Annotated in this window: 45 protein-coding genes and 1 tRNA gene (1 of these 46 running past the window's edge); 31 read left to right on the top strand and 15 right to left on the bottom strand. The window is 60.7% G+C overall.

All coding sequences use genetic code 11. The features are described from left to right. Positions 1–616: the 3' portion of an exodeoxyribonuclease III gene (gene xth, locus ABXS05_RS08115; protein WP_311934050.1), read on the top strand. Its footprint begins 206 nt before the window's first position; the window shows 616 of its 822 coding nt (coding positions 207–822); its start codon lies beyond the left edge, outside the window; it ends in the stop codon at positions 614–616. A gap of 551 nt (positions 617–1,167) precedes the next feature. Here xth and ABXS05_RS08110 read toward each other — a convergent pair. The 4 genes from ABXS05_RS08110 to ABXS05_RS08095 all read right to left on the bottom strand — a co-directional run bounded on the left by ABXS05_RS08110 (position 1,168) and on the right by ABXS05_RS08095 (position 5,101). Then, a complete protein-coding gene (locus ABXS05_RS08110) occupies positions 1,168–1,983 on the bottom strand; it encodes a DUF3108 domain-containing protein (RefSeq protein ID WP_367623533.1) in 816 nt (271 codons plus the stop codon). Between the two features lie 390 nt (positions 1,984–2,373). After that, positions 2,374–3,612 (bottom strand): tRNA (N(6)-L-threonylcarbamoyladenosine(37)-C(2))-methylthiotransferase MtaB, encoded by a 1,239-nt coding sequence (mtaB, locus tag ABXS05_RS08105; protein WP_367623532.1) that lies wholly within the window; start codon positions 3,610–3,612, stop codon positions 2,374–2,376. After that, positions 3,609–4,472, bottom strand: a complete 864-nt coding sequence (gene dapF / locus ABXS05_RS08100) for a diaminopimelate epimerase (RefSeq protein WP_311934047.1) — start codon at positions 4,470–4,472, stop codon at positions 3,609–3,611. The genes mtaB and dapF overlap by 4 nt, the downstream gene beginning before the upstream one ends. A 65-nt stretch (positions 4,473–4,537) precedes the next feature. After that, positions 4,538–5,101, bottom strand: coding sequence for a GNAT family N-acetyltransferase (locus ABXS05_RS08095; protein WP_367623531.1), 564 nt, complete (start codon positions 5,099–5,101; stop codon positions 4,538–4,540). A gap of 126 nt (positions 5,102–5,227) precedes the next feature. On the opposite strand from ABXS05_RS08095, the gene ABXS05_RS08090 reads away from it, so the two are divergent. Then, the gene (locus tag ABXS05_RS08090) at positions 5,228–6,046 is read left to right on the top strand and encodes an APH(3'') family aminoglycoside O-phosphotransferase (protein ID WP_367623530.1); all 819 of its coding nucleotides are present in this window, start codon (positions 5,228–5,230) and stop codon (positions 6,044–6,046) included. On the opposite strand, the gene ABXS05_RS08085 is transcribed toward ABXS05_RS08090, so the two are convergent. Continuing rightward, positions 6,017–7,210 carry a glycosyltransferase family 4 protein gene (locus ABXS05_RS08085; RefSeq protein WP_367623529.1) on the bottom strand — a complete coding sequence of 398 codons (1,194 nt, stop codon included), beginning with the start codon at positions 7,208–7,210 and terminating at the stop codon, positions 6,017–6,019. The genes ABXS05_RS08090 and ABXS05_RS08085 overlap by 30 nt on opposite strands. Positions 7,211–7,657: 447 nt before the next feature. Here ABXS05_RS08085 and ABXS05_RS08080 point away from each other — a divergent pair, with 447 nt between their 5' ends. Further along, positions 7,658–9,085 (top strand): hypothetical protein, encoded by a 1,428-nt coding sequence (locus tag ABXS05_RS08080; protein WP_367623528.1) that lies wholly within the window; start codon positions 7,658–7,660, stop codon positions 9,083–9,085. A 31-nt stretch (positions 9,086–9,116) separates the two neighbouring features. On the opposite strand, the gene ABXS05_RS08075 is transcribed toward ABXS05_RS08080, so the two are convergent. Beyond that, entirely contained in the window at positions 9,117–9,983 is an 867-nt protein-coding gene (locus ABXS05_RS08075; RefSeq protein ID WP_311934042.1) for a glycoside hydrolase family 16 protein, read from the bottom strand. Positions 9,984–10,477: 494 nt separating this feature from the next. Here ABXS05_RS08075 and ABXS05_RS08070 point away from each other — a divergent pair, with 494 nt between their 5' ends. The 4 genes from ABXS05_RS08070 (at position 10,478) to ABXS05_RS08055 (ending at position 16,273) form a co-directional block, all read left to right on the top strand. Further along, a complete protein-coding gene (locus ABXS05_RS08070; RefSeq protein ID WP_311934041.1) occupies positions 10,478–11,968 on the top strand; it encodes a lipopolysaccharide biosynthesis protein in 1,491 nt (496 codons plus the stop codon). Between the two features lie 4 nt (positions 11,969–11,972). Next, entirely contained in the window at positions 11,973–12,914 is a 942-nt protein-coding gene (locus tag ABXS05_RS08065; protein ID WP_367623527.1) for a glycosyltransferase family 2 protein, read from the top strand. Positions 12,915–12,929: 15 nt separating this feature from the next. After that, complete coding sequence (locus ABXS05_RS08060) at positions 12,930–13,793, top strand: glycosyltransferase family 2 protein (protein WP_311934039.1); 864 nt, start codon at positions 12,930–12,932, stop codon at positions 13,791–13,793. A 167-nt stretch (positions 13,794–13,960) separates the two neighbouring features. Then, complete coding sequence (locus ABXS05_RS08055; RefSeq protein WP_311934038.1) at positions 13,961–16,273, top strand: NADP-dependent malic enzyme; 2,313 nt, start codon at positions 13,961–13,963, stop codon at positions 16,271–16,273. Between the two features lie 199 nt (positions 16,274–16,472). On the opposite strand, the gene ABXS05_RS08050 is transcribed toward ABXS05_RS08055, so the two are convergent. Together ABXS05_RS08050 and ABXS05_RS08045 are read right to left on the bottom strand one after the other, a co-directional pair. Beyond that, positions 16,473–17,792: an MFS family transporter gene (locus ABXS05_RS08050; RefSeq protein ID WP_367623526.1), complete on the bottom strand. Its 1,320-nt coding sequence runs from the start codon at positions 17,790–17,792 to the stop codon at positions 16,473–16,475. Positions 17,793–17,847: 55 nt separating this feature from the next. Then, positions 17,848–18,156: a hypothetical protein gene (locus ABXS05_RS08045; RefSeq protein ID WP_367623525.1), complete on the bottom strand. Its 309-nt coding sequence runs from the start codon at positions 18,154–18,156 to the stop codon at positions 17,848–17,850. A gap of 27 nt (positions 18,157–18,183) precedes the next feature. On the opposite strand from ABXS05_RS08045, the gene ABXS05_RS08040 reads away from it, so the two are divergent. The 7 genes from ABXS05_RS08040 (at position 18,184) to ABXS05_RS08010 (ending at position 24,464) form a co-directional block, all read left to right on the top strand. After that, a complete protein-coding gene (locus ABXS05_RS08040; protein ID WP_311934035.1) occupies positions 18,184–18,726 on the top strand; it encodes a hypothetical protein in 543 nt (180 codons plus the stop codon). A 270-nt stretch (positions 18,727–18,996) separates the two neighbouring features. Beyond that, entirely contained in the window at positions 18,997–20,388 is a 1,392-nt protein-coding gene (locus ABXS05_RS08035; protein ID WP_367623524.1) for a site-specific integrase, read from the top strand. Between the two features lie 171 nt (positions 20,389–20,559). Further along, positions 20,560–21,348: a hypothetical protein gene (locus ABXS05_RS08030; RefSeq protein ID WP_367623523.1), complete on the top strand. Its 789-nt coding sequence runs from the start codon at positions 20,560–20,562 to the stop codon at positions 21,346–21,348. Between the two features lie 137 nt (positions 21,349–21,485). Next, entirely contained in the window at positions 21,486–21,713 is a 228-nt protein-coding gene (locus ABXS05_RS08025) for a helix-turn-helix transcriptional regulator (RefSeq protein WP_367623522.1), read from the top strand. Between the two features lie 140 nt (positions 21,714–21,853). Continuing rightward, a complete protein-coding gene (locus tag ABXS05_RS08020) occupies positions 21,854–22,354 on the top strand; it encodes a hypothetical protein (protein WP_367623521.1) in 501 nt (166 codons plus the stop codon). Positions 22,355–22,402: 48 nt separating this feature from the next. Further along, positions 22,403–23,341: a DUF7146 domain-containing protein gene (locus tag ABXS05_RS08015; protein WP_367623520.1), complete on the top strand. Its 939-nt coding sequence runs from the start codon at positions 22,403–22,405 to the stop codon at positions 23,339–23,341. Further along, entirely contained in the window at positions 23,331–24,464 is a 1,134-nt protein-coding gene (locus tag ABXS05_RS08010) for an AAA family ATPase (RefSeq protein ID WP_367623519.1), read from the top strand. Before ABXS05_RS08015 ends, ABXS05_RS08010 begins: the two co-directional genes overlap by 11 nt. A gap of 464 nt (positions 24,465–24,928) precedes the next feature. Here ABXS05_RS08010 and ABXS05_RS08005 read toward each other — a convergent pair whose 3' ends face one another. Beyond that, positions 24,929–25,564, bottom strand: coding sequence for a recombinase family protein (locus ABXS05_RS08005; RefSeq protein ID WP_367623518.1), 636 nt, complete (start codon positions 25,562–25,564; stop codon positions 24,929–24,931). Between the two features lie 227 nt (positions 25,565–25,791). On the opposite strand from ABXS05_RS08005, the gene ABXS05_RS08000 reads away from it, so the two are divergent. Further along, positions 25,792–26,184, top strand: coding sequence for a hypothetical protein (locus ABXS05_RS08000; protein WP_367623517.1), 393 nt, complete (start codon positions 25,792–25,794; stop codon positions 26,182–26,184). Between the two features lie 186 nt (positions 26,185–26,370). On the opposite strand, the gene ABXS05_RS07995 is transcribed toward ABXS05_RS08000, so the two are convergent. From ABXS05_RS07995 to ABXS05_RS07985, 3 genes are all read right to left on the bottom strand, one after another. Next, on the bottom strand, positions 26,371–26,670 hold the full coding sequence (locus tag ABXS05_RS07995) for a hypothetical protein (RefSeq protein ID WP_367623516.1): 300 nt from the start codon (positions 26,668–26,670) through the stop codon (positions 26,371–26,373). A 166-nt stretch (positions 26,671–26,836) separates the two neighbouring features. After that, a complete protein-coding gene (locus tag ABXS05_RS07990) occupies positions 26,837–30,229 on the bottom strand; it encodes a UvrD-helicase domain-containing protein (RefSeq protein WP_367623515.1) in 3,393 nt (1,130 codons plus the stop codon). Beyond that, positions 30,229–32,883, bottom strand: a complete 2,655-nt coding sequence (locus tag ABXS05_RS07985; protein ID WP_367623514.1) for a PD-(D/E)XK nuclease family protein — start codon at positions 32,881–32,883, stop codon at positions 30,229–30,231. The genes ABXS05_RS07990 and ABXS05_RS07985 overlap by 1 nt, the downstream gene beginning before the upstream one ends. On the opposite strand from ABXS05_RS07985, the gene ABXS05_RS07980 reads away from it, so the two are divergent. From ABXS05_RS07980 to ABXS05_RS07940, 9 genes are all read left to right on the top strand, one after another. After that, entirely contained in the window at positions 32,876–33,109 is a 234-nt protein-coding gene (locus ABXS05_RS07980; protein ID WP_367623513.1) for a hypothetical protein, read from the top strand. The genes ABXS05_RS07985 and ABXS05_RS07980 overlap by 8 nt on opposite strands. Positions 33,110–33,177: 68 nt before the next feature. After that, the gene (locus ABXS05_RS07975; RefSeq protein ID WP_367623512.1) at positions 33,178–34,038 is read left to right on the top strand and encodes a BrxR family helix-turn-helix transcriptional regulator; all 861 of its coding nucleotides are present in this window, start codon (positions 33,178–33,180) and stop codon (positions 34,036–34,038) included. After that, complete coding sequence (locus ABXS05_RS07970; protein WP_367623511.1) at positions 34,022–37,294, top strand: helicase-related protein; 3,273 nt, start codon at positions 34,022–34,024, stop codon at positions 37,292–37,294. The genes ABXS05_RS07975 and ABXS05_RS07970 overlap by 17 nt, the downstream gene beginning before the upstream one ends. Then, positions 37,291–37,998 (top strand): DUF4391 domain-containing protein, encoded by a 708-nt coding sequence (locus ABXS05_RS07965; RefSeq protein ID WP_367623510.1) that lies wholly within the window; start codon positions 37,291–37,293, stop codon positions 37,996–37,998. Before ABXS05_RS07970 ends, ABXS05_RS07965 begins: the two co-directional genes overlap by 4 nt. A 4-nt stretch (positions 37,999–38,002) precedes the next feature. After that, positions 38,003–40,117: a site-specific DNA-methyltransferase gene (locus ABXS05_RS07960; RefSeq protein WP_367623509.1), complete on the top strand. Its 2,115-nt coding sequence runs from the start codon at positions 38,003–38,005 to the stop codon at positions 40,115–40,117. Positions 40,118–40,127: 10 nt separating this feature from the next. Further along, entirely contained in the window at positions 40,128–43,166 is a 3,039-nt protein-coding gene (locus ABXS05_RS07955; RefSeq protein WP_367623508.1) for a type III restriction-modification system endonuclease, read from the top strand. Between the two features lie 214 nt (positions 43,167–43,380). Then, positions 43,381–44,346 (top strand): hypothetical protein, encoded by a 966-nt coding sequence (locus tag ABXS05_RS07950; protein WP_367623507.1) that lies wholly within the window; start codon positions 43,381–43,383, stop codon positions 44,344–44,346. Beyond that, entirely contained in the window at positions 44,343–45,368 is a 1,026-nt protein-coding gene (locus tag ABXS05_RS07945; protein ID WP_367623506.1) for a hypothetical protein, read from the top strand. Before ABXS05_RS07950 ends, ABXS05_RS07945 begins: the two co-directional genes overlap by 4 nt. Next, positions 45,365–47,239, top strand: a complete 1,875-nt coding sequence (locus tag ABXS05_RS07940) for an Hsp70 family protein (RefSeq protein ID WP_367623505.1) — start codon at positions 45,365–45,367, stop codon at positions 47,237–47,239. The genes ABXS05_RS07945 and ABXS05_RS07940 overlap by 4 nt, the downstream gene beginning before the upstream one ends. Before the next feature lie 367 nt (positions 47,240–47,606). Here the strand turns inward: ABXS05_RS07940 and ABXS05_RS07935 are convergent, their stop codons facing one another. After that, positions 47,607–48,245, bottom strand: a complete 639-nt coding sequence (locus ABXS05_RS07935) for a PM0109 family protein (protein ID WP_367623909.1) — start codon at positions 48,243–48,245, stop codon at positions 47,607–47,609. Positions 48,246–48,350: 105 nt separating this feature from the next. Continuing rightward, positions 48,351–49,097 carry a hypothetical protein gene (locus tag ABXS05_RS07930; protein WP_367623504.1) on the bottom strand — a complete coding sequence of 249 codons (747 nt, stop codon included), beginning with the start codon at positions 49,095–49,097 and terminating at the stop codon, positions 48,351–48,353. A gap of 546 nt (positions 49,098–49,643) precedes the next feature. Here ABXS05_RS07930 and ABXS05_RS07925 point away from each other — a divergent pair. The 4 genes from ABXS05_RS07925 (at position 49,644) to ABXS05_RS07910 (ending at position 54,720) form a co-directional block, all read left to right on the top strand. Then, positions 49,644–52,130, top strand: coding sequence for a DUF8426 domain-containing protein (locus ABXS05_RS07925; RefSeq protein ID WP_367623503.1), 2,487 nt, complete (start codon positions 49,644–49,646; stop codon positions 52,128–52,130). Beyond that, positions 52,127–53,440 (top strand): McrC family protein, encoded by a 1,314-nt coding sequence (locus ABXS05_RS07920; protein WP_367623502.1) that lies wholly within the window; start codon positions 52,127–52,129, stop codon positions 53,438–53,440. The genes ABXS05_RS07925 and ABXS05_RS07920 overlap by 4 nt, the downstream gene beginning before the upstream one ends. Positions 53,441–53,675: 235 nt before the next feature. Then, positions 53,676–53,885 carry a hypothetical protein gene (locus tag ABXS05_RS07915; protein WP_367623501.1) on the top strand — a complete coding sequence of 70 codons (210 nt, stop codon included), beginning with the start codon at positions 53,676–53,678 and terminating at the stop codon, positions 53,883–53,885. A 58-nt stretch (positions 53,886–53,943) separates the two neighbouring features. Next, positions 53,944–54,720: an SDH family Clp fold serine proteinase gene (locus tag ABXS05_RS07910; RefSeq protein ID WP_367623500.1), complete on the top strand. Its 777-nt coding sequence runs from the start codon at positions 53,944–53,946 to the stop codon at positions 54,718–54,720. Positions 54,721–54,873: 153 nt separating this feature from the next. Here the strand turns inward: ABXS05_RS07910 and ABXS05_RS07905 are convergent. Beyond that, positions 54,874–54,949 (bottom strand) — tRNA-Thr (locus tag ABXS05_RS07905). Positions 54,950–55,274: 325 nt separating this feature from the next. Between ABXS05_RS07905 and rpmB the strand changes: the two genes are divergently transcribed. From rpmB to ABXS05_RS07890, 3 genes are all read left to right on the top strand, one after another. Beyond that, the gene (gene rpmB, locus ABXS05_RS07900) at positions 55,275–55,565 is read left to right on the top strand and encodes a 50S ribosomal protein L28 (RefSeq protein WP_311934034.1); all 291 of its coding nucleotides are present in this window, start codon (positions 55,275–55,277) and stop codon (positions 55,563–55,565) included. A 246-nt stretch (positions 55,566–55,811) separates the two neighbouring features. Beyond that, a complete protein-coding gene (locus tag ABXS05_RS07895) occupies positions 55,812–56,810 on the top strand; it encodes a TerC family protein (protein WP_311934033.1) in 999 nt (332 codons plus the stop codon). Positions 56,811–57,145: 335 nt separating this feature from the next. Then, a complete protein-coding gene (locus tag ABXS05_RS07890; protein WP_068283375.1) occupies positions 57,146–57,421 on the top strand; it encodes a hypothetical protein in 276 nt (91 codons plus the stop codon). The last annotated feature ends 250 nt before the right edge of the window (positions 57,422–57,671 follow it).

The following is a 57,671-nucleotide window of genomic DNA, read 5'->3' as shown; positions in this document are numbered from 1 at the left end:
GATCTTTTCGCGCTTGCCCTTCGAGATGGTCGACAAGCGTGAGTTCTGCCAGAAGGGCGACGCCCGCCATATTTCGATCCGCCTTGGGGCTGAAGCCGGACTGAAGCAGCCGCTCACCGTTCACAACTTCTACGTTCCGGCGGGCGGGGACATTCCCGACCGCGAGCTCAATCCGAAATTCGGCCACAAGCTCGATTTTCTCGCGGAGATGCATGAGTGGTTTGCCGGTGATTTTCCGCAAGCCAATGGTCGTGCCCTGCTGGTGGGAGACCTCAACATCGCGCCTTTCGAGCATGATGTCTGGAGCCACAAGCAGCTGCTCGACGTCGTCTCGCATACGCCAGTGGAAACCGAGGCGATGAAGGCGATGATCGCCGTTGGCGGCTGGATCGACCTGATGCGCGAGTTCACGCCCGAGCCGGCCAAACTCTATACGTGGTGGAGCTATCGCGCGGCCGACTGGATTGCCTCCAATCGCGGCCGGCGGCTCGATCATATCTGGGCGAGCCCGAGCCTGACCGGCACGGCCCGGTCGATCGAGATTCTCAGCGAAGCCCGTGGCTGGGAAAAGCCTTCGGACCACGTGCCGGTCACGGGCGTCTTCGAGATCGACTGACTACAATCGGGCGAACTCCGTTCGAGAGGCGAACGGCTGAGCCTGGATCACGGCTTGGGATCGAGGTGTCCCAACGAAGCTGATTTGGCAGTCGTTGGATGCACCCGCGCACGGACAGCGAGTTCGAGCATCGCGGCTTCAAGAGCGTTTTCTGTCTGCACTCGCCGCGGTCATGGCTAACAAGAAACTAAGCCGACAACTTAAAGCCGATCTCTTCTCGTTAATCAGGGCGAGGAATGCAGCCAAACCCTGAACGAATCACCGACGAATCGGGCGGCTCAGATCGATCGAACGACTGCCTGGCCGAGGGGCGTTAATGGGTTTGGAAGGAGAAGAACATCGCTATACGCGGCAGTTCTGCCTCGAATGGTTAGAGAAGATGCCGATCCCAGACAGGAAACGGCTCGTCATCGGGCCGATGCGGATCAGTCGATAGTCGGCTAAGGACGATGAAATCCCGATCCTTGGGGATGATTGAAACAGGCTAGTGCCGAAACGGGCCGACATCAGGTTTAACCTCGATGTTTCGTTTTGGCACAGCCCCATCCGGCTCAATCTGCATCGCCGCCAAAACGAGAGGCGGTGAGGGTCAGGCGTCCAATCTGGGTGCCGATGATGATCTTGAACGGCGCGAGCACATGCGTCTCGCCGATCGGTGCAAGCCATAGTTCGATGTCGCGGTTCTCGACCATGAATTTGGTCTGGGAGCGCGAAGGCCGGTGGCCGGCGATCGGCACATAGCGCGCCGAACAGACGATGGCGGGGCCAGCGTAGCCCTTGCCGCTGACCTGCTCGGTACGGGCATAGGACAGCTTGATGTCGAAACGCTGCGCTCCGTCGAACACCGGGAGTGAACGTCGGCATGCCGAGGCATCGAGGGCCTGGCCGCCGGTCACGGGTACCAGCACGGCCGAAAGCGGGTCGATCACGCCATGCTTGTTGGCGTCCGTGAGCGGCACGCGATCCTTGCGCGGCGGCAGGTCGGGCTGCAATTGCAGGGCGGTGACATTGCCGCCGGCGAGAGCCATCTGCACCGATTGCGGCTTCTTGCCCGCCACCGAGGTGAGGGTATAGGCCGTCGGGCGGACCTGGCTGGAGCCGAGCTTTCCCGATGAGGAAGCCGAGCCGCGCCCGTCGCTGATCAGCCGGATCAGGCCACCCACCTTGGCGGAGGCGTCGATCTTGTAGGGGCCGCCGTCGCTCAGATTGATGGCGAGATTCGCCGTGCCGATGGGGAAGCCGGCAAGGGTGACACCGTAATTGATCGCCGTCCTGGCGCTGGCCGCGGCTGCCAGGGAAGGCGTCAGGCCGGCTGTAAGGAAAAGGCTGGCGCCGAGCGCCGATCGAAAGAAATGCGAAATCGTCACGCCGGTCTCCGGGGCCGTTTGCAGCGCCGGACCCGAATTCGGGTTCGGGCCCGATGCCGTGGGTTGTTGTCGCGTTTCCGCCGAAGACCGGCGTCCACGTTTCGGCACGAGGCTCCAGTCGGCGAGTCCATCATGCGCACAGAATCTCTCAAGCGCATTCTAACAAGGTAAACGTTACGTAAATCTTGCCGACGCCAGTGCTGTTGAAGCTATCTTGGCCTGCCCAGGCTGAATGGTCGATGAATCAGACATGGCGCAATTGTGTCGTGCGGAGCGCCGACATCGTGGCTGCCCGCTCTTGACGCCCTGCCGGTTCCCAGGATGCGGATATGGCGACGTGCGGCCATTCGCCGGCAGGTTCGTGCTTCGAAGACAATGCCGAGACGCGGCCTACAACGCCGTCGCCAGCAATTCCCGGCCTTGCTGCCCCTCGACCCGCACGCGCATGAAGCTGCCCGGGGCCGCGGGCCTGTCGGGCCGCACGGCGGCGAATTGAGCAGTGCGGCCGATGCCGCCGCGCTCCATCAAGATCTCGCGGATCTCGCCGGTTTCGCTGGCAAGAAAGCGTGCCATCGCCCGGTCGCCGGCATCCCGCAGGCGGGCGGCGCGGCGCTTCACCTCGGCACCGTCGACGGGTGGCATACGCGCCGCCGGCGTGCCGGGCCGCGGCGAGAAGGGGAAGGCATGCAGATAGGTGATGCCGCACTCCTCGATGAGATCGAGCGAACGGGTGAACATCGCCTCGTCCTCGGTGGGGAAACCGGCGATCAAATCGGCGCCGAACACGATGTCGGGCCGGAGGCGCCGGGCCTCGGCGCAGAAGCGAATCGCATCCCGCCGCAAATGCCGGCGCTTCATGCGCTTGAGAATGAGATCGTCGCCGGCCTGGAGCGACAGATGCAGATGCGGCATCAGCCTGTCATCCTCGGCCAGGGCCCGCATCAGATCGGCGTCTGCCTCGATTGAATCGATGGACGACAGGCGCAGGCGCGGCAGGTCCGGCACCTCGCGCAGAATACGACGCACCAGCGAGCCCAGGGGCAGGGGATCGGGCAGGTCAGGGCCATAACTGGTGAGGTCGACCCCGGTCAGAACGATTTCCTTATAGCCGGCCTCGACCAGGCGGCGGATCTGCGCGATCACCATCTCCGGCGGCAGGGAGCGCGAATTGCCGCGGCCGAAGGGAATGATGCAGAAGGTGCAGCGGTGGTCGCAGCCATTCTGGATCTGCACAAAGCCGCGGGCCCGGCCCTCGAAACGCTCGATCTCAGGCAAGGCGATGTCGTAGGCCGCCATGATGTCCGAGGTGACCAGCTTGCCCGAAGTCTCGGTCAGGGAGGCCCAGGTCCGGGCTTTCAGCTTTTCGGCATTGCCGACCACGAAGTCGACTTCCGGCATGGCGGTGAAACGGTCGGCATCGGTCTGTGCGGCACAGCCGGTGACGGCGATCCGTCGTTGCGGATTCTCACGCTTGAGCCGGCGGATGGCCTGCCTGGCCTGGCGCGCCGCCTCGGCCGTCACCGCGCAGGAATTGATCACGGTCAGGTCGTCGCGCGAGCCGATGACCGTCTTCATCGCCTCCGATTCGTGAATATTGAGGCGGCAGCCGAAGGTGACGATCTCGGTCATGCCGCGTCGGCGAACCAGGAGGCCGCAAAGCGGCCCTCATGTTCGAGTTCCGCTGCCCCGGTCATCAGCACGTGGCCATCGGCCTCCCGCCATTCGATCCGGAGGTCGCCGCCCGGCAGGCTGATGCGAGTCCTGCGCCCGGTGTAACCGAGCCGAGCTGCAGCGACGCCAGTGGCGCAGGCAGCCGATCCGCAGGCGCGGGTGAGGCCGGCGCCGCGCTCCCACACGCGCAGCACGATATGGCCGCTGTCGCGGACCTGGGCGATCGAGACGTTCACCCGCTCGGGGAACAGGGGATCGTGCTCGATGGCCGGGCCGATGGTGGCGAGATCGATCTCGGCCGGGTCGCGGTCGATCCAGAACACGGCGTGGGGATTGCCCATGTTCACCACGCTCGGCGATTGCAGGACGGGAGCCCCAGCCGGGCCATAGGCGTAGTCGATCGCCCTGGTATCGCCGGCGTCCCGGGCGAGGGGGATCGCCTGCCAGTCCAGGGCCGGCGGGCCCATATCGACGGTGAAATCCGCTTCCGCACGCCGGGCCTCGACCAGGCTGGTCGGCGTCTGCAGCATGAGGCGGTCCTTGCCGAGCACCGGCATCAGATACCAGGAGACGCAGCGCGTGCCGTTGCCGCAGGCCCCGGACTGGGAACCGTCACCGTTGAAGATGCGCATGAAGGCGTCGCTCCCTGCCTGTTGCGGCGGATAGAGCACCATCAGCTGATCGAACGGCTCATGCGCCGCGATGGCACGGGCTTCCGCCGGCGTCACGGCATGCGACCCGTCGGTGAGATCGAGCACGACGATCTCGTTGCCGATGCCGTTCATCTTCAGATAGGGGCGGTTGGCGAGGCCAGACATGGTGGTTCCGATTGATTGAAGGCCCTTGATATAGGGCAAAAACCCTTGCGAACCAATGGGGGCATTCAGCTAGAGGCCTGCCCGAGGTCGAGGCGCATGATCGGCCGCTCCGGCGTCGGGGAGGGAGCATACCGGAAACCGAGCCGCTCGAAGGTGGTCACGAAACCGGTCGAGGAAGAGGAAGGCGAAAGGCGCCGGTCGATCGGATAGGCCTCGATGGTGGTGGCCCCGCCGGCGCGGCCGAAATCGATTGCGGCCTCGATCAGGCGCGATGCGACGCCCCGCCGACGGATCCCCTTGGCGATGTAGAGACAGGATACCGACCAGACCGGTTTGTGATCGGGCGATCGCAGCCGCCAGACGCGGTCGATATGGGGGATGGATGGACGTGGCCCGATCTGGCACCAGCCGACGGGGCTTGCGTCGGCGAAAGCCAGCAGGCCCGGCGGCGGCCCAGTCTCGACCACGGACCGGAAGGCGGCGCGATTTTGGGTGGGGGCTCGCCGTCGGTAGAGACTGCCGATCTGCCAATACATGCACCAGCAGCCGGATCTTGCGCCATTCTCGCCAAAGAGGGCCTCGAAATCGAGCCAGAGTTCGGCGGTGAGGGGACGAATGGTCAACTCCATGAGCAAGTCTCCTTCCCGTGGCATCCGACAGGAATCGCCCCAGGGGCATCAGGGTCGCGGCGCACCGGCCCAGCTGCCACCCTATTCTGCATTATGGTCACGGCCCCCAATTTGGAGCGATTCGCCATGCCTTCGACCGCCAATGCCCCCAGCCTGTTGCCTGCCCTTCCCTTGGGAAGAGAATGGCTGGCGGTCAGCCACGGCGAGTCGGGCGACAGCGTCTATCGTCGCAGCGATGGCGGGGCCTTCGCCAAACTATCACAGGGCCGTGGCGCCAGCGCGCTGGAGGCGGAGCGCCGGCGGGTCGAGTGGCTGAGCCGCTTCAAGCTCGGCTCTCCGGAAGTGCTCGACTGGCGCGCAGGGGAGGAGGGTGCCTGCCTGGTCACCAGCGCCATAGCCGGCGTACCGGCGAGCGATCTCGACGGTGATCAGCTATTGCAGGCTTGGCCGTCGATCGCGGCCCGCATCGGCGCGCTGCACGCGCTGGCGATCGAGGATTGCCCGTTCGAACGCGGCCTGTCGACCATGTTGGCGCGCGCAGCCGACGTGGTGGCGCGCGGTGCCGTCAATCCGGATTTCCTGCCGCCGGAGCAGCGGGAGGTGGTACCAGCCGATCTCCTGCTTGTGCTCGAGGCGCAGCGCGAACAGCGTCTCGCGGAAGAGATGAGGGATCGCGTCATCTGCCATGGCGATGCCTGCATGCCCAATTTCATGGTCGATCCCGCCACGCTGCGCTGCACCGGCATGATCGATCTCGGCCGCCTCGGCACGGCGGACCGCTATGCCGATCTTGCGCTGATGCTGGCCAATGCCGGCGAGAGCTGGTCTGGACCGGAGCAGGCTGAAGCGGCCTTCACCAGCCTGTTCGAGGTGCTCGGGCTGCAGCGACCGGACAGGCAGCGGCTCGACTTCTATCTAGGCCTCGATCCGCTGACCTGGGGCTGAGGCCGGCAGGCATTCGCGATAGACCGCAAAGGTCTCCTCGACCACGCGGTCCAGCGTCATGCGCGCGGCATTTGCGCGTGCACGGCTCTTGCCGTCCTGCAGGGCACCGGGGGTGACGAGCAGGGAGACCAGGGCCTCGGCCAGGCGAGCGGGATCATCGGGCGGCACCAGCAGCCCCGCCTTGCCGCCATCCAGCATTTCCGGCACGCCGCCGACATCGGAAGCGACGATGGCGCAGCCCGCCTCGCTGGCCTCGGAGAGCACCAGTCCGGCCGGCTCGGCCAGGGAGGGCAGCACGAAGACATCCGCTCCCCTGAAGAAAGGCCGCGGGTCGTCCCAGCCACCGTGAAAGGTGATCGCCGCTGCGCATGGCATGGCCGCGGCCATGGCCTCGTATTCGGCGCGGTGCGGGCCGTCGCCGACGAAATGGAGCGAAGCCCCGGGAACTTCCCTGGCGACCCGCTCGAAGGCCCGCAGCAGGACGGGCGCCCCCTTGCGCGGGTGCAGGCCGCCGACATAGAGAATCGAGGGCGTGCCAAGCGCCGCAGGCGGGCCGGCCGGCGCCGAGAGGCGCGGCGAGCCGATATTCCCGTTCAGCACGGTGCGGATGCGGGAAGCCGGGATGCCGCGCTTGGCCATCGAACGGGCGACGGCGTCGCTCACGGCAATCACCCGCCGGCCCACGCCCATGGCGACGGCGCTGCGCGCGAATTCGTTGTGGACAGTGGTGATCAGCGGCACACCCGCAGCCTTGCAGGCCGGCCAGCATAGCACCGCGCTCGTCATCATATGGGCATGCACGATGTCGAAACGGCGCGAACGCAACAGGCGGGTGAGAGCGGCGACCGCCCGCAGCGCAACCAGGGGCTTCTGGCGCTGGTCGATCCGGATGATCTCCACGCCATGGGCAGCCAGCAAGGCGTCGAAATCGCCGTCGCCGCTGGCAATGGCCACCTCATGGCCGAGCTGTGCCTGCATGCAGGCGAGATCGATGGTGAGGTGCACATGCCCGTTGAGGCGGCGTGTATGATTCAAGACATGCAGGATGCGCAAGGCCAGCTCTCGTCGGAAATGGAAAACGCCAAACAGTTTCTTGTCGATGCGGCTTGCGAAGGGCTCGTCGCCATGGAGTGGTTGCGTCGCCGGGGCTGACCGCTGTGGCAAGATCCCTCCGCCAAGCTTCGACATTCGAAACCGGCGGCATCATGGCCAAGACGATTTGAGAATAATCCATAAAAGCGCGCCGCGGGCCACTTGGCTAAAGGGAGGGGGCTCCTTCTGTGTGATATCCGTCGAATGGATATCTGTCGGCTGCCGGCGCCATTGTCTAGAAGAGCCCGCTGGATCAGCCCCATCGGGCCGGTATCGCCGCGGCGGTTGCCATATTTCGGCGGGCGCATGAACTGGAATCATCGGGCGCCATGATGTGATACTGTCCCGATGGCGCAACCCGTGCCGGCATTTTTGCACCAGCGGGGCCATTCCGGAACGTTTTTCCCGGGCCGGAACACAAGCATGCCGCGGTTCGAGTGGCGGCCGAAGCGAGGACTGAGGGCAAGGCGCGTTTCCGCTGGAACGAGCTCTGCCAGGGGCAGACGGAAAGGGCCTCGCGTGAGTTTGGAACCCATTGGTGTCTTCTTCATTCTGCTCGGAATCCTGGCTTTGAGACGAGGGCCGGTTTTCGGCGTTTCCATGCTCATTCCCTGCATGATCTTCGGTTCCTCCGCCGCGCTCATCCTGGCGGGCACCACCATCCAGCCGGCCCATCTGCTGCTGGGGTTCACGGCGGCATCCGTCCTGACACGCCCGGGTACCTGGTCGGTCGTCACGGCACGCCTCACCTTTCCGCGTGAGGGATTCTGGTTCGTCGCGACCGCGGCTGTCGGCATTGTCGGCGCCTTCATCCTGCCGCGCTTCTTCGCCGGTGCCTCCTATGTCGCCGCCATCGGTGCCACCTCTGACGGTGGCTCTGCGCCCATTCTGGTGCCGCTTTCTCCCACCACCGGCAATCTGACGCAGAGCGTCTACTTCATCGGCGACATCGTCTGCTTTCTGATCTGCTACATCGTTGCGCGGACCAGGGAAGGCCTGGAGGCCGTCACCAATGCCGTGGTGGCCTATTGCGCCCTCAATATTTTCTTCGCGATCGTCGATCTCGCGACCTTCTGGACGGGAACCGCCTTCCTGCTCGATTTCATGCGCAACACCACCTACACCATGCATGACGATACGGTGGTCAACGGGCTCAAGCGCATCAACGGCTCCTTCACCGAGGCCGCGGCCTTTGCCTCGTCGTCGATGTGGGCCGGCAGTTTTGCCCTCCGGCTCTGGCTCGGCAATATCCGCCCTCAACTCACATTCTGGCTGGCGCTGATCAACTTGCTCCTGGTGATCTTCTGCACTTCCACCAGCGGCTATGTCGCCTTGCCGGTGGTGCTGGCGATCCTCTATGCGGAGTCCCTGCTGCGCCTGGTGCGCGGCGGGCCCCTGCCGCGCAGCGTCTATGCCTATCTGGCTTTCGCGCCCCTGCTGCTTGCCGTCATCGTCGCAGCCGTACTGCTCACCCCCACCTTGGCAGAAACGATCTACGGCATGATGCAGGACTTCGTGCTCAACAAGGGAACGAGCCAGTCTGCGGCGGAGCGCGGCATGTGGAACCAGACGGCGCTCGAAACATTCTTCGCGACCTATGGACTGGGAGCCGGCATCGGCACGGTGCGCGCCTCGAGCTTCCCGCTGGCAGTGCTGGCCAATCTCGGCGCCATCGGCGCACTCACCTATGGGATCTTCATCCTGATGGTGCTGTTCAAGCCCGCTATCCGTCCCCTTGATTGGGCCACGATCCAGCTGCGCGCCGCCGTGCGGATCGGCTGCCTCGTAGGCCTGATCATGGCCACGATCTCGGGTACCCTGATCGATCTCGGCCTGCCCTTCTACATGCTGGCCGGCATTGCCTGCGCCACCTGCGACCTCGATTCAGGGGCCAGAAGGCAGACAGCAGAGGCCGTCAGGCCCGCCAGGGCCCAGGTCATGGGTTAGAGGTCATGGGTTAGAGGTCATGGGTTAGAGGTCATGGGTTGATGGCCACCGCGTCCGGATCCTTGGAATAGATGCGGATATAGTCGATCAGCATGTCGTAATGGCCGCTTTCGGGAACGCTGATCGGCCAGCCGCCGCCCATGGCCAGGTTGAACATCCAGAAGAAACGGTCGACACTGTCGGCCCGCAACAGCGAAACCGTGTGGACGAGCTTGCCGTCGAGAAAAGCCGAAACCTCGTTGTCGCCCACCAGATAGCCATAGGTATGGAAATCGGCGCTCAGGTCGGGGAGCTTTTGCGACATGGCGGGGGAAGATGTCTTGTTTCCCCAATTGTGGACGATGGTGTGGAAGATGGTCATGTCGACGCCATAGGCTTCCAGCCCGTCGATCTCGATGGAGCCGAGCGGATCGCCCTCAGGGGTCTGCGATTTCAGGTTGAGGGCCCAATTGGCAGGCCACACGCCCTTTCCGGCCGGGAACTTCTGGCGGACCTCGACATAGCCTCGCCGAAACGCTGCGCTTGGCGGCTTGCCGTTGGGAAAAGCCGTGCTGATCATGCCGGAATACCATTTGCGCTTCCAGCCGGTGGGATCGGCAAAGTCGGCCTTGTGATTGGCCCGGATCCGCAGCTTGCCGTCCGCGACCTGGTAGACCTGGCCGAACAACTCGGCGTCCGCCTGGCTGGCGGTGACGAAATAGCTGTCCGAGCCCCATTGCTCGCCCTTGGGGTTGGTGCCGATATGCCATTTGTCGCGGTCGAGCTCGGTTCCCTCGAATTCGTCCCTGAAGATGAGCTTGTAGCCGCTGAGGTCCGGTACGGCTTGTCCCCATGCCGGTGCGGCGGACAGGCCCAGGGCGGGAAGGGCCAGGAACAGGCGCCGGGTGATGGGACTCATGGGTACGAATTCCTTTCAGGCTCGCGGGTGCTCCGTCGACGGAGCGTTGCAACGGGCTGCTGATGTGTGATGATTGGGAGCCGCCAGGTCTTTGCCGAGCTGCCTGAGGATAGCCCAGAGGGTGCGGCGCGGACCACCTCCCAAAAGGGGGAGTGGTTCCCTTTTGGCGATCCTTCGAATGGATAGCTGTCAGGCTGCGAGGCCTTTGCATAAAATAGCTATCGCTGGTAGCAGCCGTCATCATCGGCGGTCATCCGCGGCCGGATAAGCCACGACTTGTTTTGATATTCGGTCTGGGGGACGAACCCCCAGCTCGAGATTTTTGTTCGCTGATGAAAGGCTCCGGTCGTCGCGCCGTGATATCCACGTTCCATACAATTCAACCTCGATGATGATCCTGATCGCACACCCTCAATGGCAGCGCGGAACTTCCGGCGCCGGCTTCGAAACTGCTTGGGCCTTACGAAGGCAGGCAGAGGGGAGCCTGTGCCGCCATGAGGGCTGAAATCGGCGCACTTTCGAAACAGACGGCCAAGGCCGGTGCCTGGACCGCCGGAGCGCGGCTTGCCGGCAAGTCGGTGGATTTCGTTGCCTTGATCGTGCTGGCCCGTTTCCTCGGACCCAGCGATTTCGGCCTGGTCGCGATGGCGATGACATTGATCTTCATCGTCGAGGCCGTGATGGAACTGCCGCTCGGCGCTGCCATGCTGCGCGTTCCCGAGCCGACCGCGGAGGTCTACAACACCGCCTTCACGCTGGGAGCCCTGCGCGGACTGATCATTGCCGGCTTCTTCATTCTCTGCGCCTGGCCGATATCCTTCTTTTATGGCGAGCCCCGGCTGGTGCCCCTGGTGATGAGCCTGGCCCTGGCGCCGGCCATGCGCGGCTGCGTCAGCCCCATGCTGGTGGAATTCAACCGGCGCATGGATTTCCGCCGCCAGGCCGGGCTCGACATCACCAGCAAGACCATTGCCGTCACCACCGCGATCATCGTGGCCATCCTGACGCGAAGCTACTGGTCGATCGCGCTCGGAACCATTCTGGTGGCCTTCGTGGCCCTGGTCGGTTCCTACTGGCTCGCACCGATGCGCCCACGCCTGACGCTGAAGGCCTGGCCGGTCTTTGCCGACATCCTGACCTGGAACCTGATGTCGCAGATCCTGTCGGCCATCAACTGGCAGGCGGATCGCTTCATTCTGCCCCGTTTCATTCCGCCCGCCGCCTTCGGGCGCTATGTCATGGCCAACGATCTTTCCTCGCTGCCGTTCCAGGTCCTGGCTGCCCCGCTCGGAACGCCGCTGAACGTGGCCTTCGTCAATGCGCATCAGAATGGCGGTCTTCGGAACAGCTATCTCAAGGCGAGCGTCGGCATCTTCCTGCTAATGGCGCCGATCCTTTGCTTCGGCGCCATCATGGCCGAGCACCTGATCCATGTCTTTCTCGGCCCGCAATGGGCCGAGGCCGCCCCCATCCTTACCGGCATCGCCCTGGCCTGCATCGGCTCCATTCCGGCGCTGCCGATGGCGCCCCTGGCCGTCAGCCTCAACAAGTCGCGCCAGATCACGTTCAGGAACCTGGTCGAATTTGCCGTGCGCGTGCCGCTCACCATCGCCGGTATCCTGTGCTTCGGGGTTATGGGAGCCATTGCCGCCAAGGCGCTTGCCACGCTTGCGGTGCTGGTCTCGACCATGATGGCGGTGAAATCGATGATCGGGTTGAGCTATCGTGCCCAGCTTGCCGCCTTTGTCGGGCCCTGTGCAGCGCTGGTGATCAGTGCGCTTTTCCTGGTCTATGTCTCGACCCTGTTTCAAGACAGCACGGATATCGTCATGAATCTGGTCCGGATCGGTGCTGCCGGCGCGGTCTATCTGGTGACCTATGTCGGCAGTGTCTATCTGATGGCACGCTGGTTCGGTGACGCAGTTGGGCTGACCGGCCTGGTCGACCAGCTCATGTCGCGGGCACGGCTTCGGTTCAGGACCTGATGACATGCGCGGCGATGGCAAGGAAGACCTGCATCATGGAGAGATCGGCGTGAAGGCGCATGAGAACATGCGGATTGCCGTCGCAATCGCGACGGCGGGCCGACGGGATGTGCTGACCGAGACCGTGCGTGTGATGATGGGCCAGGAGCGCCGGCCCGACGATTTCCTGATCTGCCCGGCCAAGCCTGCCGATGCCGACGAGGCCGCCCTCCGGCAGATCGTGCCGGGCCTCAAGATGATTGCGGGTCCCGTCGGCCTGCCGCATCAGCGCAACGCCCTGATGGCCGCCACCGATGCGGACATCGTGATGTTCTTCGACGACGACTTCCTGCCCGCGCCCGATTTCCTGGCCGAGACCGTCAGGTTGTTCGTGGAAAATCCCGACATGGTGATGGTCACCGGCACGGTGCTCGCCGATGGCGCCCCGGGGGCGGGGCTCGGCATGCGCGAGGGCCTCGACAGGCTGGCGGTGGCCGGCCCCAATCGCGCGGCGGACACGCTGGAGCCGGTCTATAATGGCTATGGCTGCAACATGGCGGTGCGGCTCGAGCCGGTGCGCCGGCACGGCCTGGCCTTCGACGAAAAGCTGCCGCTCTATGCCTGGCTCGAGGATGTCGATTTCTCACGGCAGCTCGCGCCCTTCGGCCGGATCGTCAAGAGCGGGCGCCTGCGCGGCGTGCATCTGGGCACCAAGTCGGGGGGGCGCAGCCCCGGCCGGCGGCTCGGCTATTCGCAGATCGCCAACCGCGTCTACATCATGCGCAAGGGCAATATGAGCCTGCGCGGTGCGCTGGAGGGCAGCATCGAAAACCTGGCTTCCAATCTGGTCAAGAGCGCCTTTCCGGAGCCTTGGACCGACCGGCGCGGACGGCTCGCCGGCAATCTTCTAGCTCTGTGGGATCTGGTACGGGGGCAACTCGATCCTGCGCGGATTCTCAAATTGTAGGTCAAGGCGCAGACGATGGCCGTACATTTTTCACTGGTAATGGCGACGCTCGGACGCTCCGAGGAGATCGCGCTGATGCTCGACAGCCTGGAGACCCAGACCTTCAAGGATTTCGAGGTGATCATCGTCGACCAGAATCGCGACGAGCGGGTTACCGAGGTGCTGGCGCGCAAGATGCGTCCCTTTCCGATCCGCCATCTGCGCACGCCCGGCGTGCCGGGTGCGAGCCGGGCACGCAACAATGGCGCCAAGGTCGCCGAGGGCGAGCTTCTCGGCTTTCCGGACGATGATTGCACCTACCCATCCTGGCTGCTGGAAAAGGTGCTGGAGACCTTCGCGGAAACGGGCGCCGATATCGTCAACGGCCGGGCCGCCGACGAGACCGGGCGCTCGATCAATGGCCGCTTTGCCGAGGGGGCACGCTGGACCGGCGCCCGCGATGTCTTCGACACGCTGATCGAATGGGTGTCCTTCTGCCGGCGCGAAGTCTTCGAGGCTGTCGGCGGTTATGACGAGGATGTCGGCGTCGGCGCCACCTCGCCCTGGCAGGCCTGTGAGGCGCCCGACATCGTGCTGCGCATGCTGGAGCGGGGCTATCGCTCCTATTATGACCACGCCATCTATGGCCATCATCCCGAGATCCGTATCGACATGATGGATGTCCGCATGCAGCAGAAGGCGCGCGGCTATGGCCGCGGCATGGGCTATGTCCTGGCCAAGCATCGCATGGGCACGCTTTATTCCTTCAACTACATGCTGCGCTCCTTCGGGGGCTATGTCGTCAGCCGGGCGCGCGGCCAGCGCGGGCGTGCGATCTATTACCTCAACACGCTGAAAGGCCGGCTCGAGGGCTATCGCGACGGCCGCCGGGCGGCCTGATGCCCTGATATCCTAGCGAACCGCGACAGGCCGGCAGCGCGGTTCCTGCCCTTTTTTCTTCCCTAAGCGGAAGCAGCAGGAACAGCAGCCTTTCGCGGGATCGTCCGTGGACGAAGCCCGTAATTGTGCTTAGGGTCGGTTCCCCTGATAATGGAAACGCCCCCGCAATGACGGATAAGAAACCGCCGCGTCCAGTCGGCTCGACCCCGGTCCGCTCCAATCAAGCCCGCCCCAGCTTCACCGACCAGGAGGCTCTGGCCTTTCACTCGCAAGGCAAGCCCGGCAAGCTGGAGGTGGTACCGACCAAGCCGATGGCGACGCAGCGCGACCTCTCGCTCGCCTATTCCCCGGGCGTGGCGGTGCCGGTGCGGGCGATCGCGGAGAATCCGGCTGTCGCCTATGACTACACGGCCAAGGGCAACATGGTGGCGGTGATCTCCAACGGCACCGCCATTCTCGGCCTCGGTGATCTCGGCGCACTGGCCTCCAAACCGGTGATGGAAGGCAAGTCCGTGCTGTTCAAGCGCTTTGCCGATGTCGATTCGATCGATCTGGAGGTCGATACCAAGGACCCCGACGCCTTCATCAACGCCGTGCGCTATCTCGGCCCGAGCTTCGGGGGCATCAATCTGGAAGACATCAAGGCGCCCGAATGCTTCATCATCGAGCAGCGCCTCAAGGAATTGATGGACATCCCGGTCTTCCACGACGACCAGCACGGCACGGCGATCATCGCCGCTGCCGGCCTGTTCAACTGCCTGAAGCTGACCGGGCGTGACATCACCTCCACCCGCCTGGTGGTCAACGGCGCCGGGGCGGCCGGCATCGCCTGCGTCGAGCTGGTCAAGGCCATGGGCTTTGCGCCCGACAACGTCCTGCTCTGCGACACCAAGGGCGTGGTCTACAAGGGCCGCACCGATGGCATGAACCAGTGGAAATCGGCCCACGCCGCCGAGACGGACCGACGCACCCTGGCCGAGGCGCTCGACGGTGCCGACGTCTTCTTCGGCCTGTCGGTCAAGGGCGCCCTTACCACCGAGATGCTGCGCTCCATGGCGCCCAATCCGGTGGTCTTCGCCATGGCCAACCCCGATCCGGAGATCACGCCCGACGAGGCCCACGCCGTGCGCGACGACGTCATCATTGCCACTGGCCGCTCCGATTATCCCAACCAGGTCAACAACGTCCTGGGCTTCCCCTACATCTTCCGGGGCGCGCTCGATGTGCATGCCACCGCCATCAACATGGAGATGAAGGTGGCGGCAGCCCAGGCCCTTGCCGAGCTTGCCCAGGAGGAAGTGCCGGATGAGGTGGCGAGCGCCTATCAGGGCGCGCGGCCGCGCTTCGGACGCGACTACATCATCCCGGCGCCCTTCGATCCCCGCCTGATGACGCGGGTGCCCGTCGCCGTGGCCAAGGCGGCGATGGAGACCGGCGTCGCCCGCAAGCCGATCGCCGACCTCGCCGCTTATCGTGCCGCGCTCTCGGCCCGCCGCGATCCCGTCGCCGGCACGCTGGCCGGCATCTTCGATCGGGTTCGCCGCTCCCCCAAGCGGGTGGTGTTCGCCGAAGGCGAGGAGGAGGCGGTGATCCGCGCCGCAGCCTCCTTCGTCAACCAGGGACTGGGCACCGCCATCCTGGTCGGCCGCGAGGATCGCGTCGAGGCCGCTGCCGCCTTTGCCGGCGTCGAGCTGCGCGAAGGCATGGTGATCCAGAACGCCCGTATCTCGCCGCGCACCAATGCCTATGCGCAATATCTCTATGACAGGCTGCAGCGGCAGGGCTATTTGATGCGCGACTGCGTGCGCCTTGCCTCGATCGACCGCAACCATTTCGCCGCCTGCATGGTGGCGATGGGCGATGCGGACGCCATGGTCACCGGCCTGACCCGCAATTATTCGATTGCCCTCGAGGATGTCCGACGCGTCGTCAGCGACAAGCCCGGCCATTGCGTCCTCGGCCTTTCCATCGCCATTGCGCGTGGGCGCACGGTGCTGGTGGCCGATACTGCCGTGCATGACATGCCGACCTCGGAGGAACTCGCCGCCATTGCCATCGAGGCGGCCTCGGTGGCCAAGCGCCTGGGCTATGAGCCGCGCGTGGCCATGCTCGCCTATTCCACCTTCGGCCATCCGGAGGGCGAGCGGGCCGAGCGCGTGCGCGACGCGGTGCGCATTCTCGATCGCCGCCGCGTCGATTTCGAATATGACGGCGAGATGGGGGCCGATGTCGCGCTCAACCGCGAGGCGATGGCGCTCTATCCGTTCTGCCGCCTGTCCGGACCGGCCAATGTGCTGATCATGCCGGCTTTCCACTCCGCCTCGATCGCCACCAAGATGCTGCAGGAGCTCGGCGGAGCCACGGTGATCGGCCCGATCCTGGTCGGCCTCGACAAGTCGGTGCAGATCGTGCCGCTGGCCGCCAAGGACACCGATCTCGTCAACATGGCGGTGCTGGCGGCGGCAAATATCGGCGGGTGAACGAGGCGCGCCGGATCCTCGGTCTGTTCGGCACCATCGACAATCCCAAGAGGCATCGAGGATGCCTCTTGGGGCTGCACCAGCAAGCGGGCGGGAAGTCCAGGCTGGATGCCCATGCGCCACCAGGCAGAATTGGCGCCATTGCTCCCCGTTTTCGCCGAAACCCTGCCCGCGCTTTCAGGCATGGGGCTCCAGGAGCCTATTCCGTGCCTTCGCCCGCCAGATAGGTCGGCCGGTTGGCGAGCATGGTGAGGGCGGTGAGGAAGGCAATCGCGCACATCGCCGTGACGTACCAGAAGAACCAGGTCTCATGGCCTGCATCCTTGAAAGCGAGCGCCACTGCCTCGGCCGAGCCGCCGAAGAGGGCATTGGCGATGGCGTAGGAGAGGCCGACCCCGAGCGCCCGGACCTCGGCCGGAAACATCTCGGCTTTCACGAGCCCGCTGATCGAGGTGTAGAAGGACACGATCGCGAGCGCCGCCACCACCAGGAAATAGGCCGAGAGCGGACTCTCAACGCTGCCGATCGCCGTCAGGAGCGGCACGGTGCACAGTGTCGCGAGGCCACCGAACAGCATCATCGACCATTTCCGCCCGATCCTGTCGGAAAGCGCGCCGAAGAGCGGCTGCATGCACATATAGGTAAACAGCACCGCCGTCATGGTGACGTTGGCCGTCTCCTTGGCCATGTGTGCCGTGTTGACCAGATATTTCTGCATGTAGGTGGTGAAGGTGTAGAAGATCAGCGAGCCACCGGCCGTGTACCCGATCACGGTCAGGAAAGGTCGCGGATGCCGGCGGAGCAGGCCGACAAGCGAGCCGGCTTCCTTGCGGGCGCATGTCTCCGCCGACGAGGTCTCGTGCAGGGAGCGCCGCAGGTAGAAGGCGACGACGGCGGCGCAAGCGCCCACAACGAAGGGAATGCGCCAGCCCCAGGCCCGCATTTCCTCGTCGCTGAACAAGAGTTCGAGGATGACGATGACGGCCGAGGCGAGGAGCTGGCCGCCGATCAGCGTCACATATTGGAAAGAACCGAAGAAGCCGCGCCGCCCGGCGAGCGCAACCTCGCTCATATAGGTCGCCGACGTCCCGTATTCGCCGCCCACGGAGAGGCCCTGGACCATCCGGCAGAGCAGGAGAAGGATCGGTGCCAGGATGCCCGCCGTGGCGTAAGTCGGCAGCAGCGAGATCGCCAGAGATCCCGCACACATCATCAGGACCGAGATCATCATCGAGTTCTTGCGGCCATAGCGGTCGGCAATCCAGCCGAAAAGCCAGCCCCCGATCGGCCGCATGAGGAAACCGATGGCGAAGACCGCCGAGGAATAGAGGAGCTGGGTGGTCGGTTCGGCATTCTTGATGAAGCCGAAGAAGGCACTCGAAAAGTAGAGCGCCGTAAACGCATAGGCGTAGAAATCAAACCATTCGACAAGATTTCCGGAAGATGAACCGACAATCGCCATCACCCGCCGGCGGGTATCATGTGGGTCTTCTGCCGCCATGGCTGCGGTGTTACTCATATGTCTCCCCCCTGGTTGACCTTGTCTTTAGGTCTGTCTTTCAAAGCGATTGCGATCATGCTGCGGGTTTGCTGATCCGGGCAAGCCATTTTTCCCGAACGGCAAGGACAGGATGCCCGGACGGGCGCCGATCCTTGAAACCGTTGGTCAGATCGATGATCTCGTCCTCGGCGTTTCTGGGTGGCAAGACCAGATCGCGCTCCATAGCGACGCCACGGCGCCCATCCGTTCTGCCGCCTGTCGGGGCTGGACCATAGACCATGTGCCGGCGGGCAATATGGCGGGCGAACGGAAGCTGCAGGATCTTGAATGCTTGCAGGGCTTCTCGATATTGGCCACGAAGGAGCGTTGTCGAAAAGCCCATTGAGACTTGGCGGGGACCTTTCCACGCATGAGCGACGATCGTTGGAACCTCTATCTGTTTGAGCGCCATGACCGGCAGCAGATCGCGCAATGGGCGCGCAGGCTCCGTTATTTTCGGTTCTGCCGGGCGGTCGGCGGCCATGCCAATGATGGCGATGAACTGCTTGTGGCCATCGGCCTGCAGGCAGGGGCCGATCTGGCGGATGTCTGTGCCGCCCTCGGTATCGTGCTGGAGGTCGTTGCGCCCGGCTCCCCACAACCTGTGCCAGGCGTCGCCTATACGGCCGAGGAATTCGGCAGGTTCGCTTCCATCGTGCCGGGCAGTGGGGGCATCCGGCAGCCTGGTTTTGTCGAATTGGCGGGGCAGCCCGTCTATGCCCATGTGCAGGCGGATCGGCTGGAGATCAGCCTGAGCGATGCCGGTTCCCCCTATGAAGTCACGGAAGCGGCCGTCCGTTCAGCCGAACGGGTCGAAGCTTTGCTCGCGCCGCTTGCAGGCCGCCTGATCGACCCGCCGCGCACCAGCCGGCATTGTGTCTGCCCGGCCCATTATCCCGACATGTGGAATTGATCGTCAGCCCCGATGGTACGAACCAATGGTATGGGGCTGAGAAAGTGGTGCCGCTTGCGTGACTCGAACACGCGACCCCATCATTACGAACGCGATCCGGCACGTTTTCATGGCTTTCCGTGAAATTCCTCGAGATGCATTTATGCACGCAATATCAATCACTTATTGACTGTGGTCGTTCCGCGTGATTCCATACGTTTCCTCGCTCGGTGATGACCGGGTGATGACCGAAATCTTGGAAGATCGGCAGGGCAGATCATGGAACGGCGATTGAAAATCAGCAAACGGACTGTCGATGCTATTGTGCCAACCAGTGCCAGGTTCGTGGTTTGGGATACGGAGTTGTCAGGGTTCGGCGTGAAGGTCGAGCCTGGAGGGACGAAAACCTTCGTTGTCCGGTATCGAGCCGAAGGAGGCGGCCGGAATGCGCCGCAGCGGCAGTACACCCTCGGGCGGTATGGTGTGCTCACACCGGATGAAGCTCGTAAGCTGGCAAAACAAACGCTTGGCGGCGTAGCGACGGGCGATGATCCAGCCGGGCAGTTGTTAGCCATGCGTCGCGCCATGACGATTGCTGAATTGGGCGACCTTTATTTAAAGGAAGGTGTCCTATTGCCGACGAGGCGTGGCGGCCTCAAAAAGCCAAGCTCTATCGCCGCCGATCGGTTGGCGATTGAAGCGCATATCAAGCCGTTGATTGGGTCACATCGGGTTGCCTCGCTCACGTCGAGCGACGTGGAACGCTTCCTTGTTGATGTCGCTCAAGGTAAGTCGAGTCGCCGGCGTGACCCAGATATGAAGCCTAGTCGAGGGGCGGTACCAAAAGGGGGGGAGAGTGCTGCTACTCGGGCAGTGCGAGTTCTCAGCGCCATGATAAGCTTTGCGCGGCGGAGGCAGGTCCGCCCTGACAATCCGTGTTTCGGTGTCGCAAAGTTCGCTACTGGAACAGTGGAGCGCTTTCTCACAACCGACGAGCTCGACCGCCTGGGTACGGCGTTGCGAGAGGCCGAAACCGTTGGGATTGTCTGGGAGCCAGATCCCTCCAAGAAGGTGAAGCATGCTCCCAAGCCTGAAAATCGCATCGTCAGGGTTTGCCCTTACGCGACTGCCGCAATCAGATTGCTCCTGTTCACCGGTGCTCGCCTACGGGAAATCCTGCATCTGCAGTGGTCTTTCGTTGACATGGAACGGGGACTCCTCTTTCTGCCGGAGTCGAAAACCGGTAAGAAAACTATAATCCTCAATGCGCCGGCCCTTGCTGTGCTTGATGGTCTCGGGCGGGTCGGACGCTTTGTAATTCCTGGTAACAATCCAGATGAACCGAAAACGGACCTCAAGCGACCGTGGTCAATGATCACGCGACGAGCTCGCTTGGATGGCCTACGTATTCATGATCTCCGCCATACCCACGCGAGTTTCGGCGTTGGTGCTGGCTTCGGTTTGCCGATCGTCGGCAAGATGCTGGGGCACACCCAGGCCAGCACCACGCAGCGATATGCTCATCTCGACAACGATCCGGTGAGGCGTGCATCGGAAAGCGTAGGTGGAACACTTGCTGCCGCACTCGACGGTAGGACGGCCAAAGTCGCGCCCCGCTCGGCGCCACACCTCTCATCGCCGATCATGCGCCGACCGCTGGGCCTGATAGCGAGAAGGAGATGAGCATGGCGCCGCCGTGCCGCCGGCTATGCTCCTCTTCCCATTCGGATCGCGATCCCTTCGGGGATCGTGCGCGTGACGTGGCTAGGCTGATCACCGAACACCGGGTACCTGCGCCCGGTCGCCGCGTCGTTTTCTTTCCTTGCAGGATCCTTTCGTAGGAAGGGCACACTCATGCCGTCGGATGATTACGCGCCACCTGGCTGCGTTCCTTTGCGCACAAAACTCGATGAGCTGACAAGACTCCGCATGAATGCCGCCGACATCAGCATGATCGAGGCCGCGAAGACCGCGGTAGCGGCCTTCCACAAGGCAGCCTCAAAAGGCAAAGGCATGAAAGCGTATGTCGCCCTGAACAAGGCCTTGGCGGTGGCAGAGCCGGCACACCGTAGGGCTGAGGAACTGACGCGTGGTGTCGTCCGAAGATTACGCGATGACTTGGTGATCGGCACTCAGGTTGCCCTCGTCGTTTGCGCCGATGGCAAAGTGGTGATGCCGCCAAAGTCATGGTGGGCAGCGGCAGATGGCGCGAAGGCCTTCGAAACAGGGAATCATCCTCTTGGGCCAATCGTGCTGGTGGACGATGCCGTCCGAGCGCGCGCGTTCCTGGATGCAATCGACGGTGCCCATGGCCTAGCGGCGATTGATGATCATCGAGCCAAGACAACCTCCCCTATCGGCGCATCGGAGGTTTCTCAGTCCACACTTCCCCATGACGCCGCCGCCCCACATTTCAAGCGATTGGGGGAAAAGAAAGGGCCTAGAGGGCCTGCGCCACTAAATCTAATGGCCGAGGACTCTCTATATGATTATCGACGCGCTGGGGGAAAATTCGAGACCCAGTCTCAGGCTGTGAGATGGCTTAGGAAGTGGTTCTCTGACAAGAACCTGCAGCTTCCTGATTCTGACAGGACGTTGAAGCGTATCGTTCGGAGAACCGATAGCCGCTTGGACGCAACGTGATGGTAGTTAGAAGAAGGGCCATATAAGTCAACACTTATATGGCCCTTCTTTGGCCTTTTGATGCTCTATTCAAAGCATCCAGCCCCGGACCATCAATATGCCTTGCTGAATCCCCAGCGATCGCAAGGTGACACATGATGAACCAATCCAGCTCAAGCATGCCAGCCTCCGCTAAGCTGACGACGAATGAGGCCGCGTGCTTCCTCAAACTTTCGGCCTCCACGCTTACGAAAATGCGGTTGACCGGCAACGGCCCCGCTTATCTGAAACTCGGGCCGCGCCGCGTCGTTTATGACATTGCGGATTTGGAACGCTGGACCAACGATTGCCGCCGTCGTTCGACCTCAGAGGAAGCGGCACGATGAGGGGCTGCAGATCCAAATATCAGGTGGGCGCGCCTCCTTTTGTTCTGTCGTCTGTGTTTGGTAGGGAAGTTCCATCAACGGCCTTCGTTGAAGACGTCTATCGCGTATCTCACTCGATCGTTTGCGAGATGATGGGCGGTATGGCCAAGGACATCCTCCGCTCTCCCGATTCACGCAAGAGGGCGCTGGTCGACGAGGCATTCGGAGATGAAGCCAAGGCGTGGCAGCTCGCGATCTATCTCAGCAGCCGGATGTTCAGCCTTCCCCAAGCCGAATTTGCTCGCCTCATGAGGCTTACGCCGGCCTACGTATCACTTGCCATCCGAGGCGTCGAAGTCATGAGGGCTGGCGAGGCGTTCGACCACCTGATGTTTCACAGCGAAACTCTAGTCGCTCACTCCTTCTGTTGGGCAATGATGATCAAGGGCCAGCTCGCGAGAAGAGTGGCCGATCCGATTTGTTGTGAGCTTTCCCTCCTCAAAGCTCACAATCGCCTAGTAGTGAAGCTTGGCTCGGCTTTCGCGGTGGATGCCGTTGTCGCCCCCGATCATCGGCGCGCGACCATTCTTGCCCGCCTCTTGGCCTTGCAGGACGCTCTGTCTCCTGACGAGCCGGATACCAAAGATATCACGCCCCGTTAGGGCAACGGCACTTGCGATCGCTCGCAAGGTGGTGCCGAGGGAACTGCCATGACCTCCAACAGGGATGAACTCGAAGCCCTCAAGGGTCGCTTGTCGTTGTCCGCTTATGTGGGACGACGGGTGCGACTCTCGAAGCGTAGCGGCGAGTGGTTCGGCCGGTGCCCGTTTCATGACGAGAAAAGCCCCAGCTTTACGGTCAATGACAGCAAGGGCTTTTTCCATTGCTTCGGCTGCCAAGCCCATGGCGACCTTCTGGACTGGTGGCAACGCGTCGACGGCTTGAGTTTCAACGAAGCAGCTGATCATCTGCGCCGGGAAGCCGGCGCGGTGCCGCTCATCAATTCAGCGGGTCATAACAACGTCGGCGACGATGATCTCGCCCGCAAGCAAGCCGAGGCGCTTGCGATCTGGCACGCATCCGCCGCCATCGGCGGGACAGTTGCTGAGACCTACCTCCGCACGGCGCGCTGTATCAGCCTCGACCTCCCAGATTGCCTTCGGTGTCATCCCGGCCTTCGACCAAATCCCCGCGAGGCGATCGAATATCCTGTCATGGTAGCGGCCGTGACGGGTCTCGCCGGCGAAATCGTGGCGATCCAGCGAACGTTTCTGCATCCCGACGGCAGGGGTAAGGCAGATATCGAGAGCCCGAAGCGTTCACTCGGACCGATCAAGCGCGGTGCTGTTTGCTTGGCCCCCGCCGGTTCGGTGATCGGGCTTGCCGAGGGGATTGAAACGGGCCTGTCCGCGATGGAACTCTATCGCATCCCTGTATGGTGCGCGCTGGGTGCCCATCTTTCTCGCATCATCCTTCCCCCTATAGTTCAACACGTCGCCCTGTTTGCAGATCGAGGTGCGGCGGGTGAGGCTGCTGCCGAGGATGCCAGGCAGGCCTTTCGCGCTCAGGGCCGCAAAGTTGTCATCCGGTTTTCGAAAATTGGAAAGGATTTCAATGACGAGCTAAGGGCGCGTCACCATGGAATCTAGTGGCTCGCGGCGCACAAGGGATGATTTCCCGCTCGCTCCACTGGTCGTAGTCGACCCAATCCGTTTTCAGGGGTTGCCTATCCCCGAGCGGCAATGGCTCCTACAAGGCTGGATACCTCTGGGAGCGGTGACCTCGATCTACGGTGATGGAGGGGCAGGAAAGAGCCTTTTGGCGCAGCTGCTTGCGACATGCTGCGCCACGGGCAGGGACTTCCTCGGTTTTTCGGTCATGCGCTGCAAGGTGCTCGCGATCTTTTGCGAAGACGACAACGATGAATTGCAGCGCCGGCAGGCCGCCATCAACCAGACCCTCGGTATCGACTTTGCCGATCTTGAGGGCATGCAATGGGTTTCGCGCGTTGGTATGGACAACTCCCTTGTGCACTTCCACGCTGACGGCTCCTGTGAGCCGACGCCGCTTTATTTCCAGATCATCGAGGCGGCCAAGGCGTTCGGCGCGCAACTGGTCATCATCGACACAGCCGCCGATACCTTTGCGGGGAACGAGAACATAAGGCCGCAAGTCCGGGCCTTCATTTCCGCTCTCACCAGGATTGCAATTGAGATTGGTGGTGCCGTGGTACTGCTGGCGCACCCGTCACAGACTGGCAAGAATAGCGGGAGCGGCGACGGTGGTTCGACGGCTTGGAACAATTCTGTGCGATCACGAATCTATCTCGAGCGACCCAAGATCCAGGACGGCGAAACCGCAGATCCTGATCGTCGCATACTCTCTCGGCAGAAAGCAAACTATGCGACCGCAGGTGTTGAGCTTCAACTGCGCTACCAAGACGGGGTCTTCGTCAATGAAACCCCGACCCAGGTCGCAGGAAGCGGGAGAATGCGCCAGGCTGAGGCGGAGGACGCTTTCATTGCCGGCCTGAGGGAACTTGGCGAGAAGAATATTCGCTGCAATGTCCATCGCGGTCAGGCAAACTTTGCGCCGAAAGCACTACGGGAGAAAACGAAAGCCTGCGCTTCGTTCTCTGACGATGAACTGGGCGCAGCATTAAACAGGCTTCTCAAAGCCAGCCGCGTGAAGAGTGTCGAGGAAGGGTCACCTTCTCGCCGTCGTTCCTACCTCGCGATCATCGACGAGACACCGCCATTGCCAGGGCTGTGACCGGATGGCGTCGAGTCGCTTGGCGCGCCCGCTGACGGCCCATCTCTCCATGGTCGGATGAGATAGCCAACGGCCGTGCGAGAGCTCGCAGCCTGGCCTCCTGTCATTGACCGGTCTTAGCCACAGATCATCGTGCCAGTGTCGCTCGTGCGCGGCGCAACCGAGATCTCTCGGCGTGGCGCGAAGTATAGATACGAGAATCCCAGGCGGATATTGAACCCTGCCCTTCCACCCCCCTTATAAGGGGGGTGGAAGGGCAGGGTGAACTCCACCAAGGCGGAGGGGTGGAAGGCAGGTGAAAACGGCGTTCGATATAATGGATGATTAAGAATAAATGCCACCTATTCTTAAAATACTTAGCGATGCACGTATCATGCGACTTCCTAAATTAAAATGTATTGGAGATGGGTTAAATATAGGATTGTATCGTCACACACACGACCTTCCTGAAACCCTGGGTCGAGCTATGCATTTGGCGCGGGTGATGCAAGCTGCGCCCGGATCCTCAGCACGGTACCGACCCCGACCTTGTGCATTGCAGCAAGCTTTCTCACGCCGACCCCGCCCAATTGGAGGTCCTTACGGATCGCGACTTCAATTTCCGCAGCAATCGGCGGGCGGCCAAGCGTCTTTCCCTGCGCGCGCGCACGGCTCAATCCTGACTTGACACGCTCCCGGATCATCGACCGCTCGAATTCGGCGAAGACACCCATCATCTGAAACATGGCCTTTCCGGCTGGGGTCGTCGTATCGAGACCTTGTTGATGCAAGAACAGGTCAATGCCGAGCGCATGGAGCTCGGATAGGAAGCCCACGAGATCCTGCAAGGATCGGCCCAGGCGATCGACGGACCAAGCGGCAACCGTGTCGAACCGGCGGCGGGCCGCATCCTTGCAGAGTTGATCGAAGGCCGGTCTCTGGTCGCGTCCCTTCGCGCCGCTGATACCTTCATCCTGATAGACGTTGACGATCTCCCAGCCCATCCGGTCGGCGACCTCCCGTAGCTCGCGCTCCTGATTGTCGGTTGTCTGCCGATCGGTCGAGACTCGGGTGTAGATCGCAACGCGACGCATAGGGTTGGCTCCAATGTAGATGCTCATTGCGTTCACCGTAGAGCCTTAATGTTCAGAAAACAAGTATTTATCGAACACCGTGGAAGCCAACTCTAACCCGTTGATTTCGGCGGGGCGGTGATGGCAAAAATCAGAGGGGTTTTCTGAACAGGGGCGCAGAGCTTCGCGCCAGCGGATTGGTGTCATGAGGCGCAGTGAAAACCTGGAGAGCACATCCAACCCTGACTGGCACAAGCGTGCGCCGGGAGTATCGAATGAAGTTTACCTATCGCTTTGATCGGCCCGAGGATGCTGATCGCTTCGAGGATCTGCGCGAGGAGATCACCACCGCGCGCGCTGAGCTTGACCGTGCCGAGGAGATCTGGAAGGGCGCTTGGGTTGATCACCGCGAGGATCGTATGTACGAGTTGATCAACGGCGATCCAATCTCGCGTATCGATAACAGGCGCTACGATTTGCGTAGGCTCAAAGAGGAGGCGTTGTCCCTTCTCGACGGCTGTACGCTCCTAATCGAGATGCCCGCCAGGAAAGTCGATCAAACCATGCTTCTCGCCATGTTGATTGGCGATGGTCGCGACTTGCCTCACCATTGCTTTTGCGAATTGATTGGTACCCCCACCTCTTCTCACCAGGCAGGTAAGCGCTGATGCTTTGAAAAAAACCCGCGCGCGCTGCCCCCAGGGGGAGGGGGGCTCTCACACCCAGGGATTGCGGGGAACATTCCTACATTTCCTGGGTCGGATAAGTGGCCCTATCAGGCCCGCCGACAAATTGAGCTTCCAAGAGCAATGAGCGGGTAAGGTCAGCTTAAAATCTTAGGATTTAGCGTTCGTTTAATCCGAGTGCCAATCAATTCTCTCGGTTGGTATACCTTTGGCGCGACAAAATTCCGAAAATTCTTTTAATAAATTTGCTTGACCTGAGTATTTTTCCAACAATAAGCAAAATAATAAATTAATATATTCTTCTCCTTTCATTATAAGTATTTGCTCATATTCCTCTCGTCCGAAGAGTCTTTTTGCTGTATTTCCTCGATCTGTGGTTGATATCCGTAGCTCATCGGTATTAACTATTAAGGATGTTCTCCGATATTCTGCCCCAATTTCAACTGTGAATTCCGCTTTGCGTGCCATCTAATTTCCTAATGCCTAGTTGAACGATATCGATTATTTGCAAAAAACTCGCGCTTTCAGCTTTTGACGAAAATGAGTTCCTACGGAGCTTCCTTGATCGGCGGGAAAGACTTGTGACGCAACTACCGATCTGGTGTTGGTGCGGGTCAACCTACCTTCTTCGATCTTAGGTCGTCCAAGTCGCTGGTGAAGCAGTCACATTGATCACCATGCCTGTGCTCATCAGCACGATCAGTCCCCGCTCCGCGCCGGTCACGTTGAGATAGGCCCGAACCTGTGCGCGATAGTGATCGAGCGTCCCCGGCGCCGGCGTCACATCGCTCTTCCAGTCCACGACGACGGCGGGGTGGCCCTCTGCCGTGAGAGTCACGGCATCGGCGATCCCAGCCGTTGCGGTTTCCACGCCATCGGTCGCCTGCGCGGCATAGACAGGAAACTCGGCCAGAAGACCCGGCCGCAAGGCCACGATGTCGGGCAGGGCCAAGGTCCGGGCGACACAGGACGCCAGCTCCTGGGCCGACAATCCCGTCGCCGGGTCAGCGACCGGAGACCGGCTGAGGGCGCGGATGAGGTCGGCGGCTCGTTCGACCAGAGTGGCCTCCGACTCCTGGGTTTCGCCGGTCAGTACCTCTTCCATGAGTTTGTGGAGTATCAGCCCGCGTTCGCGGCCGCCCTGCACCAAGGCGTCGGCGTCCAGCTCAGGAGGCAGGTCGTCAGCCGATCCCGTCCAGAGCGCGGCTTCTTCTTCTCGCAGTACGGTCCCGGCGGCGTTTTCGTCCCGGCTGGGCGCAAGCCAGGTCAACCGCGTCTGCGCGGCCGCGATGGCTTCGGCTTCGGCGGCGAAGCTCGCGCGCGTCTGGGTATTGCCCGCGCCCGCGCCTGTGGCCGCGAAACCGGCAGGCAGGTGAGAGGCGTCCAGGCCGGGCAGGTCGGCGAGCGACAGATCGACGAGACCGATCCAGGCCGATTTCGACGGAGTGGCGTCGAGCCGAGGCAAGACGAGGAGTTCGCGGGCGCGGGTGGCCGCGACATACCAGATCCGGATGCGTTCGCGGTCCAACTCCTCCTTTTCCGCCTGACGCGCGGTTTCGTAGCCCTCGGGCGTGAGGCCGAGGACCGGGCAATAGAAGGTTTCGGTCTGGCGATCGATGACGGCTCTGTCGGGCGCCATGACGCCGGTCATGGTGTTGACCGGAATGACGATCGGCCATTCCAGCCCCTTGGCCGCGTGCATGGTGAAGAGCGCGACCGCTTCCTCCTGCGCGTCGGGTCGTCCCTCGACGGCGCGGGCCTCGTCGGACCATGCCGCGGTCATTGCCTCGGCGAAGGCGCGCAGGCCGCGCACGGCGTAGCCGGTCGACAGGCTGAGATAGAGATCGACATTGGCGAGCGCGCGCTCGGCCTGGCCGCGATGGCGCTCGAGAAGGAGCGGACGGACGCGCATTACATCCACGGCCTGCGAGAGCAACTCGTGCGGGGTCGTGCTGTTGTCGCGCCGGGAGAGCGATTGCAGTCGCTCGATGACCTCGCGCGCGAGCGGGTGCCCGATGACAGTGGCTTCAACGCCGAGATCCAGACGTGGAATCCGATCCGGGTGTTCCTCCGAGCGCGGAAGCCCCCAAGTGATATCCAGAAGATCTTCCTCGGTGAGGCCGACCAGAGGCCCGCGCAGCAGCGCGCCGAGCGCCAGCGTGTCGCGGCGATCGGCCAGGACGCGGGTCAACGCGATCAGATCCTGGATCTCCTGGCGGCGGAACAGCCCCTTGCCGGCCTGGGTCGCCACGGGGATGCCGCGGCGCTCCAGGGCTTCCTCATAGCGCCACAGCTCCGCGCCGGTTGGCGCCAGCAAGGCGATGTCGCCCGGCTGGCAGGGGCGCTCAGCGCCGCTGCGACGGTCGATGATGGGGTGGCTTTCGATCAGCCGGGCGCACAGCTCGGCGATGGCGTCGGCTTCGGCATCGCGCTGCTGTTCGGCGCTGGCCTTGCCGTTTTCGTCGGCCACGGCGATGTCGAGAGCCGCCACGCACAGGCCGCCCCGATCGTCGTGGAACGAGTCGAGAGCGGTGAAGCCCGGCTGGCCATCGGCTGAGAGCACGGTCTCGAAGCGCTCGTTGACGAAGGTGAGGATCGAGGCGCAGGAGCGGAAGTTGGTAGAGATCGACAGAAGGCTGCCGGGGTCCTGGGCGCGGAAGGCGTCGCGCGCCTGCACATAGGCGCCGACATCGGCGCCCCGGAAGCGATAGATCGCCTGCTTGGGGTCGCCGACCAGGAAGAGCGCGCCTGGCCGGATTTGGAACCGAGCCCAGTCGTCATTGCCATCGAGCGGCTCGCCGCACAACCGCCAGAAGATTTCGGTTTGCAGGGGATCGGTGTCCTGGAACTCGTCGACGAGGACATGGGCGAAACGCTGTCCCAGCGCGTGGCGCACGGCGTCGTGGTCGCGCAGCAAGTCGCGCGCGGCGAAAATCAGATCGTCGAAATCGAGCTGGGCGTTGGCGCGCTTGTGGTCGCGATAGCGTTGCAGGATCGGACGCGCTTCGTCGATCAGCGCGGCCAGGGCATGGCCGGCGACGGCCTGCGCCAACGCGACCCAAGCGTCGCAACAGGCGGTGTAGTGGGTCTCGGCGGCATCGTTCAGCCGGTCGCCATCGGCCTTGGAGAGACCGGACTGTTTGGCCGTGGCGGCCCATTTGCCCTTCTTACGGTAGGAGGCGAAGGCGCCGGTCCTGGTGCAAAGATCCGGGTGGGGCCGCGAGGTCAGGAGCCGAACGAGGCCCGCGGGCGTCGCGGCATCGGGACCATTCGCCACGGCGGTCGCCATTTCGGCCAACCGCTCGACGATCGTCACCGTTTCCGGCTCACTTGCCGCTGTGCCATCCATGAAGCCCGCAAAATCCGTGGCGGCCTGCCGGAACGCCGTCAGGTGGCGATCGAGCGGGGAGACCGGCGGGGCCGCGAGCGTGCGACGGCGGCGCAGATTTTCGGCGATTTTGTGGATGAGCGCCACGGTCTCGCCGGGGCTATGCAGCACCATCTCGGCCAGGATGCCGCCGTGGCCGCTGGACAGGCGTTCGCGCAGCCAGCCATCGGCAATTTCAAGGAAGGTGAGATCCGCCTGGTTGCGATCCATGACGCTGGCGCCGGGATCGATGTCGGCCTCCGCCGGATAGGGCTTGATCAGCCGCTGGCAGAAGCCGTGGATGGTCGAGCAAGTGATTTCATCGATCGCAGCGCTGGCGGCGGCAAGATTGTCGTGATGGGCCTGGGTCAGCCCATCGGGCAGCGCCACGCGCAGCTCGGTCGCGATCGTGCCGGTCGAGAGGTCTGCCACGAACTCGCGGACACGCGACAGCAGCTCGCTGGCGGCGAGTTCGGTGAAGGTGACGGCGGCGATGGAACGGGGCGCGACGCCTTCGGCCAGCATGGTGGCGATGCGGCCAGCCATGACGGCGGTCTTGCCCGAACCCGCGCCGGCCTCGACGAGGATCGAGCGATCATGGAGGCTGATCGCATCGCGGCGTGCGCCGTCGTCCTTCAGCATCTTGGACACGCTGCTCATCATTCCGCCTCCCAGACCTGAGCGACTTCGCCAAGCCGCTCCGTCGCGGCCGGCATTTTGCGTTTGCAATAGGCGGCGCTGGCGTTGGCCGGCAGGGCGAAGGCGAGGTCGTCATAGTCACCGCCGGTATCCGGGCCAGGCAGGGCTGCACCCGTGGCGAGACTGGCCCGTGCCGCACGCAGATAGCCCGTGATCTCCGCGAGCACGGCCTCGGGATCGTCGAGCTGGAGATCGACGGGCTCGCGCGGGTAGAGCAGCGAGGCGCTGATGGCGACGTCGTCGCCGAGGAGCGCCTTCACCGCGAAGGCATAGAGGCAGCGCTGAAGCTCGCGTCCTCCGTTCAGGCGGATGTCGCCGCGCGGCGGCCGTCCGGTCTTATAGTCGCGCACCAGCGCGCGCTTGCCGTCGCCCGAGATGTCGAGCCGATCGATATAGCCTGCGATGCTGAAGCCAGTGTCGGGGATCGTAACCGGCGTGCTCGTATCCCATGGGGCTTCGGCTTCAGATTTCGGCTCCGAGCCGCCGAAGGGCACCTCTCCGTAGGAGCGTGCGCCCGGTAGAAGGTCATCGCCATAGGACAGGGCGCAGCCCGCCATCACGCGGGCGTCGTCGAGGGTGCGTCCCCAGATGACAGCGGGCGGAACTGGCCGCTCGCTTTCCCAATCGACAGCAACCGCTTGCGCGGCCCGCGCCACTGCGGCTTCGATGGTCTCGGCATTGGCGGAGGCAAGACCGTCTCCGGTTTCGAGGTCGCGCAAGGCGCGGTCGAGAACCAAGTGGATGAGATCGCCGATCCCGAGCGCGTCGAGCACGAGCGGTTCAGCGCTGCTCTGCGGTTCACGCCATCCGAAGGCATAGACCCACACGAAGCCGAGCGGGTTGCGCAGCAAGCGGCGCAGCGAGCTGGCCGACTGGGTGCGGCCGAGGATGGCGAGAACGAGTGGATGATCCGCCCGCACGAGTCCGTCATGGGGCGTGATCTCCGTCTGCCGCCAGTCGCGCCAGCAACCCTGTGCACCGACCGCTTGCGGATCGGCTGCGAACTCCTGGGGCCGGGCCATGAGGCGGTCGGTCTCGCTGAAGGCATGCCCCGGCGTCGCGTTGCGGCGGAGGTATGTTTCGTCGCCATGTCCGGCGAGCAGGGGGCTGCGTCCCAGGAGACGCCCGTCGCTGTCGCGCCGGGCGCGCGAGAGAACGACGTTGTCGGCCGTTGTGGCGAGGATCGTCTCGAAGTCGCGGTGGTCGGCGAGATTGACGGGCAGCGGATCCAGCACCGGGGTCGGGATGATATGGTCCGGGATCAGCCGATCCTCGGCAATGCCACGCGGCCAGCGCGCGGAATTGAGTCCGAGGAGCCGCACGAAGCGGCGAGGAGCCGCCGCGAGCGCGCTGGCCGGCATCCAGGTGATGCAGACGCACGCTTCCAATCCGTCGTCCTGCTTCAGGGTTTCTAGCGTCGCGTCGATCGAGGCCGCAGGACCGGCGAGCAGCGCCTTGCGCCAGATCGCCAGCGCACGGCCTTCGAGGAAGGCTTCTCCGATCTCGCCTGCGGCGTCCGGCCCTTTCGCCAGAATCTCGACCGCTGTGCGCAGTGCCGGAGCGTGGTCGGCGCCGTCGGGCCAGTCTTCGGGCGTCAACCGGGTCAGCAGGCGGCCCCAGGCGCCCGGCGTCGAGAGCGGCGCATCGGTTGGCAGGACCCGCAGCCAGCCTTCGGGCAGGGTCTCGAAAGGCCCGCTGTCCCGGCAGAGCGCCGTGAGGCGGCGCAGCCGAGACTGCGACAGGCCGCGGACCACGATGTCGGCCAGTGCTGCGGCCGCCTGGCCGTCGCGCGTGGTGACGGTGCGGACGCCGTGGACGAAGTGCAGGTCGATGTTGGCATCGGCGCGCAAGGCCAGGAAATGATCGTCATAGTCGGCGGGCGAGGCGGTCGCGATAGCGATCTCCGAAGCCGGGACGCCCGAGGCGAGCAGGCTGCGCGCCCAGCGCATCGCCTCTATGGCCTCGTGATAGGCCGTCGCCGCGCTGGCGGCGCTGATCGCCGGCGCTTGCGCCGGTGCGCGCGCGACCGCGACGCCGGTGCCGTCCAACCATGCGGGAACGCTCCTGGGGCCGGCCGTCCATTGCACGGGGATATGGGCGGTGAGGGCCTGGAGCAGCGGCCGCCAACAGGGGGAGAGTTCGGTAAGGCCGACGATCTCCAACGGGCCGAGGACCGCCGGCGCATGACCGATGCGGGCGGTTGCTGCAGCGACGATGTCGACGGGGCGCATCATGCCGGACGGAAGCTGGTCGAGGACAGCGGCTTCCAGGCGTGCGATGGCGCCGAGACGCGGATGATCGGCTGCGCGCGCCGCAAGATCGAGGCCCGCGCGCCAGGCTTTGTGGAGCGTGTCAACCGCCGCATCGATCATGCCGGGAAGAGCCTTGATGCTCTCAAGCTCGCCCATCGAGGTCGCGGGCAGGGCCACCAGGATGGCTGCGCGCAAGCTCTCGTCGTCGATGGGGCGGATAAAGCCACCGGCCAGCCGGACGGCGGCCTGCTCGAAGGACATGACCTGGAGGCCGTGACGACCACTGCGGCCCGCCGCCAGCCGACTCTCCCGCATGGCAAGACGGCCGTGAACGATCTGGGTGGATCGACTCGCGATGATCATCCGCTCTCCTTCCGGGCGCTATTCGCTGTTGGGACGCTGGGTCAGCACCAATGCGGCCGCCGTTTTCGTAAGCTTGCTGCTATTGGGGTTGCACAACACCTTGGCGGCAGCGTTGACCGTCTCCTTGCGGGTGATTCCGGTTCTTGAACCGCGTTTCCGCATGCCTTGCCCCACCCAAAATCTATCCAATCAATTGCCATTGACGGATCATCCCAGATGGGAATAATAATTACATGGATCGCGCTGATATGTCCATATAGTTTTTATCCCTATCGCGCGCGGAGGCAGGAAGCGATGCCAGAGACCGCTGCGGCATTGAAATGGGGCGTGGAGCGCCGACTCGAATTCATCGAGTTCCGTCTTTACTGGGAAGGCGGCGTGAATCGTTCGGACATCATCGAAGCGTTCGACGTGTCCGTGCCACAGGCGTCGAAAGATTTGACGCTGTACCAGGAACGCGCGCCGCACAACGCCATCTACGATAAGAGCGCTAAGCGCTATATTGCGAGCAATGAGTTTCAGCCCTGCTTTTTAAAGCCAGATGCCGGTCAGTACCTCAACCAGCTTCGCTCCGTCGCCGAAGGCATTCTGACCTCATCCGAAGCCTGGATTGCTCATTTCCCTCCTTATGCCGGACCGCCTGTGCCGGCCCGAGGTGTCAACAACGATACATTGCGAACGGTGCTTGCGGCGGTGCGCCAGGGCCAAGCGGTCGAGATCAAATATCAATCGCTCTCCAGCGATGATCCACGCTGGCGATGGATCGCGCCGCATGCAATCGGCTTTGATGGGTTTCGATGGCACAGCCGCGCCTTTTGTGAGGTCGGCAAGTCGTTCAAGGACTTTTTGCTCTCACGGATCATAGAGGTCAGGTCAATTCGCCCGAGTGAAGTATCGCCGGAGGATGATACCGACTGGAACGAGTTCATCACGCTGGAAATCGGGCCGCATCCGGAGCTTTCCGAGAGTCAAAAACGGATCATCGCCCTCGACTATGGCATGCGGGCGGGGCGTGCTCAAATTCAGGTTCGAAAGGCGCTGCGCTATTATGCGCTGAGGCGCCTGGGGCTCGATACGCCGCTCGAAGCCCGGCGCCCGCAGGATCAGCAGATTGTGCTTCTCCGTGAGGGGGCTGCCGATGAAAATCATCGATAACACCTCGCTGCTTTTGGGCGATGACCTGAAGGTGACGCTGGGACGTGGCGCCCGGCTCAAGATCGCGGCATCGTGCTTTTCGATCTATGCTTTCGAGGCGCTCAAGGGCGAATTGTCAAAGGTCGAAAGCCTTCAGTTCATTTTCACGGCGCCGACCTTCGTCCCGATGGAAATGACGGACCGCCTCCACAAGGAACGGCGAGAGTTCTTCATTCCCAAAGCGACACGCGAGCGAGGCCTGTACGGAACCGAGTTCGAGATACAGCTTCGCAACAAGCTGACCCAGCGGGCCGTCGCGCGCGAATGCGCTGACTGGATACGCAAGAAAGCTCGCTTTCGGTCGAACACGACCAAGGCGCCGATGCAGCAGTTCATCCACGCGGCAGCGGAAATGAGTGACGTCGCCTACATGCCGATCAGCGGCTTCACAGCTGTCGATCTCGGCTATCAGAAGGGCGACGCGGTATCGAACCTCGTCACGCGTATCGACGATGGCGCGCATACGCAAGTCTACCTGCAGCTATTCAACCAGATCTGGAACGATGAGGAAAAGCTCAGCGACGTCACGGTCGCCATTTGCGATCACATCGAGTCCGTCTACCAGGAGAATTCCCCGGAGAGGATCTATTTTCATATTCTCTATAACCTCTTCCAGGACTTCCTCGAAGAAGTTGATCAGGATGCACTACCGAACGATCTGACCGGTTACAAGGACAGCCTCGTCTGGAATAAGCTCTTCAATTACCAGAGGGACGCTGCGACCGGCATTATCAATAAGCTTGAGATGCACAATGGATGCATTCTGGCGGATAGTGTGGGCCTTGGTAAAACCTTCACCGCCCTGGCGGTGATCAAATACTACGAGCTGCGCAATCGGTCGGTGCTGGTTCTGTGTCCGAAGAAGCTTGCGGACAATTGGCGAAACTACAATACAAATCTGACAACGAACATTTTCGCCAAGGATCGCTTCAATTACGATGTCCTAAGCCATACCGATCTCTCCCGCACGTCAGGAGAGGCGTTCGGCATTCCGCTGAACCGGGTGAACTGGGGCAATTACGATCTCGTCGTCATCGATGAGTCGCACAATTTCCGGAACAACGATGTCTTCAAGGATCGAGAGACTCGCTACCAGAAGCTGATGAACAAGGTCATCCGTGCTGGCGTGAAGACCAAAGTTCTGATGCTATCGGCAACGCCGGTGAACAACCGGTTCAACGATCTGCGCAATCAGCTCGCGCTGACTTACGAGGGTGACTCTGAAAACCTCAGTCGCAAGCTGAAAACCAACACTGGAATCGAAGAGATATTCCGGCGCGCGCAGAAGGCGTTCAACGCTTGGTCCGATCTGCCTCCAGAGGAGCGAACCGCAGCCGCGATCCTGAAGGCCCTCGACTTCGATTTTTTCGAGATGCTCGACGCCGTGACGATTGCAAGGTCCCGCAAGCATATCGAGACCTTCTACGACACCAAGGATATCGGCAAATTCCCCCAGCGCCGAAAGCCGCTGTCGTATCAGTGCCCGATCACCCATCGATCGGACGTGCTAGGCCTCAACGACATCTTCAGTAGCCTGTCGGTGCTCAAGCTCGCGGTCTACGCCCCGATCAGCTACATCCTGCCGAGCCGGCTTCGGAAGTACGAAGAAATCTACGACACCCAGGTGGAAGGCGGTCGTGGCAGGCTGCGCCAGGCTGACCGCGAGCGGAGCCTTCAGGCTCTGATGACCACGAATTTGCTCAAGCGGTTGGAGAGCTCTGTCGAAGCATTCCGCCTCACCCTGCGGGCGCTGCACGGCAACATCGCGCAGACGCTCCAGGCGATCGACACCTATGAACGCACGGGGGCCGCCCAGAGCGTGAGCGACCATCTCGGCGATCCCGGTTTCGACCCGGACGATGACGACTTGAGCGGGCTCGATGAGTTCACGGTCGGCAAGAAGATTCAGATCAGCTTGTCGGATATGGACATTCCGTCGTGGAAGCACGACCTAGCCGCGGATCATACGCTCATTGGTAATTTGATCGCTTCGATGGACAAGGTGGGACCGGAGGATGATGCCAAACTGCAGCATTTGAAGGATGTCGTCACGCGCAAGGTCGCCGACCCGCTCAATCCGGGTAACCGCAAGGTTCTCATCTTCACCGCCTTCGCGGACACGGCGAAGTACCTTTATACAAATCTGGCGTCGGCATTTCTCGAGTCGTACGGCCTGCACTGCGGCATGGTCACCGGCTCCGACGCGCCGAAAAGCACGCTGAAGAAGAGCTTCGACTTCCAGTCCCTGCTCACGCTGTTTTCCCCCCGGTCGAAGGAGAAGCACCTCGTCTTGCCGCACGAGACAGGCGAGATCGATATCCTCATCGGGACGGACTGCATCTCCGAAGGCCAGAACCTTCAGGATTGCGACTATCTGATCAACTACGACATCCACTGGAACCCGGTGCGGATCATCCAGCGGTTCGGACGCATCGACCGTATCGGTTCACCCAACGCGCAAATCCAGCTCGTCAATTACTGGCCGGAAATCTCGCTCGACGAGTACATTAATCTCAAGGAACGTGTCGAAAACCGCATGGTGATCGCCGACGTCACGGCGACCGGGGACGACAACGTGCTGACCGCCAAGAGCAGCGACATCGCCTACCGCAAGGAGCAGCTCAAGCGACTCCAGGAAGAGGTAATTGAGCTGGAAGACGTGCGGACCGGGATCTCCATTACCGATCTCGGTCTCAACGATTTCCGTATGGATCTCTTGAACCATATCAAGGAGCACGGCGACCTTGAGCATTTGCCCAACGGCATGCACGCGGTAGTGCCGGCGCAGCCGGCGCTCGGACTGATGCCAGGCGTGATCTTCGCGCTGAAAAACATCCACGACAGCGTGAACATCAACCAGCAGAACCGGCTGCACCCTTATTATCTCGTCTATGTCGGTCACGACGGTGGCGTCGTCATCGACCACACCGAGGTGAAGCGCTTGCTCGATCTCATCCGCACGAGCTGCAAGGGCCAGGCTGAGCCGATCCGGGCGGTCTGCCAGCTGTTCAATGAGCGGACCCAGGACGGTCGCAAGATGGAGCAATGCTCCGCGCTCCTGAGCGCCGCGATCCGTTCAATGATCGAGGTGAAGGAAGAAAAGGACATCGACAGCCTGTTCAGCGGTGGGCGGACCACGGCACTGGTTCACACCATCGCCGGCCTCGACGACTTCGAACTGATTGCCTTCCTCGTGATTGAGGAGGCGACGGCATGACGGCAGCCTTCTTCGACTATCCCAAAGCCGCCGCCTTCGGTCGCGTTGTTCCGAAAAGCCGGATCTATGAGCATGCTGGCGTCGGCACGGCGCTCCGGGACCTGTTCGTGACCCAGGTCGATCAGATCGTCTGGAAGTACAAGCTCGCGCCGGAAACCATGAACCTTGCGGCGACAAAGGCCGTCAGTGAGATCCAGGTGTTCGGCATAAGCCTGCGCAACGGCAAGCTTGACGAAGAGGTGCTGCGCGCGATCGACCGCGCCATCCCGTTCCCGCTGGTCTTCGAGCTCAGCTGGTCCGGGAAGCGGAAGGCGGTCGCCGCCTTCAAGCGGCCGAGCGACGCCGATGTCACCAAGCGGGTTGTCAGCGCATATTTCGCGACCGATTGGGCGCCTGACGATGCGCCGCGCAGGCCGCTGCCGGTCGCGCTCAATCTTGGCGGTCTCTACGACGCTCTCCTTACGGCCCTGATGCCAAAGGCCGCCGCCGAAGCGGAGCACGCCGGCGAGGACATCCAGACGCGCGTGGCGCGGATGGAGGCGATCCGGGCCAAGACGCGGGAGGTGGACAGGATCAAGGCCCGCCTTGCCCGCGAGAAACAGTTCAACAAGCGCGTGGCGATCAACGCCGAACTGCGCGCTGCACGGCAGGAATTGGAGCGTCTCTCCGGCGGAGAGCCCACCAACGCCGCGATGAGTGAGTAAGGGAATGACGATGGACAAATTGAAGATGCACAGCCCTGACCTGAGCCAGGAGAACATCGCGAAGATCCGCGACCTTTTCCCCGGCTGCGTGACCGAAGCGCGCGACGATGCGACGCGGCAGCTGCGTCTGGCGGTGGATTTCGATCAGCTGCGTCAGGAACTGAGTGACGACCTCGTCGAGGGGCCGCAAGAACGCTACCAGCTTGACTGGCCTGGAAAGAAGCAGGCGCTGGTGACAGCGAACGCTCCAATTGCAAAAACTCTGCGACCATTTAAGGATGAAAGTGTATCGTTCGATGAAACTAAGAATCTTTTCATTGAAGGGGACAATCTTGATGTTTTGAAGATTCTTCAAGATTCTTATTTGGGCCAAGTAAAAATAATATATATAGATCCGCCGTATAACACCGGTAAGGATTTCATCTATCGAGATGATTTTTCGACGCCAGGGCAACAGTTTGCGATTGAATCGGGCGAGAAGGACGAGGGCGGATCTCGTCTAGTTGCCAACTCTGATTCAAGCGGCAGATACCATTCTGACTGGATGTCGATGATGTATGCCCGTCTCACGGTGGCCAAGCGGCTTCTGCGAGACGACGGTGTTATCATGGTCAGTATCGATGATTACGAGCAGTCAGCGCTACGAAAACTGATGGATCAGGTTTTTGGCGAGCGAAACTTTGTTGCGCAACTCGTTTGGGAAAAAGGTCGGAAGAACGACGCAAAGTTTTTCTCCGTCGGCCACGAGTATCTCATCATCTATGCGCGCGATGTCGCATTGCTACGCGAACGCAAAGAGATTTGGCGCGAAGAAAAGCCCGGTGCGCGAGATATCTGGGACGAATTCATCAGATTGCGCAGCCTCCACGGGGATGATTTCAAGGCAATCGAGGCGGATCTTTCCAAGTGGTATTCCGATCTGCCAAAGGCCCACCCTGCGAAAAAATGGTCACGATATAAGCGCGTAGACAAGAATGGTCCTTGGAGAGATCGAGACATTTCCTGGCCGGGAGGCGACGGCCCTCGTTACGACGTTATTCATCCAAAAACCGGAAAGCCGTGCGCAATACCTGAGCGCGGCTGGATTTACGCGTCTCCAGCCGAGATGCAGCGGCAGATCAAGCTGGGGTTGGTTGAGTTTCGTGATGACCACACTGAACCGCCCTTTCGCAAAGCGCATATTCGCCCGATTCCTGATGAAATCGACGGGTCTTTAACGGACGCCGACGACGTGGACGGGTCCGATGAGGACGGCGACGATACCGAGTTCGCCACGCAGGTTCGTGGATCCTATTTCTACAAGCAGTCCCAAGTGTCGGTAAAATATTTGCGAAACCTAATGGGGTCGAAGGTATTCACCAATCCAAAGGACCATGAGGAGCTGGCGAAGCTCATCTCGTATGTAACGCCTAATGAGAAATCCGCCGTCATCATGGACTTTTTTGCCGGTTCTTCCAGTACGGCCGAAGCGGTGTTCCGAGCTAACGCGACGTATGGATCAAACCACCAGTTTATCATGGTGCAGTTGCCGGAAGACTTAGAGAAGGCGGAGTCCAGTACGAGTGGGACTGCCAAGAAGACCGTTCAGGCGGCTATCAAGCTTCTGAAGAAAGATGGCCGACCGCTGGTGCTTTCCGAAGTCTCAAAGGAGAGGATACGGCGATCGGGAAAAGCGGTGATCGAGGAGCCTTGCGATCCCGGTTGGGCCAAGGATGTTGGATTTCGGGTCTTGAAGGTCGACACATCCAACATGCAGGACGTTTATTACCGCCCTGACCAGATCGATCAGAAGGATCTGCTCGCCGACGTCGACAACATCAAGCCCGACCGGACCGCTGAGGACTTGCTGTTCCAGGTACTCGTCGATTGGGGCGTGGATCTGACTCTGCCAATCCAGCGCGAGACGATACAGGGCAAGACCGTGTTCTTCGTGGACGGGAACGCGCTAGTCGCGTGTTTCGAGACCGGCGTGACAGAGGAGCTGGTGAAAGAGCTCGCTGGCCGCGAGCCCCTGCGCGTGGTGTTCCGCGACAGCGGCTTCGTATCCGACGCGGTGAAGATCAACGTCGAGCAGGTCTTCCGCCAGGTCTCGCCCGCCACTGACGTCAAGTCGATTTGAGGGGGCAGCCATGAAACTGAAATTCAAGGTCCAACCCTATCAGACCGAGGCCGTGAATGCGGTCGTTAACTGCTTCGCCGGGCAGCCGATGTCGAACAGCATCACCTATCGGATCGATCCGGGCCGAAAGGCGCAGACGAGCGCTTTCGAGGAAGGGTTCAAGAACGCCGATCTGGCGCTGACCGAGCCTCAGGTGCTTGCCAACATCAAGGACGTCCAGCGCCGGCAGAATCTGCCAATCTCGGACAAGCTGGTCGCCAGCGCCGGGTGCAGGGTCAACCTCGATATCGAGATGGAGACGGGGACCGGGAAGACCTATTGCTATATCAAGACGATCTTCGAGATGAACAAGCGCTACGGCTGGTCGAAGTTCATCATCATGGTGCCGTCCATCGCCATCCGGGAAGGCGTCCATAAATCGCTTCAGATCACCGCCGACCATTTTACCGAGAGCTACGGCAAGAAGGTCCGCTTTTTCATCTACAACTCCAAGCGCCTGCATGAGCTCGAAAGCTTCTCGTCGGATGCTGGCATCAACGTGATGGTGATCAACATCCAGGCGTTCGCGGCACGCGGCGCCGACAACCGTCGCATCTATGAGGAGCTGGACGACTTCCAGTCGCGCAAGCCCATCGACGTAATCGCCAGCAATCGGCCGATCCTGATCCTCGATGAGCCCCAGAAGATGGAAGGCGCGGCCACGATAGAGGCGCTTCCCAAGTTCAAGCCGCTCATGATCCTGCGCTACTCGGCGACCCACAAGACGCAGCACAACCGTGTTCACCGGCTCGATGCGCTCGATGCCTACAACCAGAAGCTGGTGAAGAAGATCGCGGTGCGGGGCATCCAGACGCGCGGGCTCGCCGGCACGAACGCCTATCTCTACCTCGAGGGCATCGAAATCTCGAAGAAGGCGCCGGTGGCGCGGCTCGAGATCGAGGTGAAACTCGCGAGCGGTGAGATCAAGCGCCAGCTCAAGCGGCTGGAGTTTCGTGACGACCTGTTCGCCGAGTCCGGCGAGTTGGATCAATATCGGGATGGATTCACGATCTCCCAGATCGACGCCCGCAACGACACGGTCGAGTTCACCAACGGCCTGGTGCTCCAGGCCGGGGAGGCAACCGGTGACGTGTCCGAGCGCGACATCCGCCGCATCCAGATCCGCGAGACGATCAAGGCGCATCTCGACAAGGAGAAGCAGCTGTTCGCTCAAGGCATCAAGGTATTGTCGCTGTTCTTCATCGACGAGGTGGTGAAGTACCGCGACTATGCCCAGTCTGATGAGAAGGGCGAGTATGCCAGGGTGTTCGAGGAGGAGTATGAGCTTCTCAAGGCGGAGTATCTGGCGGACCTTGCGGTTGATCACGACGCCTACCGGAAGCATCTGGCGGGTATCGATGCGGCCAAGACGCACAACGGTTATTTCTCGATCGACAAGAAGACGAACCGGCTGAAGGATCCCGCTGTCGGCGCCCGGTCGGTTGATTCAGACGACGTTGACGCCTATGACCTGATCCTGAAGGACAAGGAACGGTTGCTGTCTTTCGCGGAGCCCACGCGGTTCATCTTCTCGCATTCCGCGCTGCGCGAAGGGTGGGACAATCCCAACGTCTTCGTCATGTGCATGCTCAAGCACAGCGACAACACCGTTTCGAGGCGCCAGGAAGTGGGCCGCGGACTTCGCCTGTCGGTGGACCAACACGGCGACCGGATGGATAACCCCGCAGTCGTCCATGACATAAACGTCCTCACAGTCGTCGCCAGTGAGAGCTACAAAAACTTCGTGGCCGGTCTCCAGAATGAGATCGCCGACACGCTGACGTCGCGCCCGCGCAAAGCGACGGAAGCATACTTCACGGGCAAGACCATCACGACGGATGTCGGCCCGGTCGAGATCACGCCGGCTATGGCGAAGCAGATCTACCGCTACCTCTTGAAGAACGACTATTCCGATGACGCGGACCAGATCACCGAGGCCTACCATCAGGCGAAGGAAGCCGGAACCTTGGCGGCTTTGCCGGATGAGCTGAAGGCACACGCCGATCAGATCTTCCAGATCATCGACAGCGTCTTCAGCGATGCGCAGCTGCCCAAGGTCGAGGATGGCCGCAAGCCGAAGACCAATCCACTGAACGAGAATTTCGAGAAGAAGGAATTCCAGGAGCTCTGGCGGCGCATCAACCAGAAAGCCGTCTATCGCGTCGAGTTCGACTCCGAGGAATTGGTCCGCAAATGCGTAAGCGCCCTCGATAGCCAGCTTCGTGTGACGCCGCTCCAGTATACCGTTCAGGCAGGGATTCAGGGCGATGGGCTGACTGACGAGCAGCTCAAGGCAGGTGATGGTTTTGCCCTGACAGGGTCCACGACCGAGCGCGGCGGATCGATCCATTCGCTCGTGAAGTACGACCTCCTCGGGAAGATAGCCGAAAATACGGAACTTACACGCAAGACCGCAGCCGAGATCCTGACCAGCATCCAGAAAAGCGTGTTCGGGCAGTTCAAAGAGAACCCCGAGCACTTCATCGCCGAGGCTTCGCGGATCATCGCCGAGCAGAAGGCCACGATGGTGATCGAGCGGCTGGCCTATGACGGGCTCGCCGAGCGCTATCACGTTGACATCTTTACCGCGAACCAGACCGGTCAGGACTTTTCCAAGGCTTCGGCCAAGCTCAAGCGGCACGTCTACGATTATGTGGTCACCGACTCCGACATCGAGCGCAAGTTCGTCGACGAGCTCGATACCGCCAGCGAGGTAGTGGTCTACGCCAAGCTGCCGCGCGGCTTCCTGATTCCGACACCTGTTGGAGACTACAACCCCGATTGGGCGATTTCCTTCAAGGAAGGAAGCGTCAAGCACATCTACTTCGTCGCCGAGACGAAGGGCAGCATGTCTTCCATGAAGCTTCGCGAAATTGAGAACACCAAGATCGCCTGCGCTCGAAAGTTCTTCGACGAAGTTGGGCGGCGCGTCAGCGAGGATCGCGTCAAATACGACGTCGTCACCAGCTATGACAAGCTGATGGATATTGTCGGGCGTGCAATTGTTTGACGTCGAGTGAAAATTCCGGGGGGATAGGCAGGTGCCAACAGTCGGTTGGATACGTGAGGACGCGCTTGAGGCCTTCTTTGAAGGAACTGAGCGGACACCTAATCCAGGCCCGCCTGCGAAGCCTGCCTTTCGTTGCCCCTTTTGCAGCTCCATTTTTTCTATTCAAACAGAGCTTCACGATCATGTTTACACGAAGCACCGAGTGGAGCGACCTGTGCTGCTTCTGGGAGGAAAGGAACCATCGGGCCGAGCAATTGTCCGTGTTCCAATAGATCAATGTCAGATCGTGATCGCCAATGCGACCGCGGTCAAGATTAGCATCGATGGCCAAGATCTCCAAAGCTCTTTGCCAGATACGGCCTTGAAAAGAATTGCAGAGACGAGGCAAGCCGAGACGAGCTTGATTCTCCTAAATGATACGCAGCCCAATGCCCAGCCCATTTTAACCTATTATACGATTTCGTTCCGGATAGCCGATACCTCAGAACTTAACCATGTTGACGATGTCTTCGCAGAATTACTCGTCTCTTCGTCGATCACTCGCGGCACTATCGACCGTTTCTTGGCAGACGCGCGAACACAAGGTCCCGGCAGCGACTATGCTTCCGGTCTTGCCGACTACTGTCTCGGCGTTTTGCTCAAGGAACGACCTGAGACCGAGAGTCTGACCACTCCGTTCTCGCGCTATCGGGGGCTTTATGGCTCGGCTCTAGAAGTGCTCACAGATTTTGATCGCCCGCTTGCGCGTTTAATAACGGAAGTCGCTCGGTTTGCCCTCAATGATTTTTCCGGGGCAGATCGGCAAACGGGGTATTGGGAACTTGATCTTGCGCGGGCGCTGCTGAGCGATCCCAAGCGTACCAGCATGCCGTCATTGGAAGACAGTGCCAGGCGCCGGCCGATCTGCCCTATTGATCACGGAACAGCGCGAATATTGGATCTGGCAGCACGCATGGCAAGGGAAACCCGATGGAGTCCTATCCTAGACGACGAGTGCCGAAAGGTTGCGAGTTCTGCGGTCCTGGACGCGACCGATCGTGAGAAGGCACTCGCTATTTGGGCTGCGGCAGCTCTGAGAGCGGGCTCATCGCGGAGCGCGGTCGAGCCGCTGACACAAATAGCCGCTGTGTATCCATTTAATGGCTGGGCCGAGCAGAGCTTGGAGAATATTTCAAAGTGACCGAAGAAAAAACGGAACAAACGAGTCTGCCGGTGCACTTGGCCCGTCGGGAGCCTAAGAATGGAAGGAGCGATGGTGAAAGAGAGGTATCGATCGATTTCGAGATTCGCCCGACAATTTCTGGATTCTTTGAGGAGCCGAGAGCTACTGCGACCGCATTCTTCAAGATTCTGCACGCGCATGAGGTAAAACGCTTTTCGATGGCTGATCGGGCAGGCGTCGAAGATCTTATAGAAAAAATGGATGTTGATGGCGAACGCCTCTGGTCGCTTATGTCGCAAGCTTATGTTCCCGAACCGGTTGACGCTTGGATTTGGGAGGCTGCTCAGAGGCGTCTAACCACAATGTTGGGCGAACTCTTCGATCCTCAAGAATTCGACAAGCAGGTAATCCTCAAGTCTTTGGCGCAGGGGCTCTCAGACGGACTTGCCTCAGAAAATAAGGAAACAAGAAAGGGAGCGTTAAATTGGCTTCGCATCGGCCTATGTTGGCTGTCAGAGAAGCGCTCCCTTCAGGCATGGCAGATTGCAGAAGGCTTGCTTCCGATACTGTTTCCTGATGGCAAGAGCGCATCGCGCCTAGCAACCCGTGCGATCCAGAAGGGAAAGATCACCGAGTTTCGGGTCGCCATTGCAATGGCTGGGCTTGCCCACGATATGGTCAAGGTGACCGAGGAAGAAAGAGGCCGAGAGCGTGCGATCTCCGCCAGCCTGCGGGATCGACTTGCCGACACACGTTCTTCGCTCGATCGCCTCCAAGCGGAACTGGCAAGGGTGCAAAATGAACTGGAACAACAAAACGCCAAACTAGCAGAAGTAGAAGCGACGTTGGCCGCTGAGCGCCAGCATTGGGGCCATGATCTTTCGGAGACTCGAGCCGAACAGCGGGTGCTTCTCGGTGAGCGAATCGAGCCGTTGCTTCAGGACGCAGTCGACGCTTTGGAAATCGAGCCATCCGCCCCCAGTCTTGCGTTAAAGCGCATCAAGGCAGTTCTTTCTACGATTGAAGAGGCCAAGGCATGACAGACGTTGTCTTTGGCATCGATTTTGGAACCACAAATAGCTTGGCTGCCGTTACTGTCGGAGGTCGGACCTTGGCCCTGGTGGACCAGGTCACGTTGCGACCTCATCCGTCGGTTATCTGGTATCGGGGGGGAGACATAGTAGTCGGCCGCGAAGCAAGGCAGAACATGGATCGGACCGATACGGGTGCACCGCCGGGGTTTATTCGTTCGCCCAAAATGTCGTTGCGACGCAACGGTCCTATTTTTGTCGATGGCCGGCCCATTGAGCCGACCGACGCGGTTTCTGAAGTTCTGAAGCATCTCAAGAATGATGCGGCGGCCATGCGGGGAGGGGCGCCTGGCAAAAACTTGGCTCGGGCTGTTTTCACCATTCCAGTCGACTTTGGGGGAGTGGAAAGACGAGCGCTGCGGGAGGCCGCCAGAAAAGCCGGTATTGGCGTCGTGCAATTCGTGCATGAGCCTGTGGCTGCGCTTTATGCTTATCTCCGGTCTAAGCCAGACCTTGGCCGAGAGCTTACCCGTCTGGAAGGGCGTTCTGTACTAGTTTTCGATTGGGGTGGCGGTACCTTGGATTTGACTCTTTGTCGAATTCAGGGGGGAGCCATCATGCAAGTGGTAAACCTTGGCGACAATGAAGTTGGCGGCGACAGGTTCGATGAACGCCTTCGAAACCACCTAAGAGCTAAACATGCGGCCGCTCACGGCATTGAGGATATCACAGTCCTTGAACAACCCGGCATGGCCGCAAAGTTACTGCATCAATGCGAGATCCTCAAAATCCATCTATCGGATCCGAAGATCGATAGTGAAGACGTGATCGTTCGAAATTACCTTAAGGAAGATGGTGCCGGTCGGAATCTCCTGGGCACGGTTACTCGTGACGAGCTCAAGGATCTGAGCGCCGGTATTGTTATAAGAGGCCTGGCAAGAATCGATCAAATTTTGGAGCAGGCCCAACTGTCGTACCAGGACATTGAACTCTGTCTTGCCACAGGCGGCATGGTTAACATGCCAGCCATTCGCGACGGCTTAGTCGAGCGATTTATCGGGCGGGTCCCGAAGCTCGATAATGGTGATAGAATTATCGCCGAGGGAGCAGCTTGGATTGCCAGTGACGGCTTACGTCTCACGCTCTCGAAGTCAATAGAGATTCTAGTTGCCGATACATCCGGGCGGGGGACCTACCACTCCCTCGTCGATGCAGGCTGGACGCTTCCGCTCGAGAATGAAACCCAAAATGTGGCCAATACGCGCCTTTTCTGCATTGACCCGCGCGAAGGAAAGGCTGTTGTCGAGGTAGCAAAACCTGCGAAGCTCGGAAAAGTATTGCCTAGCGACCCGCGATTGACACTTTGCGTTGCCAAGGTTGAGGTCGATGCAAACGCCCAGCCACTCCTAGAACGAATCGAATGTCACCTGCAAATCGACCACGATTATATTGCGCGCGTCACTCTGACGTCCACTGGACGTGGAGCCCATTCAAGCGAGGAATTTCATGACCTTGAGTTTGGTCTTTCGCTTGCTGGGGCCGTCCCGCCAAGCAGTGGCTCCTCCCATAGAGAAAAAGCTAGCGCTGGGGGAGGGCCGGCGGGAGCGGCACGAGCTCTTGCAGATAGTAATCTGCTGCAGCGAACAAATGTCGCTCGCTGCGACAACCCGAATTACTCAGATGATGAAAGCTGGAAGCTCGTTCCGGGAGACTTAGTTGCGAAGTGGCGTTCCAGTTACTTTGATACCAGGAACACAGTTGCAACAAGTAGGCAACTTCAAGAGAAGAACTTCTACGTTCCCTGCTCGCGCTGCAAGCGACGAATCTCTCAGATTAAGGCTGAAGGGCCGGTAGCTGGCTGCAGGGGGGCGTGCTGCTGAGCTGGCTTTTCTTGTTGAGACAACGCCTGACAGGAGCAACCGGGCCGACTTCCGCGAAGGCGGACGGAGGGCCGCATTGGTTCGAGAAAGTATGGGCACCGATCCCTTCTCCGACACAATCTACGCGCTCCGGGCGTGCTTGCCGACCGACATGCTGTGTCCGAACGCCCGAAGACGTGTCAGTCGAGTTCAGTGCGATCACCACGCACCGACCGAAATATGCTTGCCGGGCGTGTAAGGAGATGACGGTGCAAGCCTCGGTACCCGCCAACCTTATTGAAGGCGGCATCCCGGCGAAGACCATAGCGACGGTCGCCCATGTCCTTGCCGCGAGGAACACTGAACGCATTCCTCGGTTAGAAGTTCTTCATTCGAGAGAGGCCTCCAACGCCGCGGAAGCGTCTATACGGAACATGGCAGCAGCGATGCTCACGCTTTCCTTACTGGGGAGAGCGGAAAGGTCTAGCGTGCGGCCGAATATTTTGAATGGCGGATCGACGTATTCCACCACTCCGCCTTGTTCGTTCTCCGGCCAATCCAAGCTACTCCAAACGTTGGTGAACCAATTAAGATTCGTTTGTCCGGTGCAATACCAAGCATAAATCGAAACTTTTGACTTACTTAGGGCTGCGTCCTTGAATTGTTCAGGGTTGGGTTCAGTGCCATCGTGAGGATCTTCAAAGCCACTGTCTGACTCGACGTGGACCTCCAGCATCCACGTTCCCGGCATCGTTGAGTTTCTGTCGACGCCGCTCGGAAGGAACAGATATGATGCCTCCAACATAGGTAGCATGTCCCAGGTCCATCGAGCCAAGGGGTTCGTCCCGGAATTACAAGGGCGATCCGCATGCATGGTTTGCCAATAGTAGAAGCCCATGTCGTCGAATTCCGAAACAATCAAGCGAACGACATCAAATACACGTTTTTGGTAAGCCCAAAGTAATCGATAGGCTTTTCGAACATCAGTCAGCGCATCGGCTAGAGAATTCTTATCATCCAAGATCATTTACCTATTTCAGTGCGGTAGGATTTCTAATTAGCTGAAATTGCTCGACGCATTCCGGCCGGTTCACCAAGTCGCTATCAAGAACCTTCGGTGCCGGGAGTATAGTCAATTATCACTCCACCGAAGTGCACCAAATGACGCTCCGTGCGTTGCGTAATGCGAGGCCAAGCCAATCAAATCTGACATGGGCAGCGTTTGACGAAAGCCATGCAATTCCAGCGCTGCTTTCATATCGTCGATGATACGCCGGTTGACGGTGTCGCTTACCTCTACCCGATCGAGGGTCTTGAGCAAATCTGACCAATCTGCAGCGACCGCTGCGACTGTAGCGCCGTGTTCTCTACGGATAATTTCAGTGAACTTGGCGACTGTGTATTCGGGGCCGCCCGGCATTAGTCCACCCAAAGCAACGAGCCAGATCTCGCCAGACGACTCTGAGTCAGCGTTTTCCGCGAGATATGCCAACCACTCCCGCGCCCACTGCCCAGGTTCTTGGCGACCGCCGAGCTTGCATTCGACGATGAGTGTCCAGATTTGAGCAGGATCTCCCGCCGAGAGCCTGAGAACCACATCAGGCTGCACCGCTTGATTCAGTAATTGGCGGCCTTGACCCCAGGTTGGCCAAAACTCGATTTCTATGAGATTGACAATCTTTCGCTCTGGCAAGAACATGGGCCTAAAGGCATTTCCAATGATCTGCCAAAGAATGGCACCGTCCAAATATGCAAGGCGTTCAAAAATCGTCGAAGTCAGAATGTCTTCCGATCGCACGAACACCTTTCGAAGCGAGTCTCCTGCTTTTACGCTCTCTGGAAGACACCGACCTTTTCCATTCAAAATTGCACTTAACATTGTGTCGTCATTATCTATGGGCTTTCCATTTATTACGACGATAAGCTAGTTCCCAAGCATCTGCTGAGGGCAGCGCGGGGCCACGTGCGTCGCTGCGGCGGCAGTTTAGGCAAGGTAAAGGGCCGCCGGCAGTGGCGAACCCCATTATTATGCACGCGGAATGTTGACCGGCATAGGCGCGCCACACTCTGCTCCCCTGTCCGGTCAAAACAGGGTACGGCCCGCGGCAGTGGTGAGTGGTTTAGCTTGGCAGGCCTCGACTGCTCAGTTCTTCTAAAAGCCGGATCGTCGAGTGGCGTTCTCGGCGTGGAAGCTACTCTTTCCGATTTGCTGAACGCGTTGCTGTTGCAATCAGGATGGTCCGAATTGATCGACCCTTTCGACGCCGTTTTCGCCCGCGCTGATTGCCTCGAAGCCGAAGCTGCACGTGTCCGTGCCTTGCTCGACAGGCTCGAATCCTTCATCCTTGGCGAAAGATGCTCCGGAGTATGTTAGTGCGGCGGGATTCCGCTCATCAACCCGCGAAGCCGATCAGGAAGTAGCCGTATGAGAGAAGCTGAGTTCAAAGCCTGGCTCCAGACTAAAAACTATTCGGCGGGCACGATCAGCACGCAGATGAGCAAGGTCCGTAAACTAGACCGCGTGTTTGGTGATCTCGATCTGCTTCATGAGCGTGGCGAGTTCGATGCACTCGAGGTGCGATTGCAGACGGGCGAAGATCTGCCCTCGAGCCTCGGTAACGACGGCGAGCGTGATCACCTTCCTACTAGCCTTCGATATTACCGAAAGTTCCTCGAAGCGGGCGGCCGGATGCACGAGGGGCATCGGGACACCCGCATTGATGAAGCCGGATTTCGTGATTGGCTTGAGGCCAATTATAGCTCGAACACGGTGCGTACAAAGCTATCCGGGGCTCGCAAGCTTGCGAAGGCTTATGGTGACCTAAGCGCGCTCTATGAAGAGGACAAGCTCGAGTCGGTAATGCAGAGCTTGCGGTACACGGCTGCTGACAGAGCGCAGAACAGTCCGAATCCGTCGAAAGTGAACCTGACAAGCGATCTCTATCGTGATCTCGGTAATCTTCGTACCACCGTGAATTACTACAAGCGCTATCATGGCGAACAGCAGTCAAAGCCCGACCGGGACGCGGTCAACAAGGCCATTGATGAATGCGCGTTACTTGGAACAAGTGCGTTCCTGGATATCTACGGGTTTGGCGCGAGCATAGACTATTGGGTTGTGCGGGATGGTGCGCGCTATCCCTCGAAGGCGGTCTTCGGCGTGGCCCATCAGTTCATGCCCGGAGGCACACCGCTTGACGGGAAGGCGTGCGACGGTACGGCGGCCCGGCGTCATTTAGAAAAGCTGGGCTTTGAAATCGTGGAGGGTGAAATGCCAGGCAAACATGGCACGCTCGCTGACCAAGCTTCCGCTGATCGCCAAAGTCCGATGCCGTACCCGATCAACCTCATTCTCTACGGTCCGCCTGGCACAGGCAAAACGTGGCGGACAGCCGAAGAAGCCGTGAAGCTGTGTGACGGTTCCACTCCGGCTGACCGTCACGCGCTGATGGATCGCTATAGCGAGCTGATCAAAGCGCGGCGGATCGATTTCGTCACCTTCCACCAAAGCTACAGCTACGAGGAGTTCGTCGAGGGCCTGCGCCCGCAGCAGGGTGGCTCGGAATTCGGATCCATTTCCACCGAGTCTGCGGGGTTCTCACTCGTCCCCGAAGAAGGAGTTTTCCGTCGAATTGCGCACCGGGCAACGGCAAGCCGAGGTGGTGGTGGTCAATTCGCGATAGGCGCCCGGCAAGTGTTCAAGCTGTCGATCGGCGAGGCAGCCAGGTCGGAGGATGACTATCTCTTCGAGGAGGCCCTCGCTCAAGGCTATGTGCTGCTCGGCTATGATGACATCGACTGGAGCAACCCGCGCTTCGGGGATCGCGATGCGTTTATCGCGGCCTGCCGTGAGTATGATCGCGAGCACCCTGAGAACGGGGCACCGGAGCCGACCGCGCATACAGGGCGTGTCCAATGCCCTCTGATCTTCCGTAACTGGATCAAGCGCGGTGATCTGGTGATAGTATCAAAGGGAAATTCGAAATTCCGCGCCGTTGGCGAGGTAACCGGCGATTACGAGTACGCTGCGCGCGAGAGCGGCGTCTATCCGCATCGACGCAAGGTCAATTGGCTTTGGATCGACAAAGCGGGGGCGCCGGTCGACGATATCTACGCCAAAGGCTTCTCTATGCGCGCCGTCTATCTTCTGGCGCGCAGCGATTTGATTATCCCCGCCCTTGAAGGTTATATCAACGGCCAGCTTTCGGGAGTTGGTCCGGCCGAGCCGGAGCCCTACGTTCTGATCATAGACGAGATCAATCGCGGTAATATTTCAAAGATTTTCGGTGAGCTCATCACACTGATCGAGCCGGACAAGCGCTCGGGCATGCCCAATGCCATCGAGGTCCGGTTGCCATACTCGAAGGAAGCTTTTTCGGTCCCTGGCAATCTCCACATCGTCGGCACGATGAACACCGCCGATCGGTCGATCGCGCTTCTCGATACTGCGCTGCGGCGCCGTTTCCTATTCCGCGAGATTGCACCGGATCCTTTGCTCCTACCCCAGGCCGTTGAAGGAGTACCGTTGCGCCGAGTGCTGGAAACGATCAACGATCGGATCGAATATCTGATCGACCGCGAGCATCGCATTGGCCATGCGTTCTTCCTTGGCGAAAGTGGCAAGGACCGGGCGGCGATCGACGCAACTATGCGCGACAAGGTGATCCCACTCCTCCAGGAATATTTCTTCGAGGACTGGAGTCGTATCGCGGCAGTGCTCGGCGAGCCTCAAGGCAAGGGGGGCGGCTTCCTTGATTGCCGCAAGCTTCGCGACCCGACTGGACAGGGCGGCGAAGAACGCGAAAGCTGGAGTGTACGCTACGAATTCGCATCCGATGCCTATGACCGCCTCGTCGGCAACTCCACCCGTGCCGTGTTGGTCGAGGACTCCATGGATGAGGCTGCTGAGTGACCCACCTCACGGTCCACGAATGGGGACGTGTCTCTGTTGGGGATGGCGGCTTTACGCGGCACCAGGCCGATTCGTTGCTCGCTGCCGCTCGCCGGCATGAACTGGGCGGCGCCGATGGCACGGACATCCTTTGTGACCATCACCGCTTCCTGCGTGCGCGGCAGATGGTGGGCGTGATCGCAGGGCGTGACTGCAGCTTGGAGATTCTGCCCAAGGTCGACCCCGAGGCTACGGGCGGGGAAGCAGTCGGCGTGCGTGCCCGGCTGGTCTATATGCTAGATGTCGCGCTAGGCCTCGATCTTTCCACCGGGGAGACTGCGGCGCTAGCGCATCGGGCGGACTCGCTTCTTGAAATCTTCATCACCCTGTTTGCCGACCGTCTGTTGGCGGAGGTGCGCCGTGGCCTCCCCCACCTCTACCGAACGCATGACGATGATCTGCGCACTTTGCGCGGGCAGTTGGACATGGTGCGCCAGTTCACGGTGCACGCAGTTCGGCCGGATCGGCTCGCCTGCCGCTTCGACGTGCTCGACAGCGATGTGCCGTTGATGCAGGTAGTAAAAGCATGTGTGCTACTTTTGGCGCGGCACGCCCGGTCTGTGGCTACCCAGCGCAAGCTAGCTGAGCTGCGCTTCTTGTTGGCCGAAGTGAGCGATGTTGCCCCATGGGCGCTGCCGTGGAGTCAAGTCCGCATCGACCGGTCGAGTCGGCGGTGGAGCAAGCTGCTCGATCTCGCGCGGCTGCTGCTTGGCGGGCGCTGGCAACAGACCCATGCCGAGGCGCGGGGCCCAGAGGGCATCACTTTGCTCTTCCCGATGAACGAGCTATTTGAGCGCTTTGTGGCTGTGCAGCTCCGTCGCGCACTCGCGGGCACGGGACTCGATGTTGTTGCCCAAGGGGGCTTCGCCTATTGCATGGGGATGTGGAAGGACGGCGAGGCAGTGATTGGCGATAGTCACCCTACCCGTCCGGATATTCTGATCAAGCGCAGTCGCCATGTCGTCGGGGTGATCGATACCAAGTGGAAGCATGCTGCTAAGGGCGTCGCGCATTCGGATCTGTATCAGATGATGGCCTATTCGCGCCTCTATGCCTGCTCTCGGCTTATTCTACTCTACCCCGCCCTCCCAGGCGAAATTGCCCTGAGTGTTGATACCAGAGGCATCCCGCCCGGCCGGGATCGCTTGGATATCGCGACGGTTCCAATCGAGCAGTGTTCAGCAGAAATTCAGGGCAGCCTTCGTCAACTAGTGTTCGACGGAGAGCGCCATTCCGGAACCATCAATAGACCTGCTTTCAACCAAGCTTGAAGTGGCCTACTTGCAACGTTCCTGCTTATGGCGGGCCGAAGCACTTTTTTGGCCGCCCAGCGGCACTGGTGGTGTTTTGCCTACGTACGGGAACAATAGCCCAGTACGATGCGTTTCCCGCATCTTATCCAAGGGGCATCCTAGGGCCTTAACCACGTTTTCTGTTGACACTCGATTCGCGAGTGATTCTAAGTCTTGAGTCGGCATAGGCCGCATCGGCAGCGGAGGCGAGCAAATGACCAAGATTCACGCAATGGGTGATTTATCCACGCTTCTTAGACCCCCGGAATCGGGAAAAGCTGTGAATGCTCATGTGATTCCTTATGTGGCAGAGAGAAAGCCAGATTTCACGGCGATGATGCGTGCTATTCAGGAAAACCAGCTGCAACAACCTGAACGGCAAATAAATGACGACAAGGTCGCCAAAGAAGGTATCGGGGACTAGTTCGAATTCGAAGCCGGAACGCTTTCCCAGATCGAAGGAACTACCCACCCAAACACCTATGTTCTGGGTGCAGCAGAAGGATCGCTACCTTCGTCAATTGCTGATTCGCGATATCGAAGAGATTACTGGCCGGCGGCTTATTGTCTATTTCGCAAACCGCTATCTGCCTAGCGATATCGATCCCCGGGATGTTGCTATCATGCCGGAGATTTTGCATGATTTACATGGTGCGCCTACCGACCTTTTCCTCGAAACTACGGGAGGCTTTACGGACGCAACCGAAGGCCTTGTTTCCCTAATTACGAACACCATCAGCGACCTTCGAGTCATCGTTCCGAATGCCGCAAAGAGCAATGGTACATTGCTCTGTCTCGCAGCACGGTCGATAATGATGGGCGGAGCCTCTGAATTGGGGCCCATCGAACCGCACTTGAATGGCATTCCGAGTACCATTTTGAACACGCCAGAAATTGCGGCTCAAAATTTTCCTCTCCACATGTCTGGAAGATTTGCTCTCAACCAGACGAGAGCTCTGGCGACCACCTTGCTTCAAAGGGGGATGATGAAAAACGCCAATCCGGCCGCTATCGATGCGGCTGTGGCAGCGCTTTCCTCGCGCGAGAAATATCATTCCCACGGCTCAGTTATCGACTACCGAGAAGCGAAAGCGCTGGGATTGGAAGTCGAGTACCTGCCTCCAGAGGAGGAGCTTTGGCAGCGTATCTGGTTGCTCTATTCGATGTACGATTTCGATTCTCGCCAGAATGGCTATGTCAAGGTTTTCGAGGGGCGGGCAAGCAGCACTGCTGTAGCTGCGCCGCCAAACGCATCATAGTGACGATTCGCATCCGCGTTTGCGAGGTGCCTCGCCTTTAGGGATTGCAACTGCGCAAAGACATTCGGTGATGACCGGGTGATGACCAGAAGGAGCGGGCCGAAGATGCACCGTCCCTGCCTATCGCTAAGTCATTGAATTTTAAGAAGGAACTGGTGCCGCTTGCGTGACTCGAACACGCGACCCCATCATTACGAATGATGTGCTCTACCGGCTGAGCTAAAGCGGCGCCAACGGTCGTTCAGAAGGCGATCCTTGCGGATGCGCCGCCCTGATACAGGCAAGCACAGCGGAAGGCAAGCCCTCTCGCGCATGCGGCCCAAGTTTAGAGTCAAACTCTTGACGCGGCACAAGCTCCCGACTATAGCAACCCACACAAATTTTGGCGGGAGGTTCCGCCCCCATTCTGGGGTGGCGGTTTTCTTTTTGCCCAAGCGGTTCTGTCGGCGCAAGCCATGCAGGATTGCCGGACCCTCTTAACACCGGCAGGTTCTTCCGGATCTGCCCTGGCCCCGCTGCAGCGGCGCCGTTCCGAATCGAGAAGGATAGACAAGATGTCCCGCCGTTGCTCGTTGACCGAGAAGGGCGTTCAGACCGGCCACAAGGTGAGCCATTCGAACGTCAAGACCAAGCGCAAGTTCCTGCCGAACCTGCACAATGTCACGCTGATCTCCGACGTGCTCGGCCGCTCCGTGCGCCTGCGCGTCTCGGCCGCCGGCCTGCGCACCGTCGAGCACAATGGTGGCCTCGACGCCTGGCTGATCAAGGCCTCCAAGGATGAGCTTTCCGCGCCGGCCCTGCGCCTGAAGCGCGAAATCGAAAAGAAAATGACGACTGCCCACTAAGGCTGGTTGCATGACTGACTTTTCGGGCCGGGGCCTTGCGCTCCGGCCTTTTTCGTTGTCGGGCCGCATGGCGTCTGCAGCCCGTCCTGCTCCAGATGAGCAAAGCTTAATGTGACCTCCCCTTGACGGGACATGCCCGTATCGGCGATTTGAAAGCGCCGGTTACCGGGCCCCTCTGGCGCATGCCCTGCATGACGCGATGTCGGAGCCGGCTTCGATGTTCTCGAAGCAAAAGGGTCCGGCACGATGCTCGATTTCCTGTATTCCGATTTTGCCGGCCAGCCGACCTGGATGTGGCTGGCCTTCCTTGCCTTCGTGGCGTTGCTGCTCGCCTTCGACCTCGGCGTGCTCAACCGCGACGACAAGGTGCTCAGCGTCGCCGACAGTTTCAAATTGTCGGCTGTCTATATCGCCATCGCCATGGCTTTCGGCGGTGCCATCTGGTGGGGCATGGATACCCGCCCCGACGGCACCAGCCCGGCGCTCGACTATTTCACCGGCTATTTCATCGAGAAGTCGCTGTCGATCGACAATGTCTTCGTCATCGCACTGATCTTCCGCTACTTCGCCGTGCCGCCCGCCTATCAGTATCGTGCCCTGGTCTGGGGTATCCTAGCCGCCGTGGTGCTGCGCGGCATCATGATCGCGGCCGGCGCCAGCATCGTGCAGAGCTATGGCTGGGTGCTCTATATCTTCGCGGCCTTCCTGATCCTGACCGGCCTTCGCATGCTGGTGGCCTCGGACGACCATGCCGAGTTCAAGGAAAACTGGCTGGTGCGCTTCCTGCGCCGCCATATGCGCATCAGCGAGGACCTGCATGGCAGCCGCTTCGTGGTGCGCCAGCCGGACCGCACCACCGGCCGGAACCTGCTGCATGCCACGCCGCTGCTGCTGGCCCTGATCGTCATCAACGTCGCCGACATCGTCTTCGCCGTGGACTCGGTGCCGGCCATTCTCGCCATCACCACCGATACCTTCATCGTCTACACCGCCAATATCATGGCCATTCTCGGCCTGAGGGCGCTCTATTTCGCTCTGGCGGCGATGATCGATCGCTTCCACTACCTCAAATATGCGCTGGCCCTCGTCCTCGTCTTCATCGGCGGCAAGATCTATTGGGGCCATCTCGTCGGCAAGGTCGATCCGGCCCTCGCCCTGATCGTGACCGTGGCGATCATCGTCGGCGGCATCGTCTTCTCGCTTTGGAAGACGCGAGGCCAGGACAGCTCGAGCGTTTCCTCCTGACGATGGTGGAGAAGAAAGGGTAACTCCCGCAAAAGTTGAGCTGTTTCAGCGGGAACAGACGGGCTAGAGTGATGGCGTGATGATGGCTTGATCGGGTTCGTCCGCTCTTTGCGGAGCAATGGAGCCGGTCAGCGTCGCCGGGACGGATCCTGCGATCCGTTCCTGTCCGGGGGGAAAAGAAGGCAGAGGCCATGCCAGGCGGCATGGCCGGAATGGTTTCGTGCGGTTTCTCCTCCCGACAGGCAGCGCTTTTGAGCAATCATCATCCGAAAGCCTGCCCGCACGGCTTGCCGGGCCCTGCTTTTCGGAATCGTGTTCGAGCGAGGAGAACTGCGATGACGATTTCCGGCCTGAAGCTTCGCTATCTGCTGCTGGGCGCCGTGCTGGGCGCGGCCGCCCTGGCGCCGCTGCCAGCCTCCGCCCAATATGGTGGCGGGGGGTATGGCGGTGGCGGATACAACAGCGGCGGCTATGACGATGACGACTATGGCGGCGGCTATCGCCGGCAATATCGTCCCCGCTGCTATTATCGCGTCGTGCGGGTGTATGACGACTATTATGGGCGCTACGTCAAGCGGCGCCAGCGCGTCTGCGAACGCAGCGGCTACTAAAACAAAGCACATTGGGGCCGGAAACGGTTTCGCCCCATAGCATCGAACCCGATCTCGAAACCGGGTTCGATGCATATTTGCGATTCGGGGTGCTTCTGCCGAATTGCAAAATGCTCTAGAGGTTTTCTACAGCGCCGGGTTCGATTTGGATTGGAGCCAGTGCTGGCCACGTGCCACTTGTCACGGCCCAGACGGAATCCTTGGCCTATGGCATTCGGACAAGGATTGTGTTTCGTGGCTTTCCGCCCCA

It is taken from the genome of Labrys neptuniae, assembly GCF_040797145.1.
Taxonomy (GTDB): Bacteria; Pseudomonadota; Alphaproteobacteria; order Rhizobiales; family Labraceae; genus Labrys; species Labrys neptuniae.
Note: the sequence above shows the minus strand (reverse complement) of the source record. Positions and strands in the feature narration are given on the sequence as shown.

Coding starts and splice junctions, on each gene's coding strand:
- mtaB (WP_367623532.1), bottom strand. CDS start 3,612: ATGACCGAGATCGTCACCTTCGGCTGCCGCCTCAATATTCACGAATCG.
- dapF (WP_311934047.1), bottom strand. CDS start 4,472: ATGTCTGGCCTCGCCAACCGCCCCTATCTGAAGATGAACGGCATCGGC.
- ABXS05_RS08095 (WP_367623531.1), bottom strand. CDS start 5,101: ATGGAGTTGACCATTCGTCCCCTCACCGCCGAACTCTGGCTCGATTTC.
- ABXS05_RS08090 (WP_367623530.1), top strand. CDS start 5,228: ATGCCTTCGACCGCCAATGCCCCCAGCCTGTTGCCTGCCCTTCCCTTG.
- ABXS05_RS08075 (WP_311934042.1), bottom strand. CDS start 9,983: ATGAGTCCCATCACCCGGCGCCTGTTCCTGGCCCTTCCCGCCCTGGGC.
- ABXS05_RS08070 (WP_311934041.1), top strand. CDS start 10,478: ATGAGGGCTGAAATCGGCGCACTTTCGAAACAGACGGCCAAGGCCGGT.
- ABXS05_RS08065 (WP_367623527.1), top strand. CDS start 11,973: ATGCGCGGCGATGGCAAGGAAGACCTGCATCATGGAGAGATCGGCGTG.
- ABXS05_RS08060 (WP_311934039.1), top strand. CDS start 12,930: ATGGCCGTACATTTTTCACTGGTAATGGCGACGCTCGGACGCTCCGAG.
- ABXS05_RS08055 (WP_311934038.1), top strand. CDS start 13,961: ATGACGGATAAGAAACCGCCGCGTCCAGTCGGCTCGACCCCGGTCCGC.
- ABXS05_RS08050 (WP_367623526.1), bottom strand. CDS start 17,792: ATGAGTAACACCGCAGCCATGGCGGCAGAAGACCCACATGATACCCGC.
- ABXS05_RS08045 (WP_367623525.1), bottom strand. CDS start 18,156: ATGGGCTTTTCGACAACGCTCCTTCGTGGCCAATATCGAGAAGCCCTG.
- ABXS05_RS08040 (WP_311934035.1), top strand. CDS start 18,184: ATGAGCGACGATCGTTGGAACCTCTATCTGTTTGAGCGCCATGACCGG.
- ABXS05_RS08030 (WP_367623523.1), top strand. CDS start 20,560: ATGCCGTCGGATGATTACGCGCCACCTGGCTGCGTTCCTTTGCGCACA.
- ABXS05_RS08025 (WP_367623522.1), top strand. CDS start 21,486: ATGAACCAATCCAGCTCAAGCATGCCAGCCTCCGCTAAGCTGACGACG.
- ABXS05_RS08020 (WP_367623521.1), top strand. CDS start 21,854: ATGGCCAAGGACATCCTCCGCTCTCCCGATTCACGCAAGAGGGCGCTG.
- ABXS05_RS08015 (WP_367623520.1), top strand. CDS start 22,403: ATGACCTCCAACAGGGATGAACTCGAAGCCCTCAAGGGTCGCTTGTCG.
- ABXS05_RS08010 (WP_367623519.1), top strand. CDS start 23,331: ATGGAATCTAGTGGCTCGCGGCGCACAAGGGATGATTTCCCGCTCGCT.
- ABXS05_RS08005 (WP_367623518.1), bottom strand. CDS start 25,564: ATGAGCATCTACATTGGAGCCAACCCTATGCGTCGCGTTGCGATCTAC.
- ABXS05_RS08000 (WP_367623517.1), top strand. CDS start 25,792: ATGAAGTTTACCTATCGCTTTGATCGGCCCGAGGATGCTGATCGCTTC.
- ABXS05_RS07995 (WP_367623516.1), bottom strand. CDS start 26,670: ATGGCACGCAAAGCGGAATTCACAGTTGAAATTGGGGCAGAATATCGG.
- ABXS05_RS07990 (WP_367623515.1), bottom strand. CDS start 30,229: ATGAGCAGCGTGTCCAAGATGCTGAAGGACGACGGCGCACGCCGCGAT.
- ABXS05_RS07980 (WP_367623513.1), top strand. CDS start 32,876: ATGATCATCCGCTCTCCTTCCGGGCGCTATTCGCTGTTGGGACGCTGG.
- ABXS05_RS07985 (WP_367623514.1), bottom strand. CDS start 32,883: ATGATCATCGCGAGTCGATCCACCCAGATCGTTCACGGCCGTCTTGCC.
- ABXS05_RS07975 (WP_367623512.1), top strand. CDS start 33,178: ATGCCAGAGACCGCTGCGGCATTGAAATGGGGCGTGGAGCGCCGACTC.
- ABXS05_RS07970 (WP_367623511.1), top strand. CDS start 34,022: ATGAAAATCATCGATAACACCTCGCTGCTTTTGGGCGATGACCTGAAG.
- ABXS05_RS07965 (WP_367623510.1), top strand. CDS start 37,291: ATGACGGCAGCCTTCTTCGACTATCCCAAAGCCGCCGCCTTCGGTCGC.
- ABXS05_RS07960 (WP_367623509.1), top strand. CDS start 38,003: ATGACGATGGACAAATTGAAGATGCACAGCCCTGACCTGAGCCAGGAG.
- ABXS05_RS07955 (WP_367623508.1), top strand. CDS start 40,128: ATGAAACTGAAATTCAAGGTCCAACCCTATCAGACCGAGGCCGTGAAT.
- ABXS05_RS07940 (WP_367623505.1), top strand. CDS start 45,365: ATGACAGACGTTGTCTTTGGCATCGATTTTGGAACCACAAATAGCTTG.
- ABXS05_RS07935 (WP_367623909.1), bottom strand. CDS start 48,245: ATGATCTTGGATGATAAGAATTCTCTAGCCGATGCGCTGACTGATGTT.
- ABXS05_RS07930 (WP_367623504.1), bottom strand. CDS start 49,097: ATGTTAAGTGCAATTTTGAATGGAAAAGGTCGGTGTCTTCCAGAGAGC.
- ABXS05_RS07925 (WP_367623503.1), top strand. CDS start 49,644: ATGAGAGAAGCTGAGTTCAAAGCCTGGCTCCAGACTAAAAACTATTCG.
- ABXS05_RS07915 (WP_367623501.1), top strand. CDS start 53,676: ATGACCAAGATTCACGCAATGGGTGATTTATCCACGCTTCTTAGACCC.
- ABXS05_RS07910 (WP_367623500.1), top strand. CDS start 53,944: ATGTTCTGGGTGCAGCAGAAGGATCGCTACCTTCGTCAATTGCTGATT.
- rpmB (WP_311934034.1), top strand. CDS start 55,275: ATGTCCCGCCGTTGCTCGTTGACCGAGAAGGGCGTTCAGACCGGCCAC.
- ABXS05_RS07895 (WP_311934033.1), top strand. CDS start 55,812: ATGCTCGATTTCCTGTATTCCGATTTTGCCGGCCAGCCGACCTGGATG.
- ABXS05_RS07890 (WP_068283375.1), top strand. CDS start 57,146: ATGACGATTTCCGGCCTGAAGCTTCGCTATCTGCTGCTGGGCGCCGTG.